The 56,407-nt window shown below is 67.8% G+C and carries 57 protein-coding genes, 1 tRNA gene and 1 riboswitch (2 of these 59 only partly in view); of the genes, 24 read left to right on the forward strand and 34 right to left on the reverse strand.

Translation table 11 applies throughout. The features are described 5' to 3' along the window. On the reverse strand, positions 1-138 hold the 5' end (the start) of the coding sequence (locus GPX89_RS29465; RefSeq protein WP_198347646.1) for a replication-relaxation family protein. It extends 1,065 nt beyond the left edge of the window; the window shows 138 of its 1,203 coding nt (coding positions 1-138); its start codon is at positions 136-138; its stop codon lies beyond the left edge, outside the window. 504 nt (positions 139-642) lie between these two features. On the opposite strand from GPX89_RS29465, the gene GPX89_RS29470 reads away from it, so the two are divergent. The 5 genes from GPX89_RS29470 (at position 643) to GPX89_RS29490 (ending at position 2,933) form a co-directional block, all read left to right on the forward strand. Next, positions 643-873, forward strand: a complete 231-nt coding sequence (locus GPX89_RS29470) for a ribbon-helix-helix domain-containing protein (RefSeq protein WP_157390945.1) — start codon at positions 643-645, stop codon at positions 871-873. After that, positions 870-1,313, forward strand: a complete 444-nt coding sequence (locus tag GPX89_RS29475) for a type II toxin-antitoxin system VapC family toxin (protein WP_157390946.1) — start codon at positions 870-872, stop codon at positions 1,311-1,313. Before GPX89_RS29470 ends, GPX89_RS29475 begins: the two co-directional genes overlap by 4 nt. Before the next feature lie 192 nt (positions 1,314-1,505). Further along, positions 1,506-1,736 (forward strand): ribbon-helix-helix domain-containing protein, encoded by a 231-nt coding sequence (locus tag GPX89_RS29480; RefSeq protein ID WP_157390947.1) that lies wholly within the window; start codon positions 1,506-1,508, stop codon positions 1,734-1,736. Further along, a complete protein-coding gene (locus GPX89_RS29485; RefSeq protein ID WP_198347647.1) occupies positions 1,733-2,176 on the forward strand; it encodes a PIN domain-containing protein in 444 nt (147 codons plus the stop codon). Before GPX89_RS29480 ends, GPX89_RS29485 begins: the two co-directional genes overlap by 4 nt. A gap of 328 nt (positions 2,177-2,504) precedes the next feature. Further along, positions 2,505-2,933 carry a MerR family transcriptional regulator gene (locus GPX89_RS29490; RefSeq protein WP_157390948.1) on the forward strand — a complete coding sequence of 143 codons (429 nt, stop codon included), beginning with the start codon at positions 2,505-2,507 and terminating at the stop codon, positions 2,931-2,933. A 31-nt stretch (positions 2,934-2,964) separates the two neighbouring features. On the opposite strand, the gene GPX89_RS29495 is transcribed toward GPX89_RS29490, so the two are convergent. The 6 genes from GPX89_RS29495 to GPX89_RS29520 all read right to left on the reverse strand — a co-directional run bounded on the left by GPX89_RS29495 (position 2,965) and on the right by GPX89_RS29520 (position 8,113). Beyond that, on the reverse strand, positions 2,965-3,720 hold the full coding sequence (locus tag GPX89_RS29495; RefSeq protein ID WP_157390949.1) for a phytanoyl-CoA dioxygenase family protein: 756 nt from the start codon (positions 3,718-3,720) through the stop codon (positions 2,965-2,967). Positions 3,721-4,111: 391 nt separating this feature from the next. Beyond that, positions 4,112-4,447 (reverse strand): hypothetical protein, encoded by a 336-nt coding sequence (locus tag GPX89_RS29500; RefSeq protein ID WP_157390950.1) that lies wholly within the window; start codon positions 4,445-4,447, stop codon positions 4,112-4,114. Then, entirely contained in the window at positions 4,444-5,460 is a 1,017-nt protein-coding gene (locus tag GPX89_RS29505; protein ID WP_157390951.1) for an SDR family oxidoreductase, read from the reverse strand. The genes GPX89_RS29500 and GPX89_RS29505 overlap by 4 nt, the downstream gene beginning before the upstream one ends. A 249-nt stretch (positions 5,461-5,709) precedes the next feature. After that, on the reverse strand, positions 5,710-6,402 hold the full coding sequence (locus tag GPX89_RS29510; RefSeq protein ID WP_328602437.1) for a DUF4396 domain-containing protein: 693 nt from the start codon (positions 6,400-6,402) through the stop codon (positions 5,710-5,712). Between the two features lie 306 nt (positions 6,403-6,708). Next, positions 6,709-6,909: a hypothetical protein gene (locus tag GPX89_RS29515; protein ID WP_157390952.1), complete on the reverse strand. Its 201-nt coding sequence runs from the start codon at positions 6,907-6,909 to the stop codon at positions 6,709-6,711. A 286-nt stretch (positions 6,910-7,195) separates the two neighbouring features. After that, complete coding sequence (locus GPX89_RS29520) at positions 7,196-8,113, reverse strand: phytanoyl-CoA dioxygenase family protein (protein ID WP_157390953.1); 918 nt, start codon at positions 8,111-8,113, stop codon at positions 7,196-7,198. A gap of 156 nt (positions 8,114-8,269) precedes the next feature. Between GPX89_RS29520 and GPX89_RS29525 the strand changes: the two genes are divergently transcribed. The 3 genes from GPX89_RS29525 to GPX89_RS29535 all read left to right on the forward strand — a co-directional run bounded on the left by GPX89_RS29525 (position 8,270) and on the right by GPX89_RS29535 (position 10,263). Then, positions 8,270-9,235, forward strand: coding sequence for a DNA polymerase domain-containing protein (locus GPX89_RS29525; protein ID WP_157390954.1), 966 nt, complete (start codon positions 8,270-8,272; stop codon positions 9,233-9,235). A gap of 206 nt (positions 9,236-9,441) precedes the next feature. Continuing rightward, the gene (locus tag GPX89_RS29530) at positions 9,442-9,960 is read left to right on the forward strand and encodes a hypothetical protein (protein WP_157390955.1); all 519 of its coding nucleotides are present in this window, start codon (positions 9,442-9,444) and stop codon (positions 9,958-9,960) included. A 3-nt stretch (positions 9,961-9,963) separates the two neighbouring features. Beyond that, complete coding sequence (locus tag GPX89_RS29535) at positions 9,964-10,263, forward strand: DUF3467 domain-containing protein (RefSeq protein ID WP_157390956.1); 300 nt, start codon at positions 9,964-9,966, stop codon at positions 10,261-10,263. Positions 10,264-10,276: 13 nt separating this feature from the next. On the opposite strand, the gene GPX89_RS29540 is transcribed toward GPX89_RS29535, so the two are convergent. From GPX89_RS29540 to GPX89_RS29550, 3 genes are read right to left on the reverse strand one after another with little or no spacing between them, the layout of a single operon-like run. Then, positions 10,277-11,563: an ABC transporter ATP-binding protein gene (locus tag GPX89_RS29540; RefSeq protein WP_157390957.1), complete on the reverse strand. Its 1,287-nt coding sequence runs from the start codon at positions 11,561-11,563 to the stop codon at positions 10,277-10,279. A gap of 12 nt (positions 11,564-11,575) precedes the next feature. Beyond that, positions 11,576-13,333 carry an ABC transporter permease gene (locus GPX89_RS29545; RefSeq protein ID WP_157390958.1) on the reverse strand — a complete coding sequence of 586 codons (1,758 nt, stop codon included), beginning with the start codon at positions 13,331-13,333 and terminating at the stop codon, positions 11,576-11,578. Continuing rightward, positions 13,330-14,016, reverse strand: coding sequence for a hypothetical protein (locus tag GPX89_RS29550; RefSeq protein WP_198347648.1), 687 nt, complete (start codon positions 14,014-14,016; stop codon positions 13,330-13,332). The genes GPX89_RS29545 and GPX89_RS29550 overlap by 4 nt, the downstream gene beginning before the upstream one ends. A gap of 294 nt (positions 14,017-14,310) precedes the next feature. Continuing rightward, a riboswitch (M-box (ykoK) riboswitch) is annotated at positions 14,311-14,482 on the reverse strand. Positions 14,483-14,579: 97 nt separating this feature from the next. Here GPX89_RS29550 and GPX89_RS29555 point away from each other — a divergent pair. Continuing rightward, positions 14,580-15,098, forward strand: coding sequence for a DUF3558 family protein (locus GPX89_RS29555; RefSeq protein WP_235948437.1), 519 nt, complete (start codon positions 14,580-14,582; stop codon positions 15,096-15,098). Beyond that, a complete protein-coding gene (locus GPX89_RS29560) occupies positions 15,098-15,610 on the forward strand; it encodes a DUF3558 domain-containing protein (RefSeq protein ID WP_157390961.1) in 513 nt (170 codons plus the stop codon). Before GPX89_RS29555 ends, GPX89_RS29560 begins: the two co-directional genes overlap by 1 nt. Before the next feature lie 23 nt (positions 15,611-15,633). On the opposite strand, the gene GPX89_RS29565 is transcribed toward GPX89_RS29560, so the two are convergent. The 7 genes from GPX89_RS29565 to GPX89_RS29595 all read right to left on the reverse strand — a co-directional run bounded on the left by GPX89_RS29565 (position 15,634) and on the right by GPX89_RS29595 (position 22,595). Continuing rightward, entirely contained in the window at positions 15,634-15,825 is a 192-nt protein-coding gene (locus GPX89_RS29565) for a hypothetical protein (protein WP_235948317.1), read from the reverse strand. 230 nt (positions 15,826-16,055) lie between these two features. Further along, positions 16,056-17,048, reverse strand: a complete 993-nt coding sequence (locus GPX89_RS29570) for an AraC family transcriptional regulator ligand-binding domain-containing protein (RefSeq protein WP_157390963.1) — start codon at positions 17,046-17,048, stop codon at positions 16,056-16,058. 9 nt (positions 17,049-17,057) lie between these two features. Next, the gene (locus tag GPX89_RS29575; RefSeq protein WP_198347649.1) at positions 17,058-17,942 is read right to left on the reverse strand and encodes an AraC family transcriptional regulator ligand-binding domain-containing protein; all 885 of its coding nucleotides are present in this window, start codon (positions 17,940-17,942) and stop codon (positions 17,058-17,060) included. A 46-nt stretch (positions 17,943-17,988) separates the two neighbouring features. Then, positions 17,989-18,900, reverse strand: a complete 912-nt coding sequence (locus GPX89_RS29580; RefSeq protein WP_157390965.1) for an AraC family transcriptional regulator ligand-binding domain-containing protein — start codon at positions 18,898-18,900, stop codon at positions 17,989-17,991. A gap of 78 nt (positions 18,901-18,978) precedes the next feature. Further along, positions 18,979-19,170, reverse strand: coding sequence for a hypothetical protein (locus GPX89_RS29585; protein WP_235948531.1), 192 nt, complete (start codon positions 19,168-19,170; stop codon positions 18,979-18,981). A gap of 42 nt (positions 19,171-19,212) precedes the next feature. Next, positions 19,213-20,967: an AMP-binding protein gene (locus GPX89_RS29590; protein WP_157390967.1), complete on the reverse strand. Its 1,755-nt coding sequence runs from the start codon at positions 20,965-20,967 to the stop codon at positions 19,213-19,215. Further along, entirely contained in the window at positions 20,964-22,595 is a 1,632-nt protein-coding gene (locus GPX89_RS29595; protein ID WP_328602438.1) for an AMP-binding protein, read from the reverse strand. The genes GPX89_RS29590 and GPX89_RS29595 overlap by 4 nt, the downstream gene beginning before the upstream one ends. A gap of 55 nt (positions 22,596-22,650) precedes the next feature. Here GPX89_RS29595 and GPX89_RS29600 point away from each other — a divergent pair, with 55 nt between their 5' ends. Further along, complete coding sequence (locus tag GPX89_RS29600) at positions 22,651-23,511, forward strand: helix-turn-helix transcriptional regulator (RefSeq protein WP_157390968.1); 861 nt, start codon at positions 22,651-22,653, stop codon at positions 23,509-23,511. A 77-nt stretch (positions 23,512-23,588) separates the two neighbouring features. On the opposite strand, the gene GPX89_RS29605 is transcribed toward GPX89_RS29600, so the two are convergent. Together GPX89_RS29605 and GPX89_RS29610 are read right to left on the reverse strand one after the other, a co-directional pair. Further along, positions 23,589-23,936 (reverse strand): ribosomal subunit interface protein, encoded by a 348-nt coding sequence (locus GPX89_RS29605; RefSeq protein ID WP_157390969.1) that lies wholly within the window; start codon positions 23,934-23,936, stop codon positions 23,589-23,591. A gap of 123 nt (positions 23,937-24,059) precedes the next feature. Then, a complete protein-coding gene (locus tag GPX89_RS29610; RefSeq protein ID WP_157390970.1) occupies positions 24,060-25,268 on the reverse strand; it encodes a UDP-N-acetylglucosamine--N-acetylmuramyl-(pentapeptide) pyrophosphoryl-undecaprenol N-acetylglucosamine transferase in 1,209 nt (402 codons plus the stop codon). Between the two features lie 219 nt (positions 25,269-25,487). On the opposite strand from GPX89_RS29610, the gene GPX89_RS29615 reads away from it, so the two are divergent. From GPX89_RS29615 to GPX89_RS29630, 4 genes are all read left to right on the forward strand, one after another. Beyond that, positions 25,488-27,578 (forward strand): terpene synthase family protein, encoded by a 2,091-nt coding sequence (locus tag GPX89_RS29615; protein WP_157390971.1) that lies wholly within the window; start codon positions 25,488-25,490, stop codon positions 27,576-27,578. A gap of 42 nt (positions 27,579-27,620) precedes the next feature. Then, positions 27,621-28,526, forward strand: a complete 906-nt coding sequence (locus GPX89_RS29620; RefSeq protein ID WP_157390972.1) for a polyprenyl synthetase family protein — start codon at positions 27,621-27,623, stop codon at positions 28,524-28,526. Between the two features lie 336 nt (positions 28,527-28,862). After that, positions 28,863-29,693, forward strand: a complete 831-nt coding sequence (locus GPX89_RS29625; protein WP_157390973.1) for a hypothetical protein — start codon at positions 28,863-28,865, stop codon at positions 29,691-29,693. Then, positions 29,690-30,130, forward strand: a complete 441-nt coding sequence (locus tag GPX89_RS29630) for a hypothetical protein (RefSeq protein ID WP_157390974.1) — start codon at positions 29,690-29,692, stop codon at positions 30,128-30,130. Before GPX89_RS29625 ends, GPX89_RS29630 begins: the two co-directional genes overlap by 4 nt. 8 nt (positions 30,131-30,138) lie before the next feature. Here GPX89_RS29630 and GPX89_RS29635 read toward each other — a convergent pair whose 3' ends face one another. Continuing rightward, positions 30,139-30,972, reverse strand: coding sequence for an SAM-dependent methyltransferase (locus GPX89_RS29635; RefSeq protein WP_328602439.1), 834 nt, complete (start codon positions 30,970-30,972; stop codon positions 30,139-30,141). 171 nt (positions 30,973-31,143) lie between these two features. Between GPX89_RS29635 and GPX89_RS29640 the strand changes: the two genes are divergently transcribed. After that, the gene (locus GPX89_RS29640) at positions 31,144-32,256 is read left to right on the forward strand and encodes a cytochrome P450 (protein ID WP_235948319.1); all 1,113 of its coding nucleotides are present in this window, start codon (positions 31,144-31,146) and stop codon (positions 32,254-32,256) included. Positions 32,257-32,427: 171 nt separating this feature from the next. Then, positions 32,428-33,921, forward strand: coding sequence for a condensation domain-containing protein (locus GPX89_RS29645; RefSeq protein WP_157390976.1), 1,494 nt, complete (start codon positions 32,428-32,430; stop codon positions 33,919-33,921). Between the two features lie 6 nt (positions 33,922-33,927). Here GPX89_RS29645 and GPX89_RS29650 read toward each other — a convergent pair whose 3' ends face one another. Continuing rightward, the gene (locus tag GPX89_RS29650) at positions 33,928-34,743 is read right to left on the reverse strand and encodes a class I SAM-dependent methyltransferase (RefSeq protein WP_157390977.1); all 816 of its coding nucleotides are present in this window, start codon (positions 34,741-34,743) and stop codon (positions 33,928-33,930) included. A gap of 115 nt (positions 34,744-34,858) precedes the next feature. On the opposite strand from GPX89_RS29650, the gene GPX89_RS29655 reads away from it, so the two are divergent. Beyond that, positions 34,859-36,256, forward strand: a complete 1,398-nt coding sequence (locus tag GPX89_RS29655) for a sensor histidine kinase (protein ID WP_328602440.1) — start codon at positions 34,859-34,861, stop codon at positions 36,254-36,256. Here the strand turns inward: GPX89_RS29655 and GPX89_RS29660 are convergent. Next, a complete protein-coding gene (locus GPX89_RS29660) occupies positions 36,182-36,892 on the reverse strand; it encodes a response regulator transcription factor (RefSeq protein ID WP_328602441.1) in 711 nt (236 codons plus the stop codon). The genes GPX89_RS29655 and GPX89_RS29660 overlap by 75 nt on opposite strands. A gap of 97 nt (positions 36,893-36,989) precedes the next feature. Between GPX89_RS29660 and GPX89_RS29665 the strand changes: the two genes are divergently transcribed. Beyond that, a complete protein-coding gene (locus GPX89_RS29665; protein WP_157390979.1) occupies positions 36,990-37,700 on the forward strand; it encodes a phosphatase PAP2 family protein in 711 nt (236 codons plus the stop codon). 199 nt (positions 37,701-37,899) lie between these two features. Here the strand turns inward: GPX89_RS29665 and GPX89_RS29670 are convergent, their stop codons facing one another. The 3 genes from GPX89_RS29670 to GPX89_RS29680 are packed head-to-tail and all read right to left on the reverse strand — an operon-like array spanning position 37,900 to position 41,487. Continuing rightward, complete coding sequence (locus GPX89_RS29670; RefSeq protein WP_328602442.1) at positions 37,900-38,973, reverse strand: amidohydrolase family protein; 1,074 nt, start codon at positions 38,971-38,973, stop codon at positions 37,900-37,902. A 46-nt stretch (positions 38,974-39,019) separates the two neighbouring features. Then, complete coding sequence (locus GPX89_RS29675) at positions 39,020-40,471, reverse strand: FtsW/RodA/SpoVE family cell cycle protein (RefSeq protein ID WP_328602443.1); 1,452 nt, start codon at positions 40,469-40,471, stop codon at positions 39,020-39,022. Next, a complete protein-coding gene (locus GPX89_RS29680; protein WP_157390981.1) occupies positions 40,468-41,487 on the reverse strand; it encodes a hypothetical protein in 1,020 nt (339 codons plus the stop codon). Before GPX89_RS29680 ends, GPX89_RS29675 begins: the two co-directional genes overlap by 4 nt. A gap of 169 nt (positions 41,488-41,656) precedes the next feature. Between GPX89_RS29680 and GPX89_RS44915 the strand changes: the two genes are divergently transcribed. Further along, positions 41,657-42,592: a Rieske (2Fe-2S) protein gene (locus tag GPX89_RS44915; RefSeq protein WP_235948322.1), complete on the forward strand. Its 936-nt coding sequence runs from the start codon at positions 41,657-41,659 to the stop codon at positions 42,590-42,592. A gap of 179 nt (positions 42,593-42,771) precedes the next feature. On the opposite strand, the gene GPX89_RS29690 is transcribed toward GPX89_RS44915, so the two are convergent. After that, complete coding sequence (locus GPX89_RS29690) at positions 42,772-43,773, reverse strand: polysaccharide deacetylase family protein (RefSeq protein WP_235948325.1); 1,002 nt, start codon at positions 43,771-43,773, stop codon at positions 42,772-42,774. Positions 43,774-43,855: 82 nt separating this feature from the next. Between GPX89_RS29690 and GPX89_RS29695 the strand changes: the two genes are divergently transcribed. Further along, complete coding sequence (locus tag GPX89_RS29695) at positions 43,856-45,229, forward strand: putative glycoside hydrolase (RefSeq protein WP_235948328.1); 1,374 nt, start codon at positions 43,856-43,858, stop codon at positions 45,227-45,229. A 12-nt stretch (positions 45,230-45,241) separates the two neighbouring features. On the opposite strand, the gene GPX89_RS29700 is transcribed toward GPX89_RS29695, so the two are convergent. After that, the gene (locus GPX89_RS29700; protein ID WP_157390982.1) at positions 45,242-45,601 is read right to left on the reverse strand and encodes an ArsR/SmtB family transcription factor; all 360 of its coding nucleotides are present in this window, start codon (positions 45,599-45,601) and stop codon (positions 45,242-45,244) included. A 105-nt stretch (positions 45,602-45,706) separates the two neighbouring features. Here GPX89_RS29700 and GPX89_RS29705 point away from each other — a divergent pair, with 105 nt between their 5' ends. Both GPX89_RS29705 and GPX89_RS29710 read left to right on the forward strand, forming a co-directional pair. Then, positions 45,707-47,671 (forward strand): heavy metal translocating P-type ATPase, encoded by a 1,965-nt coding sequence (locus GPX89_RS29705; RefSeq protein ID WP_328602480.1) that lies wholly within the window; start codon positions 45,707-45,709, stop codon positions 47,669-47,671. Between the two features lie 145 nt (positions 47,672-47,816). Continuing rightward, positions 47,817-49,136, forward strand: a complete 1,320-nt coding sequence (locus GPX89_RS29710) for a DUF2254 domain-containing protein (RefSeq protein WP_328602444.1) — start codon at positions 47,817-47,819, stop codon at positions 49,134-49,136. On the opposite strand, the gene GPX89_RS29715 is transcribed toward GPX89_RS29710, so the two are convergent. The 4 genes from GPX89_RS29715 to GPX89_RS29730 are packed head-to-tail and all read right to left on the reverse strand — an operon-like array spanning position 49,137 to position 53,855. Further along, entirely contained in the window at positions 49,137-51,359 is a 2,223-nt protein-coding gene (locus tag GPX89_RS29715; RefSeq protein WP_157390984.1) for a hypothetical protein, read from the reverse strand. Further along, on the reverse strand, positions 51,356-52,588 hold the full coding sequence (locus GPX89_RS29720; protein WP_157390985.1) for a hypothetical protein: 1,233 nt from the start codon (positions 52,586-52,588) through the stop codon (positions 51,356-51,358). The genes GPX89_RS29715 and GPX89_RS29720 overlap by 4 nt, the downstream gene beginning before the upstream one ends. 10 nt (positions 52,589-52,598) lie before the next feature. Further along, a complete protein-coding gene (locus GPX89_RS29725; RefSeq protein ID WP_157390986.1) occupies positions 52,599-52,745 on the reverse strand; it encodes a hypothetical protein in 147 nt (48 codons plus the stop codon). 9 nt (positions 52,746-52,754) lie between these two features. Beyond that, positions 52,755-53,855: a serine/threonine-protein kinase gene (locus GPX89_RS29730; RefSeq protein WP_157390987.1), complete on the reverse strand. Its 1,101-nt coding sequence runs from the start codon at positions 53,853-53,855 to the stop codon at positions 52,755-52,757. A 189-nt stretch (positions 53,856-54,044) separates the two neighbouring features. Between GPX89_RS29730 and GPX89_RS29735 the strand changes: the two genes are divergently transcribed. Then, positions 54,045-54,117 (forward strand) — tRNA-Ala (locus GPX89_RS29735). A 360-nt stretch (positions 54,118-54,477) separates the two neighbouring features. Here the strand turns inward: GPX89_RS29735 and GPX89_RS29740 are convergent. The 3 genes from GPX89_RS29740 to GPX89_RS29750 form a co-directional block, all read right to left on the reverse strand. Next, entirely contained in the window at positions 54,478-55,116 is a 639-nt protein-coding gene (locus tag GPX89_RS29740) for a hypothetical protein (RefSeq protein ID WP_157390988.1), read from the reverse strand. Positions 55,117-55,388: 272 nt separating this feature from the next. Next, positions 55,389-55,895 (reverse strand): hypothetical protein, encoded by a 507-nt coding sequence (locus GPX89_RS29745; RefSeq protein WP_157390989.1) that lies wholly within the window; start codon positions 55,893-55,895, stop codon positions 55,389-55,391. Further along, a protein-coding gene (locus GPX89_RS29750; protein WP_157390990.1) for a hypothetical protein crosses the window boundary here: on the reverse strand, positions 55,892-56,407 show its 3' portion. It continues 1,590 nt past the right edge of the window; the window shows 516 of its 2,106 coding nt (coding positions 1,591-2,106); its start codon lies off the right edge, out of view; its stop codon occupies positions 55,892-55,894. Before GPX89_RS29750 ends, GPX89_RS29745 begins: the two co-directional genes overlap by 4 nt.

Here is a 56,407-nt window from a genome sequence, read left to right on the forward strand (position 1 = left end):
CGTTTGGCTGGTGCCGCCGCCGTAGAGCGACTCGCGGAAGGCGAACAGCATTCCCATCTCGCGCAGCTTGGCCAGGCGGTCCTGCGCGCGGCGGACCGAGCTGAATTCCAGGCTGGCGATCTGGTCGGTGGTCAGCACCTTGTGTTCTGCAAGTAGTCCAAGCAGACGGCGGTCACGATCGAGCAGACGGAACCACGGACCCGCGTCCGGATGCCCGCCACGGTGCACGGTCCGGCCGCCGCGCCGCCCCCTGCGCGATGAACCTCCAGTATTGATACTGAGTCGGGATTTCGAGCCCACCCCCGGATCATGGGGTTGAGCGGCGCGGATGCTGACATCGTGTTCGGCGTTTGGGGCGGCGGCTATAGGACGCCGAGCAGACGCCGACCCACCCGCGCCACCATCCGCCGACCCAAGCGCAGGGCTGCGGTCGTCGTGGCCGGTCATCGGGCACCACCGCCCGCGACCGGTCGGGCACCCACGGCCCGGATGATCACGTCCGGCCCGTCAACCAGCACCACCAGGTTCGTATGCTGGTCCGTCAGGTCCACTCCATGAAAGAGCCGCAGGTCGTTGACCTGTGGCTCTTTTGTTTTCCGGCATTGCACGAACCGCGGATGCCCTACGTAGTACCCTACGTTCATGAAGGCCAAAACGAGCGTGTACCTGGATCCCGAGCAGGCTGCCCGTCTCAAGGAGGCTGCCGAAGCGGCGGGGCGATCGGAAGCCGATTTGATCCGGGAGGGGATCGAGTTGGTGTTGTTGCGGTCGCACCGGGTCCGTCGGACCCGTCCGTGGCCGTCGTTCGATTCCGGTGATCCTGGGTTCGCCGCAAACAGTGAGGACTTGCTCGGCGAGGCATACCGCGAGTGAGCTTCTTCATCGCCGACACCTCGGCCGTCATCGCCGCCTACGACCGTGCCGCGGAACTGCACGAGCGGGCGCGCGAGTTCCTCTCCACCTCTGTTGCGGTCGTGTCGCCGCTGGTGCTGGATGAGGTCGATCATCTGCTCGTGGCGCGGTTCGGAAAGAACCGCCGCACAGCCGATCTCGTCCTCGATGACCTGCTCACCTCGGCCGAAGAAGGCGCGGTGCTCGTGCCGCAGGTGGACCGTGACGACCTCCGAGTCGCCCAGAAGATCATCGAGCAGTATCGCGGCCTGCGCCTCGACCTGGCCGACGCGGTCACGGTCGTGCTCGCCGAGCGGTACCTCACCAACGACATACTGACGTTGGATGAGAAGGACTTTCGTGCCGTTCGACCCCTGACGCCCGCTCATCCGTCGTTCCGGCTGTTGCTCCAGGGCGACTGAACCGCCGATAACCGCGGTCGGGTGCCCACCGCCCTGATCATGATGTCCGGCCCGTCGACCAGCACCGCCCGGTTCGTATGCTGGTCCGTCAGGTCCACTCCATGAAAGAGCCGCAGGTCATTGACCTGTGGCTCTTTTGTTTGTCCGGCAATGCGCGAACCCGAGGGATGCCCTACGTAGCACCCTACGTTTATGAAGGCCAAAACGAGCGTGTACCTGGATCCCGAGCAGGCTGCCCGTCTCAAGAAGGCTGCCGAAGCGGCAGGGCGATCGGAAGCTGATTTGATCCGGGAGGGGATCGAGCTGGTGTTGTTGCGGTCGCACCGGGTCCGGCGGACCCGGCCGTGGCCGTCGTTGGATTCCGGCGATCCTGGGTTTGCCGCCAACAGTGAGGAATTGCTCGGCGAGGCATACGGCGAGTGAGCTTCTTCGTCGCCGACACATCGGCCGTCATCGCCGCTTACGACCGTGCCGCGGAACTGCACGAGCGGGCGCGCGAGTTCCTCTCCACCTCTGTTGCGGTCGTGTCGCCGCTGGTGCTGGATGAGGTCGATCATCTGCTCGTGGCGCGGTTCGGAAAGGACCGCCGCACAGCCGATCTCGTCCTGGATGACTTGCTCACCTCGGCAGAGGAGGGTGCGGTGCTCGTGCCGGAGGTGGACCGTGATGACCTCCGAGTCGCCCAGAAGATCATCGAGCAGTGTCGCGGCCTCCGCCTCGACCTGGCCGACGCGGTCACTGTCGTGCTCGCCGAGCGCTACCTCACCAATGACATATTGACGTTGGATGAGAAGGATTTTCGCGCTGTGCGGCCCCTGACGCCTGTTCATCCGTCGTTCCGGCTCTTGCTCCAGGGCGACTGAACCGGCAGACAACCGCGGTCGGGTACCCCGTCGGCCAGCCCCGCCCGGTTCGTATGCTGGTCCGTATCGAGGTTGTCGATCACACCTTGTCCCGAGCTGATGGTGACCCGATGCGGCGCCATGGTGGCTGTGTGCCGGCTCGTTCCTGATCCCGCGCGCCCGGGGGCGGGACTGATGAGCCTGCGCGCCTGGCTGATCGGCATCCCTGAGGCTGCGGAATCCTGAGCGGTGTTCGCGATGGCGAATATCGTGAAACGCAACCGTTCAGGCGAAATATCCGGGTCGACCGGGCCTGTCGTGGAGTCGGAGTAGCGGCTGAGGAGGCGGGATGCGGGAGCGCATGACGATCGGAGAGCTGTCCCGGCGGACCGGGGTGACGGTGAAAGCATTGCGTGAGTACACCGATCTGGGATTGATCTACTCTCTGGGCCGCAGTCCCGGCGGGTACCGGCTCTACGACACCGGCGCCCTGTTGTGCGTGCGGTTCATCAGCGAAATGCGAGCGATGGGACTGACCATCGCCGAAATCCACGAACTTGCCGCCACATTCGATGAGCCGGGCACCGACACGGCGGTCGAGTCGCACCTGGAAAGGCTACTCGTGCGTTCACGCGCACGGCTGCGTGCACGAATAGCGGCCGCGCGACAGATCCTGGACCGCATCGACGACTTCGAATACGATCTGCGGCGCCGAGCGAGCACGGATCCTCCGCACTGGATGGCTCGCCCCCAGAACACCGGCAGCGACCTGCCGTAGATTGCTGCCGGATGTCCTCGCGGTGGCGCGGTCAGCCGCCTACCCGTGGGTAACGCACCGGGTCGATCGGCTGGCCCGCGCGCATGGGGAGTGGATCGCTGCCGGGGACCGGACGATAGGTGGCGCCGGCGTCGGTGAAAGTGACCACGAATGCCAGCCGGATCTCGTCGGTGGAATTGGGTCCGGCCTCGTGTGCGGTGCGATTGTGATGGAAGGTGACGCCGCCCGCGCGCACGGGCACGGTGATTCGCGGATTCCATTGCAGGCCGGGCCAAGTGTCGATCAGATACGTGGCGAAGGCATCACCTCGAACCGTCTCGAAATCGGCGCGTTCGGGCCCCGGCCGACGGTGCGAACCGGGCAAGAAGGTCATCGCGCCCCGTTGCACCGGTACGTCGACCAAGGCGATCCACGCGTTGAAGGTGAGAGCCGAATCCAGCAGGCTGAAGGTCATGTCCTCGTGGAGTCCGCTCGGGGTCGGTTCATGGGGCGGCTTGGCGAGGATCTCACCGCCCCACACCCGCAGCGGGCGGCCCGCGAGTCGCTCGGCGGCCGCGCCCAGGCGCGGATGTAGCGCGAGTTCACGCAGCGTCTCGTTCTTCTCCCACGCGTCGGTGGTGGCGATCAGCCCGACCTGCGCGGTGCGGTGGCGTGGATCGACGAACTGCTGCGCCGCCCGGCGATAGATGCCGATCTCGTCCTCGGTGAACAGTTCCGGAACAACGGTGAAGCCGTCCCGGTGGAACTGGTCGGCGTGCGTACCGTCGATGGGTATGGTCGTGGTCATCGAAACCTCCTCGTGTCGAGATGATTTCGACCGTATGACTTACCCCCGGGGTGAGAGTCAACCCGCCATCCGCCGCCCGTTCGCCGTGGACGGTCATCGGGAATCACCGCCGAGGGTTGCCCGAACCCACCGCCCGAATCGTGATGTCGGGCCCGTCGACCAATACCGCCCGGTTCGTATGGTCCAGTCGCCGAGTTGGACCAGGTCGTCGATCACGCGCTGCACGAGATCGCCCACGGCCGCTTCGACCGCATTGCCTCTACCGCGGGTACTCGCGCAGCGCTTCATCGATGGCGCGATCACGAGACCGCCCGATGAGCCCGCCGCGCAACGTATCCGGCATGACGGACGATCAGGACGTGGCGGCGCGGGCGTGGGCGAGAGACGCTCGTCAGGTGTCGGCGGATATCTCGCGGGGGCGAGTCAGGACGAAGCCGGACCCGGTGAGCACGGTCGCTATCAGGGCGTCGGCCAAGGCGGGACGACGATAGCTGCGGTCCGCGACCGCCAGCGTGAACATCGACAGCGCGTGCAGGGCATCCACGGTGACGCCGAGGCGGGTGAGAGCGGGGCGACGGGACGTGAGCGCGGCTTGCACGATGTGGCGGGCGGCGAGAACACGTAGCGCGGCGACGAGTTCCGGTGGTGTCGTTCGCTCCGAGATACGCTGGGAGACAAGCGCATACACGGCGCCGAGTCCCAAGCGCGCAAGGGTGAACGTCCTCATCGACGACTCCCGCGCAGGGCCCGGCTCGCGCTCGCCAGCAGGGCCGCGCCCGCCATTCTGCCGAGCAGCCCATGGTGCTGCGAGGCCCACAGTTGCAGGCTGTGGCCGGTGGATCGGTCGTCGAAGAGACCGTGCGCCCCATAGTCGTGGCCGCCGGGGCCGTCGGCGGGTTCCCACAGGTTGGCAGGCTGATCGGCCGGACGGGGGCGGTCGGTCTGCTGAGAGTCGAATCCGGTGCGCGCCAGGTAGCGGTCGAGTACGCCGGGGGCGATCGCATTGGCGATCAGCGTTCCCACGGTGCTGCCGCCGACCCAGTATTCCCGGCGTCGAGGATGGTCGGCCGCGTGAACCACTGCGTGCGCGGCGACTTCGGGTTGGTAGATCGGCGGGACCGGTTGCGCCTGACGCGGCAGCCGCGAGAGCACCCAGGAGAACTGGGGCGTATTGACCGCGGGCATCTGGACCATGGTGACGTGCACTTTGCTCTTGTCGTGCAACAGTTCACAACGAAGCGCTTCGTGGAAGCCCTGGATGGCATGCTTCGACCCGCAGTAGGCGGTCTGCAGCGGGATTCCCCGGTAGGCGAGCGCCGAGCCGACCTGCACGATCGTGCCGTGTTCGCGCTCGCGCATGCGCCGCAGTGCCGTCATGGTCCCGTACACGAAACCGAGGTAGTTCACCTCGGTCACCCGCTTGAACTCCGCCGCCGTGATCTGCGCGAAGGTCGAGAACACCGAGGTGAAGGCGACATTCACCCAGACGTCGATCGGCCCGAACGCATCCTCGGTGGCCCTCGCCGCCGCCTCCACCTGCTCGGGATCCGACACATCCGTGGGCAAGACCAGCGATTGGCCGCCCGCCTTCTCGACATCGCGCGCCGCGCCGGTCAATCCTTGCTCGCCGCGAGCCAGCAACGCCACCTGGGCGCCGCGCGCACCGAAAGCCTCAGCGGTGGCCCGACCGATACCGCCCGAGGCTCCGGTGACCACCACAACCTGCCGTGTCTTCGTCATCTTCGCAGCTCCGATCGTGCAGCGTTGGTCCGACATGTCACCGACGTACTTCCCCGGGAAGCCGCGGCCAAACGTGGGCCGACCGATGGATCTATTGCGTTGTCGCACTTCGGTTTCGGTGCTCGGCGGGGGTCGGATGCACCGTCTGGGCGAGACCACCCAGCCGGATCGAGGTCTGGAACGACATCGCGTGCACGAAGGTCTGACGACGGTCGGCGCGGATTCCGGGACACCCGGGGTCTGCGCCGATCACATGGCCTCTTTGATTCCGTGTCGAATCAGCCAGACATTGGCGGGCCACGCGGTCGCGAATCCGATCACCATGCCGATCTGCATGAGAAACCAGTAGGTCACCGAATCCGGACGCAGATGCGGGTTCGGGAAGAACACGAAGCTCATCAACGCCATCCAGCCGAACAATCCGACCTCGAATGCGGTCAGCGACAACACATCTGCCTTCGCGGCCCGGACCAACCCTTCCCTTACCCGCAGGCCGCGCATCGGCGCGATGGCCAAATATTGGAAGAGGATGCCCAGGGCCAGGGCGGCGAGATAGTCCCCGACGAACTCCGGCCAGAGCGCCCGCCCCAGCCACTCGACGCCGAGGGCGAAGACCGCGAACTCCGCGAGGATGTCGCCGAGAGTGCAACCCGCGCCGCAATGACCAACCCCGACCGCGATGACCGCCCAGCGCGGCTTGTCCCGCGGATCCTGTGTCCTGTTGTGCGCCAGCCACTTCGGTGAATTCGTCCGACCGTATCGCCGGTAAGCCCACACGGCGATCGGCCCGAGGTACAGCGCGGTCACGGGCCACACCGCCTCCATGACCCGCATCCGCTGGCGATATCCGCGCCCGAAGATGTCGTAGAGCACCACGACGGTGCCGGCCCCCGCGAGTAGCAGCGCAGACCACGCCAGCCAGTACAACCACACCGGGACCACTCCGCCTCCACGATCGTCCGACGACCTCGTATCCGGGCGGATGACCATATTCGAGAGGCCGAAACCCATGGGATTCTGAAGCATTCCGCGCGATGCACGTCCGGCCGTCCCCGCTTCCTCACGGCCGATCCAGCGCACAAACGCGGATCACGCATCGCTTCGACGACGACGGCGCGGCGCTCGTGCTGGCTCGTCTCGAACGAGAACAGCACGGTCACTCCGGCCCGTGCGCTGTCGAGTCCGGCGGTAGCCGCTGGCGATTCGACTCGGTCAAGGTTCGGTGCAAGGCGCTGACGATGCCGGAGATCACGGCGCCATCGAGGCCGAGCGGGCTGCCGATCGCCACGACGATCTGGTGTCCATGACGATCTCGTCGCTCGCGAGTTCACCGCAGCAGCCCCAAATCGGTTGTGGCTCCTCGATATCACTGAACATCGAATCGATGCGCGTCTTGCCGCTTGATGTGTGCGCGATCTGCCGCAAAGAATATGCGCTTCCCGCCGCCATGATCGTGCGCTTCTTGCCGCCACCGGAGTGGTTGCGAGCTGGAGCGCCGCCAACGAGTCGGCCGCTTGACCCTCAGTTGATTCGTTGCGGGCAGGTGGAGCGGTCGCGACCATCGGACACCGCTCACCTGGTCCGGCCGGGTACCCACGGCCCGGATGATCACGTCCGGCCCATCCACCAGCACCGCCCGGTTCGTATGCTGGTCCGTCAGGTCCACTTCGAAGGACCGGCTCACACTCATCGAGTGTGAGCCGGTCCTTTTTGTATTGATCGAGGCGGGCCGGGGTCAGCTTGCCGCTTGATTGGTCGCCGGGCGTAAGGAGCCGACGGCGCGTTGGTAGTTGTAGGCCAGCTCGTCCGAGATGGGGGTGTGGGTGGTCGGGTGGAGGAAGTCGCGGAGGTTGGTGCCGGTGCAGGCCGAATCCACATTGTGTGCGCCGCGGATGGCGGCGACGTCGCCGATGTGGACGGTGCGGAAGTCGATGGAGAAGCGGGTGACGCCGGAGGTGTTGGGGAGCGATGAGTGTAATTGGTTGCCGGAGAACATCATCAGGCCGCCGGGTTCGGGGAGGACAGTGACGGTCGGCTCGAGGTCGGCGGAGGGGTCGAGGATGCGGGGCTGGACACGGGTGTCCGCGCCGACGTGCTGGGCGGCGTTGAAGCGGGAGGTGCGGTTCCACTCGTCGTAGTCGTAGCAGTCGGAGGAGTTGAGCACCGGGGTGTCGAAGTAGCGGGGGTGGAAGCACATCGCGTTGAGCTCGGTCACCGGGAAGATGGGCAGCCACCAGTTGATCTGGTTGAACGGGGCCGAGTACCAGGTGTCGCGGTGGGCGTGGAAGACGTAGGAGATGCCGGTGGTCAGGTAGCCGTCGGAGGTCGAGGTGCGCAGGCGGGGCACGTCGAAGTACGTATTCTCGTCGCAGCCATGGGATTTCATGAGATCGGCGACCAGCTGTTTGGACCGCTCATGGTGGATGAAGCGCGGCTTGAGCGCCGCGAGGATCTCCACCATCCGCTCCACGGGTAGTTCGTGCTGGGCGGTCTGCGGATCCAGTGGGTCGAACGCCTCGGCGATGAGCTCCCGCGCGAAGTCCGTCAGCGCCCGGGAGGCCGCGTTGGCGGGGTAGGTGAGGACCGCTCCGTTGTACAGAAGTTCGCGCCGTTGATCATCGGTAACCTGCGGCGCGGAATACACAATAGTCATGACATTTTTCCTGCAGCTCAATCCAATCGGGGATCGGTGGCAGCGATGACTCGACCCCCCTGATGCTGCAGACGACGGTACCGGCACGGCCGCGCGTTGACGAGGGTCTTTCGGCGTGTGCTTGACGGCGGGTTGCTCGCGGCGCAGGGTGGGCGAATGGGCGATGACGTGCGGGCCGGGTTGAAATTCTCCAGTCTCGACAGTCCGCTGTTCGATGGGGCCGAGGTCACCAAGGGCGATCTGATCGACTACCTGGAGGCGGTGGGGGAGCGGATGGTGCCCCCGCTGCGGGGGCGGCCGCTGTCGGTGGTGCGGGTGCGGCCGGGCCAGGAGCCGTTCATGCAGAAGAATCTGCCCAAGTACACGCCGGAGTGGGTGCATCGCGCGACCATGTGGGCGGGTAGCTCGAAACGGGAGATCTCCTACGCGCTGTGCGATGACGTGCGGACGCTGCTGTGGTTCGGGAACCAGCGCGCGGTGGAGTACCACGTGACACTACTTTTCGCCGAGGGCCTGGCCGACTATTCCGGCAGCCCAACGCATCTCGTGCTCGACATCGATCCCGCGCCGGACGCGCCGTTCGCTCAGGCGGTGAGCGCCGCGGAGCTGATCCGGCAGGCCCTGGCGAACGACGGGCTGGCCGGCGCGGTGAAGACGAGCGGATCCAAGGGCGTGCACATCTTCGTCCCGGTTCGCCCGGGGGTCGATCTGGAGGACGCGGCCGCGGCCACGCGCGCCATCGCCGCCCGGGCCGAGCGCCTCGATCCGGAGCTGGCTACCACCGCCTTCATTCGAGAAGACCGGGGCGGCAAGGTTTTCCTGGATTCGACGCGCGCGGGCGGCGCGACGGTCGTGTCTGTATACAGCCCACGTATCCGGCCGGGCGCGACCGTGTCGTTCCCGGTGAGCTGGTCGGATCTGCCGAGCGTCGACCCGCACGACTTCACCATCCGCACGGCCGCGAAACTGCTGGGCGATCGTGATCCGTGGTCGGAGCTCATGCCCGAACCACAAACTCTGCCAGGCGATTTGATCGCCGAAGGGCACACGATCCCGGTGGCCCGGGTGCAGGCCATGCACGAGGGCAAGCGCCGCGCCCGGGACCGGCGGAACACCCATTGACAGATGAACTGATCATGTGCTGACTGGTGAGTAGCCTATCAACGCTGCGTCACAGCGGTTTTCGATTCCTTGCTGTGCGGTCTTACCTGTTTCGAACATGTTCCGTGCGCATTGCGACCGATTCGCCACGGACAGAGGATTGTCTGGTCGCCACTGCATCGGCGCAGTGGACAACCATTCGAAGGGAAGAATTGGAGTAGTAGAAGATGCCACAGGAAACCGCGGAAGCGACACGTGAGGGCACCGTGACCCAGCGGGATATCGACGTGTTCCAGATGCGTGTGGACGAGGCCCGGCAGGAAGCGCAGAACGCACGGCAGTACGCGCAGCAGGCGCAGAGCCTGGCCCGGCAGGCGCAGAACCAGGCGCGCCAGGTTCAGCACCAGGCGAATATGGCGCAGAGCGAGGCCAATCAGGCCAGCCAGCAGGCGCAGCAGGCGCGTCAGCAGGCCGGGCAGGCGCAGAACCAGGCGCAGCAGGCCCAGAACGAGGCCGACCGGGCGCAGAGCCAGGCCCAGCAAGCGCAGAACCAGGCCCAACAGGCCCAGAACGAGGCCACCCAGTCGCAGCAGAAGGCGCAGAACGCGCAGGATCAGGCCGATCAGGCCAATCAGCTGGCTCAGCAGGCCGACGATCAGGCCACCCGGGCGCAGGATCGCGCCAGTCAGCAGGAATTGCAGCTGCACCAGTTCCGCAGCCAGAGCAGGCAATTCCAGTCGCGATAGCTCATGGCCGACGCGACGCCACCGGTGAATGTCGAAGTGGTCGTTCCGGAATCGTGGAGCGCCGGGGTGTACGCCAACGGCTTCACCTGCTGGTACAACCGCACCGATTTCACCCTGGACTTCGTCGTCCACCTGCCCACCGAACCGGAGGTCGACGACGACGGCAGACCCGTTGTGCGACAGCCGGTTCGGGTGGTCTCGCGGGTGAAGCTGCCGCCATCCATGATTTTTCGCCTGATGCAGACGCTGAACGACAGCATGAGCAATTACGAGCAGCAGTTCGGGCCGCTCGAACACCTGTGAGAAGGAACGAGATTCACGCCGCGACCGGATGTCGCATGAACATCCGCTCGTCGGCGTCGTACTCGTACAGTTCGCCGTAGCGGCCCCAGTCGACGGCGATGCGGATCTGCCGTCGCGCCGCCTCCTCGGTGAAGTTGCGCCGCAACAGGTCCAGGAAGAAGCCGTCCCGCATCCGCTGGTTGTGGGCGTTGGCCAGCGCATGGTCGACGGCCCCGACCAGGGGTGCGTTGACGCGCGCCAGACGCGCGAAAATGCCTTTGGCCGTGTCGATGTCGCCTTCGACGAACATGCGGCCGTCCACGGTCAGCTCCAGATCGCCGTCGGCGGCGGTGGCCAGCCCGAGCATGCGCGCGGCGTCGACCACCGGCATGATGTCGTCGAGCTCGAAGCGCAGCCCGGCGGCCAGGTCCGGCAGGTCCGCGCGGCCGCCGTTCTCGGCGACCAGGTCCAGCATGCCGGCGATGCCGTCTACGCTGGTCTCGGGCAGCGGCCGATTGGTCGGGGTGGGCGTGACGCCGCACCGGTCGCCGTCGAACGGGGAATCGGTGAGCATCCGGTAGGCGTGGTCCACCAGATTCTGGAACCGGGTGCTGCGGGTATCGCGCGGATGCGGTATCGCGATCTCGAGCTCACCCTTGATCCGCCCGGGATTGTTGTCCAGCACCAGGATTCGGTCCGCGAGCTGCACCGCCTCCTCGATATTGTGGGTGACCATCAGCATGGTCTTGGTGGGGAAGGCGGACTCGCCCCACAACCGCATGAGCTCGCCGCGCAGGTTCTCCGCGGTGAGCACGTCGAGCGCGGAGAACGGCTCGTCCATGAGCAGCACCTCGGGCCGCACCACCAGGGCGCGCGCGAACCCGACGCGCTGGCGCATACCGCCGGAAAGCTCCTTGGGATAGGCGTTCTCGAAGCCGTCGAGCCCGATCATGTCGATGGCGTCGGTGACCCGCTCGGCACGCTCGTAGGCCGGAATCCCCTGTGCGCGCAGCCCGAGTTCCACATTCTGGCGCACGGTCAGCCACGGCAGCAGCGCGAAGGTCTGGAACACCATGGCGGTACTGGCATTCGGCGCGGTGATCTCGGCTTCCCGCAGCCGGGCCGTCCCGGCCGAGGGTTGCACCAGTCCGGCGATGATGCGCATGAGCGTGGACTTGCCCGACCCGGATTTGCCCAGCAGCGCGACGATTTCGCCCTCGCGCAGCTCCATGCGGACATCGGACAGGACCGCCAGCTGCTCGCCGGAGGGGTTGGTGAAGTTCTTGGTGACGCGGTCGACGGTGATGACGGGGGTGGACATGTGATTCTCCTTCTAGACCAGTGCGAAACGCGTCTCGGCCGTGCGCTGCAGGCGTCGCCAGACGAGCCGGTTGATGGCGACCGTGACCACGCTCATGACGAGGGTGCCGAGCAGCACCTTGGCGAATTGGTCGTTGCCGGTCGCGTTGGTGATGTACGCGCCGAGGCCGAACGCCTCGAGATGGGTGTTGCCGGAGTCGACGACCTCGCCGACCAGGGTGGCGTTCCACGCCCCGCCGAACGCGGTGATCGCGCCGACCACGTAGCCGGGTGCGATGGCGGGCAGGATCAACGACTTCCAGCGTTCCCGCCCGTGCACGCCGAGATCGTCCATGGCCTCGCGCAGATCGGTCGGGATCTGTCCGGCCGCGGCGATCACGTTGAACAGCACGTACCATTGCGCGCCCAGGGCCATGAGCACCGTGCCGCCGATATTGAGCGAGATGCCGGTGTAGGTCAGTCCCGCGACCACGAAGATGTAGAGGAACTGGGCCGGGAAGCTGGCCATCACCTGCACCACCGGCTGCGCGAACCGGCAGATGCGCGGATTCATGCCGATCCACACGCCGACCGGCACCCACACCACGGTGGACACCACCAGCAGCACCATGACGCGGGTCAGGCTCGCCAAGCCCATGAGCGACGCGGGCCCGAATTCGGCGAATCCGACGGTCCTTTCGAAGTAGCGGGCCAGCGTCCACGCGCCCCAGCCCAGCGCCGCGAACAGCGCGGCGAAGAACACCGCGTCCCCGGCGAGGCTGCCGCGCCTCGCCTCGTAGGGCGAGCGGGTGGCGCGCCCGAAGATCCGCATGCCGCGGTCGACGCGCTCGCCGACCGGCCGCAGCGCCGCCGCGACGCGACCGGGAATGGTGCTGCGCCGCAACAGATCCAGCACCAGGCTGCGCGGGGCCAGCGCGGCCTCGGTGTTCTCCACCCGGAACCGTTCCGACCACGCCGTGAACGGTCGCCAGAACAGCACGTTCACCGCCACGATGGTGAGGACCATGACGACCGCGCCGAGCATGAGCTTGCCGACCGCGGCCTGCGAGGTGGCGGCGGCGATGAAACTGCCCATGCCCGGCAGGGCCTGGTCGCTGCCGGAGACGCTGATGACCTCCGAGGAGGCGAGCATGAACCACGCGCCGCCGAAGCTCATCATGCCGTTCCAGATCATCGGGATCATGGCGGCCGGTATCTCGAGCTGGGTCAGCCGCTGCCAGCGGGTCAGCCGCATCATGCGCGCCGATTCGTCGAGCTCACGCGGCATATTGCGCAGTGCCTGGTAGTAGGCGAAGGTCATGTTCCAGGCCTGCGCGGTGAAGATGGCGAACACGCACGCCGCCTCCGCGCCCAGGTACGAGCCGGGGAACAGGGCGATGAACGCCGTCACCGTGATCGACACCAGCGCCAGCACCGGCACCGACTGCAGGATGTCGAGCATGGGGATGAGCACCTTCTCCGCCCGCCGCGAGTGCGCGGCCCACTGGCCGACCACGAGCGTGAACAGGAACGACGCACCCAGCCCGACGAACATGCGCAGCGTGGTGCGGGCCGCGTAGTACGGCAGGTTCGACGGATCGGTGGACACGGTGTCGGGGCTGTCGCCCGGCACCCACGGCACCGAGATGTCGCGAAAGAGCTTGACCACCAACAGGGTCAGGATCACCCCCGCGGTCAGCAGCAGGTAGTCCGCGGGCCGCAGCCCGGTGCGGGCCCGCCGGATTTCGGGAGAAGTCTTGGGGGCGTTGGGAATCGCGATGTCGAGGCTCATGCGGGCTGCCCCGGAGCGTTCACGACGTTGAAGAAGTGGATGGCCGACCCGATCAGCGCGGGCACGCCGATGGCCGCGTTGAAGACCACGACCCCGATGCCGGCTCCGATGACCGCCCCGGTCAGGCAGCCGACGACCGCGCCCACCGGACCCGCCGCGACCGTGGTGAGCAAGCCCGCGAACACACAGCCGAGCGGGCCGCCGATGACCGCGCCCAGCAGGGTGCCCACCGCGACGGCCGCGCCGAGCTCGGTGTTGACATGGCTCATCGCATCGTTGAACCGGTCCTCCGGGCTGTCGCCGGCGCTGACGGGACGCAGGTCGAAATTCCGGACGGGAGCGGTGGCGGCCTGCGCGGTCTGGGCCCGCTCGTCCTCGCTGAGTGGCCGGGCCCGGTCGGTGCGCGGCGTGAGAACGGCTGTGTTGCCGTCGATTCGGGCGTCGATCGGGTACATGGCGCCCTGCTTGGCCAGCAGCAGCGGCAGTGCACCGACGATCGTGCCCGCGGGGTCGAGGATCTGCAATCGGTCGTGGTCGACCCGCAACGACCCGGCGTCGGTGTGCAGTTGGACCGTGCGGTCGACGATCGCCGCCCGGGCTCGGATGGTGGCCGGTTCCGCGTGCGCGGTGGCGTGCGTGGTCAGCAAAGCCGTGCTGGTCAGTGCGGCGAGAGCGGTGTACATGCGAATTCTCATCAAGATCGTGTCCCCTCGTGTGCCGCGGCCCGCGCGGGTATTGCGGGCAGCGTCGAATTCCGTCGCGCACAATGCTGCGGACGGTACGGATTTGAATAGAGAATTTCCCGAAGAAATTCGGAAACGGGCGCGCGAATACGACGGAACCGCGTCGGCGGCACCGGAATATCGGCGAATTGCGTGCGTCGAGGCGACGCGGCGTCGGTGTGCAGCTCCTCGATCTCGTAGAACGTGATAGGACAGCGCACACGGGGCTGGTCGACCCGGCGAAACCGGCCGGGACGGACACCCCTCTCGTCAGAGCTTCGGCACTGTGCGACGTATTCCGCTGAGCGGGAAGCCACTTTGGATAACCCCTTAATCCGGGGAAATCTGTCCTAACCTTGGGCGTCTCTCGACGTCGTCAGATCAGTGGCCTGTGTTCGTACAGGAGCCTCGCCTATCGAGGTGCGATATCGAACGTAGTAAATGCCTTGTAAATTGTCAAAGTTCGTATTCGAATGTGCCGTGTATCGCACCGGCCACGGGGTTCGCCTACGCTGGTCGGCGTGATGAGAGCAGTCGGCGCGGCGGTGGGGATCGCCCTGATCGGGGTGGCGGTCGCCGGGTGCGGCGGCTCCTCGGGGCAGCAGGCCGCTCCGGTCACGAGTACCGCGCCCAAGGCGGTCGCAGCCTCGCCCAACACGATCGGACTGTGCGGCGGGGTGTCCGATGCCGATGTCGCGCAGCAGACCGGGCTCGCCGACCCGCAGCGGGTCGCGGTGAATCCGCTGAGCTGTGCGTGGCAGCCGGCGGCGGGCGGCGATTACGCCGTGATGTTCCACTGGTTCCGGGGCAGCTCGCTCGAGCAGCGCCGCGGACAGGTGACCCTCGGCAAGCCCGCGACCGTCGAGGTGGCGGGACAGCCGGGTATCGAATGGCAGGACGGGCGCACCTGTGAGGTGGCGGTCGCGTTCGGCGATACCGACTTCATCGATTGGACCGGGCACGCCACCGGGTCCGACGGCAAGCCCTGCAAGGGCCTCGAACAGCTCGCGGCGAGCACGCTGAAACAGGCGGGACAGGGTTGATGGCACGGCTTTCCGCACGAATCGCACTGGCGGCGTTGATGATCGCATCGCTGGCGGGCTGCTCGCACGCGAACAAGCACCCGGACGAGCAAACCTCCGCCGATCCGAACTTTCTGGCCGGCTGCGGTCCGCTCGACGATCAGAAGCTGGCGGCCGCCATCAATGTCACCGGGTTGAAGCAGCAGAGCTCGCCCACCATCTGCGATTGGACCGCCGTCAATCCCGGCGGTGGGCCGGTCGGCCTCACCTATGCCTGGCTGCGTGACGACACCCTCTCACGCGAGGTCCGGATCGCCGATCAGTTCGGTTATCGGATCGAGCGTTTGGTGGTGAAGCACTTCGGTGGCATGTACTGGCGTGACCCGAAGGATCCCGGCAGCTGCGCGGTGACGGTGGCCGATACCGGCACCGTCACCTGGTGGGTGCAGAACCGCGATCATGCCGCGCAACCCGATCCCTGCGCGGCGGCCATGAGCCTGATGAACGCGGTGCTGTCCGTCGACGGTGTGTGAGCTCGGCGGAATGCTCCGCGAGCTCAGTGCTCGAGGAACGTTGCGACGATGTTCCAGAACATGTTCCGGTCCACGCTGTGGAAATCCCAGCTCTCGGTGATGCTGTGGGTGGCGCTCACGATGGCGGGGATGTCGAAGTCGTGACGGGTGGCGGTGCCCTTGGCCTCCACGGCGGTGACGACGAACGCGGTGGCGGTTTCTGCGGTGTGGCCCACGAGGAAGCTCCAATCGTTTAAACCGGTCCGGGGGGTGATGCGGTACATCTCGACGCCGGGACGAGCCTCGCGGCAGGCGCGTCCTGGCGTATCGACCAGTCTTGTTTCCGGCCACGCCGCAGGGGAGTTCCGAAGACGCCAAACCGGTCAGTGACACGCCAACCTAGCTGTGTGGTTGCCGGAATACCGTACGGTAGGTGCGATTTCGGCGTTGCAGCGGGGTCGATTCGTTATGAATCCGCATTGTCCCGCCACCGGTTGACCGCCCGTCGCAGGCTCGCCGGATCCGCGTACCCGAGGAATTCCGCCTGTTGAGCGCGTGGAAGGTGTTCGGCGCGTTGCAATCTGCGGCGGCGGGCGCGGTCCACCTCGCGCCGCCAGCTGGTGCCGGCGTCCGCCAGCCGACGCTGTAATGATCTTGGTGAGGTCAGCAGCCGTCGCGCTACCACTTCGAGGGTCGCCACGCCGTCCGCGAGGGCCGCGTCGAGGGCGTCGCCGAGCTGATCCAGCCAGGTCACCCCGAGCTCGGGCGTGGCGGGCAGGGTGGCCGCATACGAGAGCAGGACGGCGGTCAGCTCGGGATCGGCCGACTTCATGGGCAGCGCCAGATCCGTCGTCCGCAGCGTCAGGGTGTCGACAGGACCGCCGAAATCGATTGCCCGGGTGCCGAACAGCTCGATGAACGCACCGAGCTCGGCGGGGGCCTGTTGCCGGAGGCTGACTTGCGCGGGCACCACCGGGCAGCGAGTGGCGGCCCGCCCCCGAGCTACGAGCAGGGCGAAGGCGGCCTGTACCAACAACTCCCGCCCCCGGCAGTCCTCCACGCCCGACCGCACTTCGTAGCGCACCTCGTGCTCGGTGCGCTCGGCGACGCGGAAGCTGTAACTCGTTGTGAGACTGCCGGTGTGGCGGACGCACGCGTCCAGCGCCGCGCCCAGGGTCTCGGCGGACAGGAACAGGTACTCGAGCAAGCCGAACTCGCCGGTGTCGCTCTCCTCCGACACGCGCAGCGCGACATCGGGATCGCCGGTCTCCCGCTCGAGCAGTTCCCACACCCGCAGGCAGTACCGGGACGACACCCGGGTGCTCTCACCGCCCTCCCGCCAGGCGGGGACGCCCGCCAGCCGGGCGATCCGGTCCGGGTCCAGTCCGGCTCGCGCGGCCCGCTGCAGGGCGAACCGGGCCATGAGAATGCTGTCGTGACAATCGGATCGGCTGGTCACGAGCGCCCATCACCACGCGGCCCGGCGCCGGGCGCTCGCCAGCTCCCGGCTCCAGCTGGTCCCCGCGGCCGCCAGCCGGCGCTGCAGGGTCCGCGGGCTGATCCGCAGTCGCCACGCCATGTCCTCGAGGGAGATCGATTCCAGCGCCTCGTGATCGAGTGGCAGTGAATCGAACTCCGTGACAACCAGATCCACCCAGGCGCGCGCCGGCGGGGCGGGCAGCACGGTCGTCGCCGCACCCCGGCGCAGCACCTCGGCCAGGCCCGGATTCGCGGTGTGCTGCGGCAGGTCGACGTCGGCGCGACGCAGGATCAGCAGATCGGCGTCGGCCCCGAATTCCACTGTCGCGGTGCCGAAGAACTCGGTGATCGGCGCATGGTGGCGCGGTGCGCGCTGCCGGAGGGTGACCACCCGCGGCGTGACCGGCGTTCCCGAGCCGAGCCGGGCCCGTGCGGTCAGATAGGCGAAGGTCGCCTGCGCCGCCAGTTCGGAGCCGCGGCCCTCGGCGCCGGTGTCCGCGGCCAGTGTGAGATCCCGATCCGTCTCGGCGACCACCCGCATGCTGCGACTGTTGGTCAGCCGCGCCCCGAAATCCCCCGCGGCCCGCAAACCTTCGCCGAAGGTCGGCGCGGTGGCGAGCAGATAGTCCATCATCCCCAGTTCCCCCATTCCGTACCGTTCGGCCGCCAGCAGACCCACGTGCGGCGATTCCATCCGCCGTTCGAACAGTTCCCACAGTCGCGGATAACACTGCCCCGGAATGCTTCCCGGGTCCCCGTCCAGCGCGTCGGACCCGATTCCCGCCGCCCGCGCCAGCTCCACGGGATCGAGCCCCGCGGCCCGCGCGCGGGTGAGCACGAAACGGGCCAATAAGACGCTGTCCGATCCGTTCATTGCCGCCCCTCCTGCCGATCGGTTCCGAACTCGCCGGTGGGCGCGTTCAGTGGTCCACGCCGCCCGGCGGGGACGAGTCGAGTTGCTCCACATGGCGTTTACGCGCCCGGTCCACCTCGAGCCGCCAGGTGGTGCCGGACTCGGCCAGCCGCCGCTGCAGGGTGCGGGGGCTGGTGTAGAGGCGGCGGGCCACCTGGTCGAGCAGCGCCTCGGAGGAGTCAAGGACCTCGGCCAGCACGCTCGCCACCCGGTCGGGCCATTCGGTGGTGCGCGGGGGCGGCGGTGGCATGGTGGCGGCGTGGCGGCGCAGCACGGCCGCCAGCAGCGGATCGGCGGTGATCTGGGGACGGTCGAAGTCGACCGTGCGATAGGTGATGCGGTCGATCGGGACGCCGAAATCCAGCCGGGCCGTGCCGAACTGGTCGGTAAAGGCGTCCAGGCGGCGCGGCGCGCGCTCCCGCAGTCCGATGCGAACCGGGTCCATGGATTGACCGGTCAGTTGACGCATCCGCGAGACCAGGGTGACCAGCGCCATCTGCACCGCCAGATCGCGGGCGCGCCCCTCGGCGTTGACCAGATAGATGTCGAAGGTCGACTCGGTCTCGGTCTGCTCGCCGAGTTCGATCCGGTAGTTGGTGGACACCGAGCCCACATACGGGCTCAGCACGCCGAAGCCCCCGCCGACGGTATCGGCGGTGGAGATCAGATAGTCGATCAACCCGAATTCGCCGAGCCGGTAGCTTCCGGTGGCTCGCAGGGTCGTATCCGGGTCGTCGAGTTCGTGTTCCAGCAACTCCCACAACCTGGGGAAGTAGTCACTGGATACCCGGGCGTCGCCGTCGGCCAGCAGCCAGCCCGGTATGCCGGCCGCCCGCGCCAGCCGGGTGGGGTCCAGACCTGCGGCAGCGGCACGCGCCAGGACGAATCGTGGCAGCAGCACGGAGTCGGAGGTGTGCATATCCCCATGGTGCGGGGAATTCCCGGCCGGAAACCGGGAATTCGCCGAAGTGTGAGCCAGCCCGCTTAAGGCTTGTTATCAGGCTCGCAGGAATGTTGCCGCTATGCCCCAGAACCGTTGGCGGTCGATCGCGTGGAAATCCCAGGTCTGCGTGAGGCCGTGGGTGGTCGTGACGATCCCGGGGATATCGAAGTCCTCGCGGCTCGCCGTGCCCTTGGCCTCCAGGGCGGCGATGACGTAGGCGGTCGCGGTTTCCACGGTGTGGGGCACGGGAGCTCCGATCTGTCGTAGCGGCATTGGGGCGGTGCGGATTCAGCGGGTGGTGTCGTTCAGAACGTCCTCGTAGCGGTACTCGGTAGAGAGGGTTTCGCCGGCCGCGTGCGCCTGCTCCTCACGGCGGCGCAGGTCGACGCGGCGGATCTTGCCGGAGATCGTCTTCGGTAGATCCGTGAATTCCAGACGGCGGACACGGAGATAGGGAGCCAGGTGATCGCGGGCGTATTCGAGGATGGCACGGGCGGTTTCGCGGTTCGGTTCCCATCCTGCCGCCAGCGAGACATACGCCTTGGGCACCGCGAGGCGCGTGTCGTCCGGCTGCGGAACCACGGCGGCCTCGACCACGGCCGGATGCTCGATGAGCACGCTCTCCAGCTCGAAGGGGGAGACCTTGTAGTCCGAGGATTTGAAAACGTCGTCGGTGCGGCCGATATAGGTGATGTAACCGTCGGAATCCCGCGCGGCCACATCGCCGGTGTGGTAGTAGCCACCCTCCATCACCGCGGCGTTGCGTGCGGGGTCGCCGAGGTAACCCGTCATCAGATTCACCGGCGCCGCAGTCAGATCCAAGCAGATCTCGCCTTCGTCGGCGGGCTTTCCGCTGATCGGATCCACCAGCACGACGGGCACGCCCGGCGCGGGTCGGCCCATGGAACCGGGCTTGAGCGGCTGACCGGGCGTATTGCCCACCTGCAGCGTGGTTTCCGTCTGGCCGAAGCCGTCGCGGATGGTCAACCCCCACGCCTTCTCCACCTGGGCGATGACGTCCGGGTTCAAAGGCTCACCCGCGCCCAGGATTTCGCGCAGGCCGTTTGGTCGCTCGCCCAGATCTGCCTGAATCAGCATGCGCCACACCGTGGGTGGCGCACAGAACGTGTTCACCTCGGCGCGGCGCAGCTGATCGAGCAGCGCGGCGGCGTCGAAACGCGCGTAGTTGTAGACGAATACGGTCGCCTCGGCCAGCCACGGGGCGAAGAAGCAACTCCAGGCGTGCTTGGCCCAGCCGGGCGCGCTGATGGCCAGGTGTACGTCGCCGGGGCGCACACCGATCCAGTACATGGTGCTCAAATGACCGACCGGATAACTGATCTGGGAGTGTTCCACCATCTTCGGCTTGCTGGTGGTGCCGGAGGTGAAATAGACCAGCAAGGGATCGGTCACCTCGGTGATCGCGCGGAAAGGCCCGGCCGAGGGGGTGGTCGCCGCGGCCGTGTAGCTGTGCCAGCCCGGCGCCGCGTCACCCACCACGATGCGGGTGTAGTCACCCGCCACCTCGTCGAACTTGCCGGTGTCGAGGCTGTTGGCGATGACGAAACGCGCTCCGCCGCGCTCGATCCGGTCGGTCAGGTCGGCGGGACCCAGGGCGCCGGTGGTGGGCATGATGACCGCGCCCAGCTTGGCCACCGCCAGCATGGACTCCCAGAGTTCGACCTGATTGCCCAGCATCAGCATGACCCGATCGCCCTTGCCGACCCCGAGGGTGTGCAGCCAGCTGGCGACCCGATCCGAGCGGGCGGCCATCTCGGCGAAACTGACCCGCTGCTCCGAGCCGTCCTCCTCGACGATCCAGAGCGCCGGACGGTCGTTGCCCTCGGCGATGACGTCGAACCAGTCTGTGGCCCAGTTGAATCGGCCGGTCAGCCGAGGCCATTCGAAATCGCGCGCGGCCGCCGCGTAGTCGGTGGCATACGCCAGCAGTTCGTCGCGGGCGGCGCGGTAAACCTCGGTATTCGCCCGACCCGTCGCCCCGCCACCACCCCTGCGGGAATCGCTCTGCGATGCTGTGCTCATTTGCTCTCCTCGATCAGCCGAGCGGCGATCTCGCGCATCTCGACCTTGCGGATCTTGCCGGTCACCGTCATCGGGAACTCCTCGACCAGGTGCACGTAGCGGGGGATCTTGAAATGGGCGAGCTTGCCGGTGCAGTACTCGCGCAGCAGCTCGGCGGTCAAAGGTGTTGCGCCCGCCCGCATCCGGATCCAGGCCATCAGCTCCTCGCCGTACTTGGCGTCGGGCACGCCGATCACCTGGGCATCGAGGATGTCGGGGTGGGTGTAGAGGAACTCCTCGATCTCGCGGGGGTAGATGTTCTCCCCGCCCCGGATGACCATGTCCTTGATGCGGCCGGTGATGGCGACATAGCCGTCGGCGTCCATGGTCGCCAGATCGCCGGTGTGCATCCAGCGCGCGGCGTCTATGGCCTCGGCGGTCTTCTCCGGCTCGCCCCAGTAGCCGAGCATGACCGAATAGCCGCGGGTGCACAGTTCACCGGGTTCGCCACGGGGGACGGTTACCCCGGAAACCGGGTCGACAATCTTCACCTCGATATGCGGCCCGGCGCGGCCGACGGTGGCGGTGCGCTGCACCAGCGAATCGTCGCGGCGGGTCTGGGTGGAGACCGGGGAGGTCTCGGTCATTCCGTAGCAGATGCTCACCTCGCGCATGCCCATGCGCTCGATGACCTGTTTCATGATCTCGGTCGGGCACGGCGAGCCCGCCATGATGCCGGTGCGCAGCGAGGACAGGTCGTAGGTCTCGAAGTCCGGATCGGCCAGCTCGGCGATGAACATGGTCGGCACCCCGTACAGCGAGGTGCAGCGCTCGGCCGCGACCGCCTCCAGGGTGGCGCGCGGCTCGAAGGCCGGGCCCGGAATGACCATGGCGGCACCGTGACTGGTGGCGGCCAGATTGCCCATCACCATGCCGAAGCAGTGGTAGAAGGGGACCGGGATGCAGATGCGGTCCTGCTCGGTGTAGCCGCACAGCTCACCCACGAAGTATCCGTTGTTGAGGATATTGTGGTGGCTCAGCGTCGCACCCTTGGGGAAACCCGTTGTGCCCGATGTGTATTGGATATTGATCGGATCGTCGGTGGACAGCGCCGACTGCGCGGTCGCCAGCAGGTCCGGGTCGGCGGCCCGGCCGGTCGAGAACAGGTCCCGCCAGTTCGGGCCGTCGAGCAGCACCACCTGCTCGAGTTCCGGGCACTCCGGCCGCACCTCGTCGATCATGGCCGCGTAATCGGAGGTCTTGAACGCCGGGGCCGCCACCAGCAGCCGAATTCCGGCCTGGCGCAGCACATATCGCAGTTCGTGCGAGCGGTAGGCCGGATTGATGTTGACCAGGATCGCGCCGATCTTGGCCGTCGCGTACTGGGTGAGCGTCCACTGCGGGCAGTTCGGCGCCCAGATGCCCACCCGGTCGCCCTTGCCGATGCCGGAGGCCAGCAGGCCCAGCGCCAGCGCGTCCACCTCGGCGGTGAACTCCCGGTAGGTCCAGCGGATGCCGGTGGTGTAGTCGATCAGGGCGTCGCGCTCGGGATGCGCGGCCGCGGTCCGGTCCAGATTCGCCCCGATGGTGTCGCCCAGCAGGGGTGCGTCCCACACCCCCGAGGCATAGCTCGCTGTGCTCTCGCTCACATCAGTAGGATCTACGTCACATCAACCCCGTGCCACCCCCGAAAGGGGCTGCCCGATGAACTCCGCCTCCGACGGGCTGCTGCGCCCGAGCGACGGTGACGCTCTGCGCGCTGAGCTGCGCGGTCTCGCCGCCCTGTCCAAGCTGCCGGTCGTCTTCGGGGGTGAGGTGCACGCGGGCACGCTGGTGCTGAGCGAGTTCGTGGGCACCCGCACCAACGGCATGCGCGGGCTGGCGGTCGCGCCGAGTTCGGGGCTGGGCGGGTCCGCGGTGGCGACCGGCAAGCCGCGCTCGGTGGCCGACTATCGCTCGGCCTCGACCATCACCCACCACTACGACGCCCCGGTGCTCGGCGAGGGGCTGCGTGCGGTGGTGGCGGTGCCGGTGGTGGTGAAGGGCGAGGCGCGCGCGGTGATCTATGTGGCCAACCGGGATTCCGGGGTGATCGGCGACCGGGTCGCCGACGAGATGGTGCAGGCCGGGCGGCGGCTGGCCACCGAGCTGGCGATCCGCGACGAGGTGGACCGGCGGCTGCGGCTGTCCTTCGCGCGGGACGCGATGGCGAGCGCCAATACGGTTGTGACCGAACAGCTTCGGGATCTGCACGCGGAGCTGCGGGGGATCACCCAGTCGGTGTCGGACGCCTCGGCGCGCTCGCGATTACGGGACGTGACCGAGAAGCTCGCGCGTCTGGTCTCGGGGGTCGCGGCGGCCGATGATGCGGTCTCGCTCGCGCCGCGAGAGCTGGACGTGCTCGCCCACGTCGCGCTCGGATGTACGAATCTCGAAACGGCGCAACGACTCTCGGTGGGGCCGGAGACGGTGAAGAGTTACTTGCGAAGCGCCATGACCAAGCTCGGCGCACATAATCGCCACGAGGCGGTCGTGCGAGCACGCCGCCTCGGGCTACTTCCTTAGTGACCCTCTCGTCGGGATTTCAGGGGCTTGCCCACGGCCTTGGGAGGTGCGGCCGCGAGCTACGAGAGTTGTTCAACTCAGTCCGCCACCAAATGGCGGATGGTCTCGCCGCCCTTGGCGTGATGCAGTCTGCCGAATTTGCTGTCGAGTAGGTGAGCCATGCTTTCCGCGGCTCCGAGATACGCCTCTTCGGCTGTCTCGGCCTTGTGGGTGACCGCGACCGGCGGCTGGCCCTTGGGCCGCGCCTCCAGCGAACACTTCTTGTCCTCGGATCCACCCTTGTGGCCGTTCACATCGGTGATGTGGGCCTCGACCCGGGTGAGATGATCAGCGAATCGATCCAGAATCGAAGCGATGGAGTCGGTTGCTTCCTGGGCGATCGCGCCACCACCGACGTGCTTGTCGGCGAAGACCTGGATTTGCATGGCATCTCCAATCTCTGTGTATCGCAGGCCCCGGACAAATTGCCGGGGACTTGCTGACACCTCTGACCTTACTCAGTCAGCCTGAGATTGGCATGTGTGATTTATCCCGAATCGCGCCGGGAATTATCGGGTCGCCAGATCCAGCACCGTCAGGGCGAGTTCCTCGGCGGCCGCCGGGTGGCCCAGCGCCCGCGCGGCGGCGGAAACGGCTGTGCGGGTCTCGGATTCGGTGAGCAGCTCGGTCAGCGCGGTGCGCAGATTCTCGACCGTGGCGTCCGCGCCGATGAGGGCGCGGGCGGCATTGTGATCGGCCAGGATGCGGGCATTGCGGATCTGCTCGCCGCCCACCGAGTGCGGGTAGGGGATCAGCACCGAGGGCTTGCCGAGGGTGGTGAGTTCGGCGAGAGTGCCCGCGCCGGAACGGGATACCACCACATCGGTCAGCGCCAGCACGTCGGGCAGTTCCGATCCGATGAACTCGCGCACCAGGTATCGGCCGCGCACGTCCTCGGGCAGGGTGGCGGCGAGGGCGCGGACCTTGTCGTAGGACAGACGGCCGCACTGGTGAATCACGTTGGCGGAGTGGAGGAGTTCGGGCATCAGCGCGCCGATCAGATCGTTGATCTGCACCGCGCCCTGCGCGCCGCCGGTGATGTAGACGGTCGGCAGCCCGGGGGTGTAGCCGTCCCAGTCGAGGGCCTTGACCGCGGCCGCCGCGTCGCCGGTGGTGAGGGCGGGCCGAATCGGGTTGCCGGTGACCAGGGCCCGGCCCCGGACCCGGGCGGGCAGTATGGCCAGCGACGCCTCGGAGCTGAGCGCGATGCGATCGGCCATCCGGGCCAGCAGCAGGTTGGCCTTGCCGATGCCGGTGGTCTGCTCGTGGATGACCAGCGGCCGCCGGCGCAGTGCGGCGGCCATGCCGATCGGGGCGCACACGTAGCCGCCGGTGCACAGCACCGCGTCCGGGCGGTACTTGCCGACCAGGCCCTGGGCGGTGAGGACGCTGATCGGCACCCGCAGGGCGTCGCGGGCATTGTCCTTGTTGAGCATCTTGAGCGGATTGCGATCGCGCCGTAGCTTTCCGGCCTTGATACCGGTGAAGTCGATGTCGTTCTCGGCCGCCACCCGCTGTTCCAGGCTGTCGGGGACGCCCACCCACAGCACCTCGGCCGCCGCGCCGACCTCGGCGGCCAGGTCCCGCAGCGCGCGCACCGCCGCCACCGCCGGGTAGGTGTGGCCGCCTGTGCCGCCGCCGGCGACGATCACCCGGACCCGGCCGCGATCGCCCAGGCGCCGCAGGATCGGGGCGCGGTCGGGGGCGGGATTCGACATGGACGATCCTCCTGGTGTGGCGGCGGGTGGTCGGGTGGGGCAGCGCCCAGGCTATCTCGGTCGGCGCCACGCGGACTGGTCCGGCATGTACTGGTCGGTCCGGTCGGATTGCGAGGTGTTGGCGAGACGGCAACGGGCCTCTACCATGATTGTGACGCTGATCACGTTGTCGCAGTGAGAGTTCTGCCCCGGTTCGTTCGACCGAAAGGGCCCCCGGAGTTGAAGCCCTTCACCTTGCCCGACTTCTATTCTCCGCACCCCGCCCGGCGCAATCCCCACTACGCCTACGCCCGTGCGCACGCCGCGGCCTGGGCCGACCGCCTCGGCATGCTCGGCGAACCCGGCGTCGACGGCAAACCCATATGGGACGCCGAGAAATTGGACCGGATGGATTACGCGCTGCTGTGCGCCTACACCCATCCCGACTGCGACGCCGAGACTTTGGCGCTGCTGACCGAGTGGTACATCTGGGTCTTCTATTTCGACGACTGGTTCCTCTCGCAGTACAAGGCCACCCGCAATCGCGCCGAGGCAACGCGCTATCTGCGGCGGCTGGAACAGTTCATGGGTGAACCCGGCTGCGCCGCACCGCAACCCGAGACCCCCTCGGAGGCGGGGCTGGCCGACTGCTGGGCCCGCACCATTCCGGTCATGTCGTCCGGCTGGCGGCGGCGCATGCGGACCTCCACCCACAATCTCATGGTCGAATCGCTCTGGGAGCTGGACAATATCGCGCGCGACCGGGTGGCCAACCCCATCGAGTACATCGAGATGCGCCGGCGCGTGGGCGGTGCACCCTGGTCGGCCAACCTGGTGGAGTTCGCCTGCGGCGCTGAGGTGCCCGAACGCTTCGCCGCCGAGCGTCCGCTGCGGGTGCTGTGCGAAACCTTCTCCGACGCAGTGCATCTGCGCAACGACCTGTTCTCCTACGAGCGTGAGGTCCGCGTCGAGGGCGAGAACGCGAACATGGTGCTGGTGCTGGAACGGTTTCTGCGCCTGCCCACCCAGTCGGCCGCCGAGCTCACCAATGACATGCTCACCTCGCGGCTGAAGCAGTTCGAGGACACGGCGCTGGTCGATGTGCCGCAACTGTTCGTCGAGCGCGCGGCCACCCCGGCCGAGCAGTCGGCCGTGGCGCGCTACGCGGTGGGCCTGCAGGATTGGCAGGCGGGTGGACACGAGTGGCATCAGCGCTCGAGCCGGTACATGAACAGCGGCGTCGACCGCGGCCCGACCGGATTGGGCACCGCCTCGATTCGGCTCGCCCCGGGGCTGCGCGTCCAGTTGAAGCAGCACGTGCCACCGCCGCGCACCTCCGGGCCGCTGCCGGTGCGGGGGCTGCTGACCCCGCCCGTGATCGCCGTGAATCCGCACCTGGAGACCACCCGCGCCGACCTGCCGGGCTGGGCCGCATCGGTGGGCCTGTTCGATCCGGTGGTGGGCTGGACGGCCGAATCGCTGGACGCCGCCGACTTCGCCGCGCTGATGGCGATGGTCGATCCCGACGCGGAAGCGGACGAGTTGGTGCTGCGCTCACGCTGGTGCGCCTGGGGTACCTACGCCAATGATCTGGCCGCGCGGGTGTTCCGGGCCGATCCGATCTCCGGGCGAGATCAGTTGCGGCGCCTGCCGTTACAGCTGACCGAGGCGGCACCCCCGCCGCGCACTCCGCTCGAACTGGGTCTGGCCCGCCTGTGGCACGACTCCGGGCCCGGCCTCGACGACGCCGGGCGAGATCGGCTGCGGGCAGCGCTGATCGATCTCTTCGAGGAGTGGGAGTATGTGCTGGAGAACGAGATTCGTCAGCGCATGCCCGATCCTGTCGACTATCTGGAGCTGCGGCGGCTGACCTCCGGCGGGCCGCTCTTCCGTGCGATGGACGTGCCGCAGTCGCTCGAGATGGTGTCCGAGCCACGAATTCTCGAGCTCGCCGACTCCAGTGTCATTCGGCAACTGGAGAATTCGGCACACGATTACGCGGCACTCGTCAACGACCTCTACTCGTATCAGCGGGAAATCGAATACGAGGGCGAGTTGCACAATCTGGTCTATCTCACCCAGTCTTTTCTGGGCTGTTCGCGTGAGACCGCCGCCGATATCGTCGTCGATCTCGCCAACGAGCGGGCGCGGCAATTCGAATTCATTGTGCGCGAGCAGATTCCCGGATTCCTCGCCGATCATGAACTGCCCGGCCGGGCGCGGGCCGAGGTCACGGCGCATATCGACCGATTGCGCAACCATATGGCGGGAAACGCCTACTGGCACAGCCATACCGGCCGCTATGCCGAGCGGACACCGGCCCGGCGCTGACACCTCGCGATCACGAGTCCGCAGCAGTCACTGGAGGTTGCCATGAGTTCGTCGACAGCGGCCGATCCCGCCTTCTACGGTCGGGACACCGTGCGGGGCGGGGGAATCGGATCCGGTGACCATGCCGCGCACCTGCTGCGCCGAGCCCGCCGGCGGACCGGACCGCTCATGCGGGCCGCGATCGACACCCTGCCCGGCGAATTGCGGGTCATGGCGGGTTATCACCTGGGCTGGTGTGATGCCGAGGGCACTGCCGTGGCCGAGGAGACGGGCGGGGGATGGTGGCCCGCGCTGGTCCTGGCCGCCGCCGCGGCCGCGGGCGGCCCGACCGACGCCGCCCTGCGCGCGGCCGCCGCGGTCGAACTGGTCCACCACTTCACGCTGATCCACGACGAGGCGACGGACGGTGACGAGTTGCGCCGCGGCCGTCCGACGGTGTGGCGGCTGTGGGGTGTCGAGGATGCCGTCCTGGTCGGGGATGCGCTGCACGGCTTGGCCGTCTGGACACTGGCGGCCGCGCCGGCCGCTGGGCTCGGTGCCATCGCCCACCTGGAGGACGCGGTCATCGAGATCTGCCTGAACCGGCATCGTGACCGCGCCGAGGCGGCCGGTCCGGTGGCGAGCCTCGACGAGTTCCGGGAAACCCTGCGGCACCGGTCCGCCCCGCTGCTGGGCTGTGCGTGCGCCATGGGTGCGCTGTGCGCGGGAGCATCCGCGGCGGGGGTGGCGGAGATGGACCGTTTCGGCCGCGAGATCGGCGTCGCGTTCGAGTTGTGGCACCGGCCGCCCGCGCGCGCGGCCGCGTTCATCGCCCGCGCCGGCGGAGAGCCCTGGGCGCGAGCCGAGTGCCGTCGGCAGCTGCGGTCGGCCTCGACGATGCTGGCGCGCCGGCATGCGGAAGATCTGCTGACGCTGGCGAATTGCGCTATTTGTCGCGATTATTCATAAAGAAATTCGACCGGACGGTTCATATTGCGCCGCAATATCTTTCCGTGATGCGAACGTCAAGCACGCTTAACCGCCGTTGGCGCGCATTGCGGATCGCTTGCGCTGGTGATGCTCGTTTCAGTGATCGTCGGGCCGAGCGACCCGTGGGACTTAGGTAATCAATTCGCCGGATTTCGTTGCTCCAAAACAACTGGGCTGCCACGATATCTCCGACGCGGTGAGCCGGTTCGGAGTGATTCACCGTCGAAATCTCAACCAGGCGTGCACCTTTCGCATCCGGTTCGGTTCCGGCTGCGATGCGCCTTTTCGCCATGCCTATTTCCCAGGAGTTCGAGCATGACTACGGGAGCCGTCGCCGGACCAGGGCGACTGCTGGCGCTGGGCCGTGAATCAGCGAAGGAATTGGTCCAGGAATTGGCACAGGCCGCGGTCACCACGCGCACCGGGGTGCTGCGGGTGACCGGGGAGCCGGGCGGGGACCTCCATGTCGTCCACGGGCTGGTGGTCACGGTGGATTCGCCCGGAGCGCCCGGGGTACGCGAATTGCTCGCGCGCCCCGGGCGCACCTCCGCCGGAGCGGCCGATCTCAATCTCGTGGCCATGATGGCCGCGATCGACGGCTGCTTCGCGATCGCATCGGGCTGGATCGGAGGTTGCTTATGGCAGGACGTTCCCGAGGGCTCGCTCCCGCCCGAAGATCCGGCGTCGCCGGTCCGGGGCGTCGAACCGGGGTGGCTGTTGCTGGAGACCGAGCGGCGGTTGTGCGCCCTCGCCCGCGGCCGGGTGTCGCCGCATCGCAACCACCTGCAGCTCACCGAGCGTGGGCGGGTGCTGCTCAGCGGGCCCGACGGTGGTCATCGGCGGGAGATCCTGCTGTGGGCCAACGGCCGGCGCAGCTGCCGGGACATCTCGATCTTGCTGAGCCGCAGTCTGTACGCGGTCACCGTCGATGTGGCCCGGATGCTCGAGGAGGATCTGCTGGCCATCGTCCCGGTGAAACCCGAAGCGCCGGCACTCGAGCCGAGCCGCAACGACCTGATTCGCACGCTGCTGCCGCGCCGACGCCGCGGCGCCAGCGGCATCAACGACATGCTCCCGCCGCGGTCGCCCCAACCGTTGCACGGCCGGCGCATCTTGACCCCGAGAAGAATAGAGAGGACCCAATGAACACATCGAACGGAGCCGGCGGACCGGGCAGCATGACCGACCGCATCGCGAACATGGTCAAGGTATTGCGGTCGGAGGTGCCCGAATGCATTGCCGCGGGCGCCATCGACATGTCCACCGGCATGCTGCTGTCGGTCGAGACCGTCGACAACCATCCGTCCGAGGTGCTCGACCTGCTGGCCGCGGCCACGCTGGAACTGTTCCAGGGCCGGAACGTGGTCATGATCGAGAACATCTGGAAGGAGCGCCGCGGAATCCGCCTGGAGCGGCACTACTTCCAGGAGATCCTGGTCAACAGCGACAACCTCACCCACCTGTTCGTCCGCACCGAGAGCCGGGAGGACGTGGTCGTGGTGGTGGTGTGCCGCAAGTCGGTCAATGTCGGCATGCTCTTCGCGCAGACGCGGCGCGTGCTCAAGGACGTCGGGCGGCTCTGAGGAAGGGATCAGGGAATCCGGCCCACCGCGCCCAGCATGCTGACCGCCTCCGGGCGTGGGTGCGGCCGGTATTCCTCGGGACGCCACAGCGTCACCGCGGTGATGCCGGGCGGGACGAGGGTGGATCCGTCGAAGAACTTCGCGAACTCGGCGCCCGTGCGGAGCCGGAAGGGAACGCCGCTGCGCTGATTGGCCTCGGTCGACCGCGCCAGGTCCTCTTCCTCGAGATAGTCGCTGGTGGCGTGGGACATGACCAGGTAGCTGCCGGGAGCCAGCGGCTCGGTCAACTGCCGGATCAGTTCGTAGGGGTGGTTGTCGTCGGTCATGAAGTGCATGACCGCCACCACCATGAGCGCGACCGGCTTGCTCAGGTCGAGGGTGGCCAGTAGATCGGGGTGCTCCAGGATGCGTTGCGGCTCACGCAGATCGGCGTCGATGAAGGCGGTCCGGCCCTCCGGGGCGCTGTTGAGCAGGTCGCGGGCGTGTAGCAGCACGATCGGATCGTTGTCGACGTAGACGATGCGCGACTCCGGGGCGATGCCCTGCGCGATCTCGTGCACATTGCCCGCGGTCGGCAGGCCGCTGCCGATATCGAGGAACTGGCGGATGCCCGCCTCGGCGGTCAGGTACGCGGTAGCGCGGCGCAGGAAGTTGCGGTTCTCCACCGCCGCCAGCTGCACGGTCGGGAAGGCCTCGGCCACGGCGTCGGCGGACTCGCGATCGGCGGCGAAATTGTCCTTGCCGCCCAGCCAGTAATCGTACCGGCGGGCCGGGTGCGGCTTGCCGGTGTCGATGCGCGCCTCGGTGGCCTCGGGGTGGTCTGCCGCGGAATCCGAGTTCACTACGCTCCCAATTCTTTTCGGCTAGGGTCTGAAACTGTCAGCTTCAGTTGCGGACCGGTAGCGGCATGCCCGCGCCCGCTCCGTGGCATTGCCGGAAGGTTCGTCATGCAGTTGCGCTATAGCCCATTCGATTTCGATGTCCATGCTGATCCGTACCCTTACTATGCCAGGTTGCGTAGCGAGGCCCCGGTCTACCGGAACGAGGACGACGACTTCTGGGCCCTCTCGCGCCACGCCGACGTCCTTGCCGCCCTCCGCGATTCCGAGCGTTTCTCCAGCAAGAACGGCCTGCGCATGGAACCCGCCTTCTGGGGACCGCAGGCCGAGCGCTTCTTCTCCTTCGTGGCCATGGACCCGCCCAAGCACACCCGCCTGCGCGGGCTGGTGACACGGGCGTTCACCGCGCACCGGGTGCAGTCGCTGGCCCCGCGCCTGCGCGAGATCGCGGTCGGACTGCTGGAACCGCTGCTCGAGCGCGGCAGCTTCGACCTGATGGCCGAGTTTGCCGGGCCGTTCCCGACCGAGGTGATCTCCGAACTCGTCGGCGTGCCCGAGGGCGACCGCGAGATGCTGCGCAAGCTCGGCATGGAGATCATGTACACCGAGGAGGAGTCCACCGATCTGCGGCCCGAGGCCATGCAGGCCATCGGCGCGCTGGTCGGCTACTACACCGAGCTCACCATCGAGCGCAGCAAGTCCCGGCAGGAGGATCTGCTCTCCGGGCTGCTCGACGCCGCCGACGGCGACGACCGGCTGACCCCCGAGGAGATCGTCGGCGTGCTGATCCTGCTCGTCGGCGCGGGCATCGAAACCAGCATGCTCACCTTCGGCAATGCCTGGCACGCGGCGTATCTGCACCCCGACCAGCGCCGGGCGGCCCTCGACGGCCGCATCGACGACTGGATCGACGAGGCCATGCGCTGGGATCCGGCGACCCAGACCCAGCTGCGCACCACCACCGAGGCGGTCGAGCTGCACGGCGTCGCCATTCCGGCCGACGCGCGCATTCTGCTGCTCACCGGTGCGGCCAACCGCGACCCCGAGGTCTTCGCCGACCCCGACACCTTCGACCTGGACCGCGACACCTCCGACTCGCTGGTGTTCGGCAGCGGCCGCCACCACTGCCTCGGCTCGAATCTGGCGCTGCTGGAACTGCGCACCGCACTGGGGGAGATCGCGTCCCGGGTGGCCGATTTCGAGGTGGACACGGCGGCGTCGAAGCGCATCCACGCCTCCAACAACCGCGGCTTCGCCTCCCTCCCGACGATGGTGACGCTGCGCTGAGCGCCGCTGCCCCTCCTCAATTGGGCCATGCGCTCGAGTGAGCCGGATCTCCTTCCTCGCACTGCGGTCTAGCTAACGCATTGCTACCCTGTGCCGCATCGCCGTCCCTCAGAGCTGCCGGGCTTTCGGACGGCGATGTGAGAGAGATCGAAGGCTGAGAGGGTAGCGTCGATGGTCGGGCCGATTGCTGTCTGGACACGGCCACTGGAGCGGCGAAAGCCTGCTGAAGTGGCGGAATTTCTACGAGTCGTGGATGAGCCCGCACCCTTGCGGCGCATGCCGCGGTCGCCGCGAATACCGCTGGCGCCGGCCCAGGAACGCATGTGGCAGGCGGCGGCGGCCGGGCAATCCGCTGACTGGAATGTTGCTCGGGCATTTCGAATTCGTGGCGAAGCGGTGAGCATCGCCGCGCTGACGGCGGCCATCGAGGATGTGGTCCGGCGGCACGCGCCCCTGCGGACCTGCTATCCGGCGACCGCCGACGGGCCCGTTCAGGTCGTGATGGACGCCGAGTTCGCGCGGGTCGAGATGGATGTCGTCGACACCTTCCCGGGCCAGCTCACCGAGCAGTTCGCCGAATTCGCGGCGCGGGCCTTCGATCTCGGATCGGAACTGCCGATCCGGGCCCGCATCTACCGGCTCGGCAGCCGGGATGTGGTGCTGGCCTTGGTGATCCACCACATCTCGCTGGACGGCCAATCCATTCCACCGCTGCTGCGTGACCTGGTCACCGCGTATCTGGCCCGGGGTGCGGGCCGGGCTCCCGAATTCCCGCCGCTGCCTGTCGATTACATCGACTACACGCTGTGGAAGCACGAGTATCTGGGTGCGGACGACGATCCGTACGGCCGCGCGAACACCCAGTTGCGGTACTGGGCCAACCATCTGGTCGGCCGGCCGACGCCGCTCGAATTCCCCTATGACAGACCGCGTTCCGCGCAACCCGATGCCACGGGCGACATCATTCAGCTCCGCCTGGACGCGGCCATCCACCAGGCCCTGCTCGCGCGCGGACGCCAGAGCGGGGTCAGCCTGTTCATGTTGCTGCAGACCGCGTTCGCGCTCAGTGTCGCCAATTTCGCCAAGTCCCAGGACGTGACCGTCGCGACCGCCGTCTCCGGCCGCGACGACCCGCTGCTGGCGGATCTGGTCGGCAACCTGGCCGACGATGTGCTGCTACGCATCCGCCTGGACCGCGCCACCGACATGAACGACCTGATCGACCAGGTCAAACGGGTCGCCTTGGCCGCCTTCGCGCATCCCGACACCTCGAATCCACGCCTACGCCGCTGCCTTCCGGAGGATCCGGCCCACCCCCTGTTCCAGGCCACCCTCATCCTCCAGCGTGCCGACGCCGCGCCCGCGGCCCCCGCGCCGTCGGGCATATCGATCACCGAATTCCCCAGCGGCGTCATTCGCGCCAAGCACGACCTCGAATTCGGCCTCACCGAGAACTACGACCACACGGGCGCCCCCACCGGGATCACCGGTCCTTTCCTCTACCCCACGGCCCGCTTCGACCGCGCCACAGCGACTCGTTTCGTCGGCACCTTCACCGCCATGACCGAACTCCTGGCCTCCGGCTACTCCGGCTCCATCGCCCCGCTGCTGCGCCCCGAACCCCGCCGCACCCGCCGCACCCGCCGCCCCCGACGCCTGCGCTGAGGCGCGTCAGGATTTGCGGGCCCGGGCGATACACCGGATCGCCCGCAGACGGCCATCGGTCAGGCCCGCGGTCAGGTTCTCGATCTTCTCGGCGAAGTTGGGGACGAAGACCTGCAGGCCAACGGGATTCGGCGGTGCGGACAGCACCATTCGCATGATCGTGGCCGCCTGATCGGTGAGATCGTCCCAGTGCTCGATCGCGAAGCCCGGCTTCTCGATCGCCGCGCGCAGCTGGTCCGGGGTGACGAGGTGGCTCTGGTCGGGACGATCGGCCCAGGGCAGTGGAAAGGCGGGCACGCTGTTCGCCGTGGCGGTGATGTCCCAGAGGGCGAGTCGGCCATCCGCGTCCAGCACGCGGTACGCCTGCGCGTACAGCGCGTCCTTGTCGGCGATGTTCATCTGCACGTGCTGACTGAACACGACGTCGAAACTGTTGTCCCCGAACGGTAGTGCGGTGACGTCGCCCTGCCGGACCGTGATCGCGCCGTCCAGCCCGACCAGGCCGTTGAGCCAGCGCGCGGTCGCGCAGTAGTCCTCGGTCAGATCGACGGTCGTCACGCGGCATCGGTAGGTGTCGGCGACGAAGCGCGCGGTGCCGCCGATTCCACTGCCGGCATCGAGCACGCGGGACTCGGGGGTGAGGGCGGCCAGCTCGGCCAGCTGGCCGGTGGCGATGCGGCCCATGGTGTGGAAGTCCTCCACCAGGGCCAGGTCCGCGAGTTGGAGTCGCTGTGGGTCCCGCCCGGCCGCGCGCAGCGCCTGTTCGATGTCGAGGCGGGAGACGCCCGATGAGTAGGGCGTGTCGAGGGAGATCTCGGTCATGTCAGCACTTTTCATTCGAGGACTCGGCCCGGACCGGAAAGTAACCATCGGTCACATGGTCGAGTATGCGCGCCCATGTGACCGTCGTCAACATCCTCTGTGATCTGATGGGGGCGTGAATCGGATCCGGGAATGGCTGCGGCCCTCGCATTGGGGGTTGCGGATTCGGTCCGCCGTCGCCGCGGCGCTGACCGTGGGCGCGGTCCTGCTGCTGGCGGCCGCGGCCATGCTCGGGCTGCTGAACCGGTCCCTGCTGCGGGAGCTCGACGCGGCGGCGGGGACGCGGGCGGACTCGATCGTGAACGAGCTGACGCGCGGTTCGGTCGCCGAGCTGCCGGGGTCGCTGTTCGATGCCACCGGTCAGGTCGCGGTGGTGCAGATCGTCGATGCGCGGGGGCGGATCGTGCGGGCGTCGGACGCGAAAACATCGGCGCCGCTGCTGGATCCGAACACCGTGACCGAGCCCGCGCACGGATTGCGGCCCACCTCCGCCCACGACAAGGACCTGCGGGTCGCGGCGCGCCCGGTGGTCGCGCCCGACGGCCGCTATGTCGTGCTGGTCGCGGGTGACAGCGAGCCCGCCGAGCGCGCGGTGAAACGGGTCGGCGCGCTGGTCGCGGTGGGCGGGCCGCTCGTGGTGGCCGCCGCCGCGCTGGCCACCTACCTGCTGGTGGGGCGATCGCTGCGGTCGGTGGAGGAGATCCGCAGCCGGGTGGCGGGCATCGGCGCGACCGGGCTCTCGGAGCGGGTGCCGGTGCCCGTGGCGCGCGACGAGATCGCGCGGCTGGCCGAGACCATGAACGACATGCTGGCCCGCGTCGAGGCCGGGCACGAGGCGCAACGCCGCTTCGTCGGCGACGCCTCGCACGAACTGCGCAGCCCGCTGGCGGTGGTCACGGCCGCCCTGGAGCTCGCGCGCGACCGGCCCGAGACGCTGGACGCCGAATTGATCGGCGGCACAATGCTTCCGGAGACCGAGCGCATGCGGCAGTTGATCGAAGACCTGCTGACGCTGGCGGCGGCGGACGAGAACGGGCTCGAATTGCGCACCGGGGACGTGGATCTCGACGATCTGGCGGGGGAGCAGGCGGCCGCCCTGCGCGCGCGGGGCGGGTTGACGGTGCGCACCGACATCGAACCGGTCCGGGTGCAGGGTGATCAGCCCAAACTCGCTCGGGCACTGCGCAATATCGTCGAGAATGCCGCCGCGCACGCCCGCTCCACGGTGGTGGTCACCGTGCGACGGGACGGCGCGCACGCCCTGGTGCTGGTGGACGACGACGGTCCCGGCATTCCGGTGGCCGACCGTGCGCGGGTATTCGGCCGCTTCGTGCGGCTGGAGGCCGATCGCGCCCGCGCCACCGGCGGTTCCGGGCTGGGTCTGGCGATCGTCGCGGAAATCGTGGCCGCGCACGGCGGATCGGTGACGATCGATGAATCACCCTGGGGTGGAGCTCGATTCGTGATCAGGCTGCCCGTCGGGATCGACCATGCGATACCCGACGCCCCGTAGCGTCTCGATGCTGGTGCGGCCGAAGGGGGCGTCGATCTTCTTGCGCAGATATCCGACGTAGACCTCGACCACGTTCTCCGGTCCGTCGTAGTGGGCGTCCCACACATTGCGCAGGATCTCGATCTTGGTCAGCGCCAATCCCTTGTGCCGCAACAGGAATTCCAGCAAGCCGAACTCACGCGGGGTGAGGGTGAGGGCGACATCGCCGCGCCGCACCGTGCGCCGGGCCGGATCCAGCACCAGATCGCCCGCCGACAGCAGCGCCGGCTGCTGCGGGGCGCGGCGGCGCAGCAGGGCGCGCAGCCGGGCGATGAGCACCACGAACGAGAAAGGCTTGGTCAGGTAGTCGTCCGCGCCCAGATCCAGGGCGTCGGCCTGCTCGTAGTCGCCGTCCTTGGCGGTCAGCATCAGCACCGGCGTGGCCACGTCCTTCGCGCGCAGCCGTCGCAGCACCTCGTAGCCGCTCAGCTCGGGCAGCATGATGTCGAGCACGATCACATCGAAGCGCTCCTCCGACGCCGCCCACAGCCCCTCGGTCCCCGTGTGGGCGAGCTGCACCACGAACCCCTCGAGCTCGAGCCCGCGCCGAATCGTCTGCGCCAACCGCACCTCGTCCTCGACCACCAGCACTCGCACGGCCACCAGCATGCCGGACGACGCGGTTCGCGGCGGGACGGACCCGCCCAGCCGGCTCTCAACATCCTCTCAGCGATGCCATGGCAACCTCGATGGCATGCTGTCCCCACCACCCGCAAAGGAAGAAGCACTCACGACGACACGGCCCTTCCGACTCTCGGACCTTCCCCGCACCGGCGTCCTCCTCACGCTGGCGTCGGCCGTGGCTCTCGTCGTCCTCACCTGCGTGGTGGCCCCGCACAACGGTCCCGTCGGCCCGGATTCGTCCTGGCTGCAATGGTTCATCGACCAGCGCACCGCCGCCTGGACCAAGCTCGCCAAGGCGATCAGCACCGCCGGTGACACCACCTCGGTCGCGATCTACTCGATCCTGGCGTGCGTCGTGTTGGCGTGGCGCAAGTACTGGGAGCAGGCGGTCCTCATCGCGATCGCCGCCGCCGGTGCCGGAGCGCTCACTTTCTTCGGCAAACTCCTCATCGCCCGCGACCGCCCCCCGGTCATCGACCATCTCGTCACCGAGACCAACCACTCCTACCCCTCCGGCCACGCCCTGGGCTCCACTGTGGTCGCGGGCATCCTGGTCGCCGTCGCACTGCCCTACTGGCGCAAATCGATCGGCATCCTCGCGATCACGATCGCCACCCTGTTCGTCCTGGCCGTCGGCCTATCCCGCCTCTACCTCGGCGTGCACTGGCCCACCGACGTCCTCGCAGGCTGGCTCCTCGGCTCCTGCTGGCTCACCTTCTGCCTGACCCTCCGCCCCCACATCCCCCTCCTGACCGACCGCCTCCCCACCAAGCTCCGCTGACCCGGACCAGACCGTGTGACGCGAAAGCGTTTTCACACTCGTCGATTCCTCCACAGGCCGACCGAACCCCCAGCTCACCAGGTGATCGCCGACTTGCGGCCGTGCAGTTCTCCCGCCCCAAGGGCGGCTTCCCGCTAAATCAACCCCGTACCTGCACGATTAGGCCCATTCTTCACATTGAGCTCGCTGATCTCGAAAGCTACCGAGGGATAGGCACTCCGGCGGACCAGACCTGGCGGATGGACCGCGTCGCGGTGATGTCGGCGAGGGGGTCGCCGTCGAGGAGAACCAGGTCGGCGCGCAGACCCGGTTCGATGGAGCCTCGGTCGGTGAGGCCGAAGTACTTGGCGGGCAAGATTGTTGCCGCATTCAGCGCTTCCGCGGGGGTGAGACCGGATTGGACGAGGAGTTCCAGTTCGTGGTGGAGGGAGTCGCCGAACGCGGGGTTGCAGGGGACACCGGTGGAGGCGTTGGCATCGGTGCCCGCCAGGATGGGGATACCGGCGGCATGCAGGGCGGCGACGTTGGTGAGGGCGTCGGCGAACGCACCCGGGATGCCGCGGAAGGCGGTCATGGCCTCCATCATGGTGAGAGTCGGGGTGACGACCGTGCCTTCCGAGGCCATCCGGGTGATGGTGGCCGTCGGGAGGGCGGCACCGACGGGGATGTGGGTGATGATGTCGACGCCGGCGTCGAGAGCCAGGGCGTAGGCGGCCGGGTTGGTCGCGTGGGCGATGACCAGCAGGTCGCGGGCATGGGCTTCGGCGACAGCGGCTTTGGCGGAGGTTTCGTCGGGTCCGCCGTCGCCGGGGGCTTCGAGAACCAGCTTGATGTAGTTCGATCCGGTGGAATGCCGTTGGGCCACCATGGGTTCGGCTTGGTCGGCGGAGCGGATGACGGCGGTTTCGGGGAGGAACTTGCTGTGCATGCCCTCGGGGCCGACGATGGCCATGCCCGCGCTGCGAATATCGGTGGTGCCCACGGTGTTCCGCAGATCGGCCACGATATCGGGGTCGCACGCCATGTCCAGTGCGGTGGTCACGCCGAAAGGCGTGAAGGCGGACGGAGTTGCCGTGTCGTGGATGTGCACGTGAGCGTCGATGAATCCGGGGAGCAGGACCGCGCCGCCGGCGTCGATGCGCGTGGCGCCGGTGTCCTCGGTGCCGATGATCGCGCCGTCGATGACGACGGTGGTGGGTGTGCTGAGCGTACGGCCGTCGAAGACGCGAACATTGTCGAGCGCGGTCCGGCCCGCGGTGCTGGAAGAGGTCACTCGACCAGCTTCCTCCGATTCCCGTGCCGAGGCACGGCCATTCGGCTCAGCGGCGGCGCGGGAGCAGGCGGCGCGAGACGTGCTCGGTCATGGCGTCGGCGATGGGCGGGACCGTCGGCACCGGCCGGGTGGGCGGCGGCGGGGCCGAGCGGGCGTCGGCGGAGATGCGGATGAGCAGCGCCAGAATGATGTAGTTGGCCAGCAGCGAGGAACCGCCGTAGGACATGAACGGGGTGGTCAGACCGGTCAGCGGAATCAGTTTGGTGACACCGCCGACGACCACGAACAGCTGCCAGCCGATCGAGAACGCCAGCCCGCCGCCGAGCAGCTTGCCGAAGGCGTCGCGGGTGGTGAGGGCGGCGCTGAAGCCGCGGATGCACAGGATCAGGAACAGCGCCAGCACCGCGCCCAGCCCGATCAGCCCGAGCTCCTCGCCGATGGTGGAGATGATGAAGTCGGTATTGGCGAACGGGACGTCCTGCGGCCGCCCACTGCCCAGCCCGGTCCCGGCCAGCCCGCCGGTGCCCATGCCGAACAGGCCCTGCGCGATCTGATAGCCCGTCGTGTAATACGTGGCGAACGGGTCCTCCCACACCTGCACGCGCACGCGGACGTGCCCGAACAGCTGGTAGGCGATGATCGCGCCGACCGAGAACATGGCCAATCCGATGAGCAGCCACGACGCCCGCCCGGTCGCGATGTACATCATGGCCAGCACGGTCCCGAAGACCAGCAGCGAGAACCCGAGGTTCTTCTCGTAGACGAGCACGATCACCGCGACGAAGGTGACCAACAGCAGCGGGGCCAGATCGCGCAGACGGGGGAAGGTCATGCCCAGGAAGCGTTTTCCGGCGCTGGTGAACAGCTCCCGGTTGGCGACCAGGAACGCGGCCACGAAGATGATGATCAGCACCTTGGCGAACTCACCCGGCTGAATCGAGAATCCACTGATCCGGATCCAGCTCTTGCCGCCATTGACCTCGCTGAATCGGCTCGGCAGCAGCGCGGGGATCAGCAGCGCGACCACCCCGGTCAGACCGCACGTGTAGCCGTAGCGGGCGGGTTTGGTGTGGTCGGGCACGAAGACCAGCACCAGCACGAACAACAGCATGCCCAGGCCGGTCCAGATCAGCTGATGCGCGGCGTCCGAGGACGGTATGGCCTCCCCGGCGTTCTTCGCCTTCACCGCCTCGGCGCGGTCGAGCCGATCGATGAGGACCAGGCCGATGCCGTTCAACAGCACCACGCACGGCAGCAGTACCGGGTCGGCGGCCGGCGCCCACCGGCGTACGGCCAGATGGGAGACCAGCACGAACACCGTGAAGACCGCGATGGCGCGGAAGCTCTCGCCGTCGAATCCATTGCCGGTGGCCGAGGTCATGGCCAGATACGCGAAGGTGGTCAGGGCCAGCGCGGCCACGCAGAGTAACAACTCGGCATTGCGCGGAACACGCCCTCTCGACTTCGCCGGGGGTGGGCTGTGCCGAAATGCGCTCACACCGAACAGTATCGCGTCCGGTAGCGGATGAGGAGCCAAAGCAGTAGGGCTTCGGCTATGGCGGTGAACACGGTCAGGAATTGGCTGAAATAACTGGCCAGGACATTCACCAAGGTCAGCGAGATGATGCTGGACCAGATGCCCAGCCGGACACCGATATCGGCGCGGCCGCGAATCCACGCCACCGCCGCGACCGCGCAGCCGACGCCGACCAGCACCTCGGCCACCGCGGCGATGCCCAAGCCCACCAACGCCTTCCAGCCGTGGTTCTGGGTGACGTCGAGGAAGTGGTTGAGCGCGGTCGAGGGCGAACGCCAGCCCGAGATCACGATGAGGGCCAGCACCAGCCGCAGCAGGGTCCAGACGGCGTGGCCGATGAGGACGGCGATGAGCACGGCGGCCAGTGCCCGCTGCGGCAGGAGTGCGTCCTCGACGCGGCGGTAGGTGTGCCGCAGCCGGGCGAAGCGGGAGGATTCGGCGCGTTCGTGGGTGGTGCGCAGGTAGGTGCCGAGGGCGTCGCACAGGGCCACGGTGTCCGGGCTGAAGCCGCCGCGGTCGACGGTGTCGATGCTGTGCAGCAGGGTATTGCGCTGTTCCACGCTGATCGGCGCGCCCAGGTCCATGCCGACCTGGGTGGTGACGTCGGCGAGGACCAGCGCGGGCGGGCGGACGCGGCTGCGCGCAGCGTAGCGGGCGACCAGCACGATCAGCAGGAAGGCCAGGTAGATGATGGGCGCGGCCAACGGGAAGAAGTAGTCGTTGTCGGAGGTGATGAACTTGCCGACCTCGTCGATGAACAGGCCCAGCCCGATGCCCGACAGCAGCGCCGCGGTCGTCAGCGCCGCCCGGCTCGCGAACAAGAACATCACCAGACAGGCGATGACGAGCAGCAATCCGCCGAAGAGCGCGTGCGCGATGTGATAGGTCTTGCCGCCGATCTTCGGATAACCCGAGGCCATCAGATACAGCCGGGTGATCACGACGGTCAGCCCGAAGGCCACGGCCATGAGCGTCACCAATCGACCGGATCCGGGCCGCCACCTCATCTTCGCCACACGCTCGCCGAACACGATCTCCACCGTGACACAGATGCGGCGGCCGCGGGGATCGAACCGAATCAGGCGCTGGGCCGTTTCACCATTGAGTCGTTGTAAAGCGCCGACGTGCCGGGCAATCGAGGTCACGATGGGTGTCGATCAGGTAGGGCGCAGAGAGATCGTCGTCGCGGCGGGAGTGGCGATGGCGGCGGCCGCGTGTGCGAGCCCGCGCGGGGCGTCGCCCGGAGCCGCCACCTCCACCGCGACGGCCACCCCGACCACGGACGCGACGACGACCACAGCACCACCACCCTCGACGACGGACGCGCCCGCGGCGGAACCGGGTCCCGCGCCGATCAACGGCACGGTGCTCGCCGCCACCGCGCAGGTGCCGGTCGGCGGCGGCGTGATTCTCGGCGATACCGTGGTCACTCAGCCGAATGCCGGGAATTTCCTGGCTTTTTCGACGGTGTGCCCACATCTGGGGTGCGCGGTGAACTCGATTTCGGGCGGTGTGATCAATTGCCCTTGCCACGGCAGCCAATTCGCGCTGGACGGGTCATTGGTGCACGGTCCCGCTACCCGTGGGCTGGCGGCCCGCGAGGTGAGTGTGCAAGACGGACAGTTGATCGCCGGTCCCGCGCCCGCCGCACCGGTCGCTCCGGCCGCCGAACAACCGCAGGCGACCGAGCCCGCGCCGGTGACCGTCACCGAGCCCGGCGCCCCCGACAACGCGATCGCCCGGACCTCGGATATCCCGGTAGGCGGCGGCGTGATCGTCGGCAATACCGTTGTGACGCAGCCGAATGCAGGCAACTATGTCGGGCTCTCGGTGATCTGCACGCATCTGGGTTGCGCGGTCAACGACATCTCCGGCGGCACCATCAACTGCCCCTGCCACGGCAGCAGGTTCAATCTGGACGGCTCGGTCGCGGCCGGTCCCGCCTCGCGCCCGTTGGACGGCCGTGACGTGAGTGTCCAAGGCGACTGGGTGGTTTCGGGCGCCGGTGACCCCAACGCCCCGATCCCACCGCCGAAACCCTGGTGGTGCGAGATCATTCCGCCGGGATGCCTGGGTTGCTGAGCCCTGTGTCTCCGGGTATGGCCTCCCCTTCGATGGAAGTCCCGTGAAGCATCGGCCTGATCGTGCAGGTCCGGGATCGAGCTGAAATACGGTGCGTACCTGCTGATTCTCGGTTTGGTGCTGGCTGTGGCGGGCTCGATCCATTGGTGCGTCCACTCGAAGGGGGCACGAGGACCAGGTCAGTAGGACTGGGCGGTAGGCGACCAGCGGGGAGCCAATTGCTCGGTCTGGGTGTGGGGGTAGGAGATGTGGGCGGGGTCGCCGTCGGAGGTGTAGCGGCTGGTGGGGTCGGCGTTGAGCCGGTCGAGCCAGTAGGTGGAGTCGAAGGGGATCGGGCTGCGGCCGGAGCGGATTCGGGGGAGGGCGGTGGGGTCCATCGTCGTGGCGAAGGGGGAGGGGGCCGGGTTCGCGCCGACCAGCAGGACCGCGCCGAAGGTATAGGAGGTGCCGTCCCAGGTGCCGGAGGTGGCCAGGGCGTGGTCGACGGGGTAGACGCCGAGAGGGAGTGCCATGGAGCGGATGGCGGTGCCCGGGACGGCGGTGGTGATGGCGCGGACGTTCTGGACCAGTTCGCGTTGGACGTCGGTGGCGTCGAGTCGGCTCAGGTTGGGGTGGGTGGCGGTGTGGGCGCCGATGTCGTAGCCGTGGTGGACGAGCCAGGGGAGGGCGCGGGGGTCGTCGCCGAAGGGGGCGTTGTTGACGTAGAAGGTGGCGGTGGCGGCGAAATCGGGGTGGCGGGAATGGAATTGCTCGAGTAGGCCGACCGCACAGTCCGGTGCGGGTTCGCCGGAGTCGGTGAGGGTGAGCTGGGGGCGGGTGGAGTCGTCGAAGGTGAGGACCACCGGGTGGGTGCCCGCGGGGAGGTCGATGGCGCCCGCCAGGTATTGGGCGATGGTGATCGGGCGGTAGCCGTCGGTGTACAGACGGTCCAGTTCGGCGGTGAATTTCGTTGGCGTCTGGTCGTATTCGCTCGCGGGGTCGGCCTCGATCCGGTGGTACATGAGGATCGGGATCCGGCCCAGCTCATTGGCCGCGACCGCGGCGGGGTCCGGCGGGCGGGAGGTCGGCGCCGGGGTCGTGGCGGCCGGGGGCGGCGCGGTCGCGGTCGTTCCCCCGCACGCGGTGGCGGTCGCGCACAACAGCACCGCCGTGGCCATTCGCAGCATGGCCGACGCCCTCATCGCAGCAACGCTACGCGGCGACAACGGTTTTGAGATGATCTCCGCGAAAAACGGCCGACGGCTGCGCGCTGAGGTAATAGTGATGCGCAACAGGCGTCAGTGGAAGTTGGTGTGTACGTTGCTCATGCGACTTCGGTCGATCCGCCGCCGGCGGTCCGTCCTGCTCGCTGTCGGTGCGGTACTCGTTCTCGTGGTCGCCGCGGCGGTGTTCGTCTTCGGGCGCGGCCGCCCCGTGGTCGCCGCCGCGGAGACCCGGCCGCCCCGGCTGGAGCTGGCTCCGCAAGCCGCTGCGGTGTCCTATCGCGATCCGGTGACGGTGCGCGGCAAGGCGATCGGAGCGAAACAGGTCGCCGTGGGTGACCGGTCGGTTCAGCCCGCGCCGGACGGGAGCTTCGAACTCACCCTGTCGCACGCCCCCGTCGACACCACCGTGGTGGCGACCAATGGCGCGGGCGACAAGACCGTGCTCCCGGTGAAGGTGGATGTGGCGCTGCCCCGCATTCGCGCCGTCCACGTCACCGCCTACGCCTGGGCCTACGACCCCATGCGCGAGGCCGTCCTGGACCTCGCCCGCGAGGGCCGCATCGACACCGTCGAACTCGATATCAAGGACGAGGACGGCATGATCGGCTACGACTCGCAGGTGCCGCTGGCCCGCGAATCGGGCGCGGCCACCACGATTTACGACGCCGGCGCGGCGCTGAAGCAGCTGCACGACATGGGTCTGAAGGTGGTGGGCCGGATCGTCGCCTTCCGCGACCCCACCATGGCGAGCTGGGCCTGGCACAACGGCCATCCGGACTGGGTGATCCAGAATCCGGGCGGCCAGCCCTACTCCAGCGGGTACGGCGCGATCGCCTTCACCAATTTCGCGAGCCCCGAAATCCGCTCGTACAACCGCGATCTCGCGGTGGAGGCCGGGCACCTCGGTTTCGACGGCGTCATGTACGACTACATCCGCCGCCCCGACGGCGGCCTGTCGGGCATGCAGTTCCCGGGTCTGGCCGAGTCCCCGTCGGATTCGATCGCGAACTTCCTTCGGGATATCAAGGATTCGGTCCACGAGTCGGGCGCCTCGCTCGGGGCCGCCGTGTTCGGCATCGCCGCCACCCGGCCCGACGAGATCGCCCAGGACATTCCGTCCATGGCCCGCTATGTCGACTACCTCGCCCCGATGCTCTACCCCTCGCACTGGCACGCGGGCGAATACGACGTGGCCAACCCGAATTCGCAGCCCTACGACATCGTCTTCCGCTCACTGCAGGACTTCCGGGCTCGCACCCAGGGCACGGCCGCCCAGATCATCCCGTGGCTGCAGGATTTCAGCCTCGGCGTGGCCTACGGCGACACCCAGGTGCAGGCCCAGATCGATGCCACCCATGACGCCGGATACACCGGCTTCTTCCTCTGGAACCCGAGCGTCAGCTACCACCCCGGCGGCATTCCGGTCGGCTGAGGGCGCGCTCGCTCAGGCGGTGGTGGGGCGGTCCGACAGCCCCAGCCGCAGGTGTTCGCTGTGATAGATGGCCTCGTCCAACAGCTGAGCGACATGGTTGTCGTAGAGGCTGTAGACGATGCTGCGCCCGGTCCGGGTGCCGACGACGAGGCCCAGATTGCGGAGCAGGCGCAGCTGATGGGAGACAGCCGACTGTTCCATGCCGATGGACTCGGCCAGTTCGGTGACGGCGAGCGGGTTCTGGCGTAATGCGCTGAGGATCAACAGCCGACTCGGGGTGGCCAGCGCTTGCAAGGTGGTGGCCACGTGGGCGGCGGCGTCCGCGTCCAGCCGCGCGGTCGGCCGATCGCGGCCCTCGACGCCATGTCCCATAACTCAGGAGAGTACCTCGAGAAAAATCGTATACATGAAGACGTCTTCATGTGTTCTGGTATTGTCGCGACGGTCAATGGTCGGTGATGGAGGTGGATCGTGGTCGTGGCGACGTCGGCGCCGGTATCGGCGCGTCCGGAGCCTGCGGTACGCCGCACCCGGCTGTTCGAGCTGGCCGAAATGCGCTGGGCCGCACTCGCCCTCGCACTGTTCCTGGTCGGACTGGCAGCCCAGCTGGCGGGGACCCCGGTCTGGCTGTGGTGGGGGCTCTACCTGGCCTGCTACGCCGCGGGCGGCTGGGAGCCGGGACTCGCCGGATTACAGGCGTTGCGGGAGAAGACCCTCGACGTGGACCTGCTCATGGTGGTGGCGGCCCTCGGCGCGGCGGCCATCGGACAGATCACCGACGGCGCACTGCTGATCGTCATCTTCGCGACCTCCGGCGCGCTGGAGGCGCTGGCCACCGCGCGGACCGAGGATTCGGTGCGCGGCTTGCTCGACCTCGCGCCCGAGACCGCCACCCGGCTCACCGAGACCGGCGAGGAGACCGTGCCGGCCGCCGACCTGAACGTCGGTGACCTGGTCCTGGTCCGCCCCGGCGAGCGAATCGCCGCGGACGCCACCGTGATCGACGGCGGCAGCGAGGTGGATCAGGCCACCATCACCGGTGAACCGCTGTCGGTGGACAAGACCGTCGGCGACGAGGTGTTCGCCGGAACGCTGAACGGCACCGGCGCGCTGCGGATCCGGGTGGATCGGCGCGCCGAGGACTCGGTGGTGGCCCGCATCGCCGCACTGGTCGAACAGGCCGGGCGCACCAAGGCGAACACGCAGCTGTTCATCGAGAAGGTGGAGCAGCGCTATTCGATCGGCATGGTCGCGGTGACCCTGGCGGTGTTCGCGCTGCCCCTCGCCCTCGGCGACTCGCTGCAGCGAGCGCTGTTGCGCGCCATGACCTTCATGATCGTGGCCTCCCCGTGCGCGGTGGTGCTGGCCACCATGCCGCCGCTGCTGGCCGCCATCGCCAATGCCGGACGGCACGGCGTGCTGGTGAAGTCGGCGGTGGTGATGGAACGGCTGGGCGCGACCACCCGGGTCGCGTTCGACAAGACCGGAACCCTGACCCGCGGCGCCCCGCACCTCGCGGAAATCCACAGTGTGGACGGGACTTTCACCGAGGCCGAGGTGCTCGCACTGGCGGCGGCCGTCGAGGTCGACAGCGAGCATCCGGTCGCGGCGGCCATCGTCGGAGCGGCCCGGGCCGATCGGACGACGCTGCCCGCCGCCGAGGGCTTCGCCGCGGAACCCGGTCGCGGTGTCAGCGCCCGGATCGGTGCGCATCGGATCGCGGTCGGCTCGCCGGTCGCGCTGATGTCCCGGATCGACGGTGTCCCCACAACGGCGGAACAGGACGCCTGCGTGGTCGTGGACGCGTTGCAGGAGAGGGGATTCACCGCCGTCGTCGTCACCCGCGACGGCGGTCCGATCGGAGTGCTGGGGATCACCGACCAGCTGCGCCCCGAGGCGTCGGTCGCGGTCGAGCTCACCTCCCGCGTGACCGGGACCGCCCCGATCCTGCTGACCGGGGACAACCGCCGCGCCGCGAATCTGCTTGCCGCGCAGGTGGGAATCTCCGATACGCAGGCCGAGCTGCTTCCGCACGAGAAGGTCGACGCGGTCACGGCCCGCCAGGCGGCCGGTGAGCGGGTCGCGGTGGTCGGTGACGGGATCAACGACGCGCCCGCCCTCGCCGCGGCGGACGTCGGAATCGCCATGGGCGGAGCCGGATCCGACCTGACCCTGCAGACCGCCGACGCGGTGGTCGTGCGCGATGACCTGACGGCCGTTCCCGCCGTCATCGCGCTCTCGCGCCGGGCCCGGCGGGTGGTGATCGCCAACCTGGTGATCGCCGCGAGTTTCATTGCGGTCCTGGTGGTCTGGGATCTGATCGGCACGCTCTCGCTGCCGCTGGGTGTGGCCGGGCACGAGGGTTCGACGGTGATCGTCGGCCTCAACGGCCTACGCTTGCTGCGCCGGGCCGTGTGGCGGCGGTCCGTTCGCGCGATGTGAGGCGCCCGGACCGCGCCGAACCCCTGCGTAACGCCCACCGGTGGCCACAGATAACCTGATCACACGTCCGGGACATGTCCCGCGCTGGTGAGCCGGGTTTTCGATCGGTGCGACCATGTCCGCAGACAGCGCAGGAGGCTCGATCGTGTCCGGCTTTCCCCTGGAATCCGACCGCCGTCGGGAGGCTTTGCGGACCAATCTGTGGTTCGTGCCGACGGTCGAAGTGCTGGCCGCGGTGGCGCTGTTCGTGCTCACCTATCAGCTGGACCGGGCGGCCTATCGCGGTGATATCGGGGTTCCGTCCTGGGTGATCGGCGGGACGCCGGACTCGGCGCGGCAGGTGCTGACCGCCATCGCCGCGGCCATCATGACCGTGGTCGGCGTGGTCTTCTCGATCACCATCGTGGCGTTGACGCTGGCCTCCACCCAGTTCGGGCCGCGCATGCTGCGCACCTTCATCCGCGATCGCGGCACCCAGATCACGCTGGGCACCTTCGTGGCGACCTTCGTCTATGCCATCGGCGCCCTGGTCGTCATCGGGCCGGATTTCGTGCCGCACATCAGCACGACGGTCTCCATCGGGTCACTGGTGCTGGATCTGGCAGTTCTCATCTACTTCATCAACCACATCGCCATGGCCATCCAGCTGCCGAACGTCATCGCCGATATCGCGGGCGAGGTGGCGACCGCCATCGAGACGCAGCGGGGCCACACGCTCACCGGCCCGCACGCCGGACCCTCACCCGAGGAGCTGCTGGAACGGATGGCCGTCGAGGCCGGCGAGGTGCGGGTGGCGGGCAGCGGCTACCTGCGCTACATCCGCTACGAGCAGCTGGTCCGGATCGCGACCGAGGCCGACGCGGTGATCCACCTGCCGTATCGGCCCGGCCATTTCCTCACCGAGGGGCAGGTGGTCGCCACGGTCTGGCCCGCGTCGGCGGCCGAGCGGGTGAGCAAGAGCTTCTCACGCGGGCATGTGGCCGGGCCGACCCGCTCGCTGACCCAGGACATCTCCTTCGGCATCGATCAGCTCGTCGAAATCGCCCTGCGCGCACTGGCTTCCGCGACCAATGACACCTTCACGGTGCTGACCTGCATCGACTGGCTGGGGCACTGCCTGTCGCGGATCGCGGTGGCCTGGGAGCCGAGCCCGGTGTACCGCAGCAAGGACGGCCATGTGCGGGTCATCGCGGCGCAGGCGAACTACGAGCGGCTGGTGCAGCGGTCCTTCGAGAAGATCCGCCAGGACGCGCGCGGCCTGCCCGCGATCATGATCCGGCAGCTCGACGCGCTGGCCCAGATCGCCAATCGGATCGACGATCCCGCGCGGCTCACGGTGCTGCTGGAGCAGGCGGAGATGATCAAACGGTCGGCGCTCGAGTCGATCCCGGAGGAGGCCGATCTGCACGACGTGCTGCGGCGGTATCGGATCCTCGAGCAGCTCGGGAAAACGGACGAGTCGTAGTCAGCGCCAGAACCGGCGGGCGCGGCGGCCATCCGGATCGAGGGCGAGCGACGTCCAGGAGTCGGTCGGATCGTCCTGGGGGACCACCAGGGTCAGCAGCGGGGCGATGACCTGCGGCAGGTCCAGGCGGGTGCGGAGCCAGGGCCAGCCGCCGGCGAGGGCTTCGGCGAGTTCGGCCGGGGACAGGCGCAGCGCGACGATCGCGTGCAGGAGAGTGGCCGGGGGCAGATCCCATTGGCGGGCGCAGGCGGTCACCAGGGTGGGCAGTTGATCGGCCGGGGCGAGGGCGAGGACCCGTTCCAGAACCTGCGGGCCGTCGGCGGACCGGGTGCGGGTCACCAGGTTGGAGACCAGATACTCGAGGTCGGAATGCAGTGCGCCGTCGATGATTTCGCGCGCCTGGACGGTAGGCGGGAACTCGTCGGCGGTCTGCAGCAGGGTCGACAGCTCGGCGCGGGAGCGGTCCTTGTCGTAGCGGCGGCGGAATCCTCTGCGGGGTAACCGGATTCCGATGCGGTGCCCGTTGCCCGATGCCGGATCGGCGGTGTCGAGCTCGACCAGGTCCTCGATCGGCGCCGGGAGCCCGAGTGCGCGGCGCAGGTCGTGCCACGCCGGGCGCAGGGCTTCGACCAGTTCGGCGGGGTCGGAGCGGGTGAGGGTGAGGGCCTTCATCAGGTCGAGCGCGGGCAGGGCGGGGTAGCGGGCGCATTCGGCGAGGAGGGCGGGCAGGCGGTCGTGGGGCGCGCAGGCCAGGATCTGTTCCAGGGCATAGTGATCCCGGCCGTCGCAGGCCACGTCGACCGCGACCTGCGCGACGATGGCCAGGTTGGCGTGCATGGCAGTGTGCAGCAGCCGGCTGCCGCCGGTGGGGACGCCGGGGTCGTCGACCTCGACGCGTAATGCCTTGTGCACCAAGGCGCGATCGCGGGAGCCGAGCGCGTGCTCACGGAGGGCGCGATGCTGGGACAGGTATCCCGCGATCGTCTGGCGCCGTTTGGAATTGCCGGTGGCCCAGTCCGCGTGCAGGCGCGGCCACACCGCCGCCGCGTCGGCGGCCGAGAGCTGGCCGTGCCCGGTTTCGAGCCGTCGCCGGGCCGCCGCCGCGACTGCCTCGCCGAGGTCGAAGCCGAGTTGGCGGGCGAGCTCGAGGGTGCGGGTGCGGTCGCGGGTGTCGTTCGTGACGCGGTCGGTGAGGGCCTTCTCGAAGGTCCTGCGGACGCTGGGCAGATGATCGATATGCACCAATGCCCTTGCCACACTAGGTCTTCCGATAGCCAACTGGATGGCGCGGGTGGCCACCGTCTTGTCCCGGAACCACTCCGGGCTCAGTTCTGGGTCGGTGATCACCTCGGCCAGCCGGTCGTCGTCGAGTTCGGCGGGAACCAGGGTGCGCAGGTGGCGGCGAAAGCACCAAGCGCCGATTTCCTCTGCGGTGGACAGGGTTTCGGGAATGGTGATCCCCGCCCGCCGGTGGCCGACGATCTGCTGTCCGAGCTGTACGTAGGGATCGGATTCGTCGCCGCGGTCACCCGGGGTGACGATGCGGCGATTTCCGGGGGCCGGGCCGTGGCTGTCCCGCGTGACGGCGGTGATGGCGGCATCCGAGGCCGGTGCGCTCATGGTGCAGAAGGTCAAGTCCCGCAGGCTGTTCCGCGGCAGTATGCCGTAGAGGGCGCGCAGCATGGACAGTGCGTCGGTGGCGTCCTCGACCCGCAGTTCGATGGCGGGCCCGCGACCGGACAGGTACGCGAGGGTGTAGCCGAGCAGCGCGGGCAGCCAGTCCAGGTCGAGATACGCGTCGGCGGATGCCGCGAATCCATTGCTGTCCAGTGGTTTCGAGATCGGATCCCAGTGATCGACGGGGTAGCGGGGATCGTCGACGGTCGTGAGGAACCGGCCGGAATCGTAGAGGCTCAAGGTTGTCGCGCCGTCCAGCGTCGCGCGGTCCCCGGCGACCAGATGTGCCACGCAGGTGCCGGGGCGGGCGTTCGAGGGTGTCTTCAGTACCGCGACCGCGAACCCCCGGACCAGCGTGAACTCCAGCGCGAACGACTCCGGCATGCCCGGAGGCCCGTCCCAGGTGACCAGTGGACCCAGCTCCCGGGTGGTGGATCCCAGTGCGGCGGGCCAGTTTCCGGAGCGCGCGACCACGCCGACGCCGGTGCCGGAGGACTCCAGCGTCACCACGGCCCAGCCGCACAGCAGCTGCGCGAGAGCCGTCATCGTTCGGCCCGTCGGTGGTCGATGAGGTTGAGCATGTGGATGACCGGGTCGACGGCGGCGAAGGGTTTGAATACCGGATAGGTGTTGTCGGCTCGCTTGCCGCAGCCGACCGCGGAGACGGGGAAGTAGCGGTTGTGCGGAAAGTGGATGGACAGGGTCGAGTCGACCGCCGGGAACAGTTTGCGCACCAGCGATCTCGTGGCATCGGAGCGGTAGTCGATCTGGCCGGGCTGATACAGGTTGCCCGCGCCGTTGAGACTGTAGGGGCTGTCGGCCCAGTCCGCCGGCGGTGCGACGATGCCGACCTCGGGCAGGTTGATCAGCGACAGCAGATCGGATTTCGCGATGATGGTGGAGGCGTGCAGGCGGGGCGGCTCGATGGGCAGATCCAGGGGATAGCTGTTGGCCGTGCGCCACAGCTTGGCGATCTGGTCGATCATCATCTTGGTGCGGCCGACCGTCTGGGAATGCTCGACCGGGTTGCTGAGACTGTCCTCGTTGGCCGGGCCGGCGTGCTCGCGCATCATGGCCAGGTACTGCTTGTTCAACGTCGAGGGCACGACGAACCAGATGAAGTCGGCGATCGCCAGGTGCGGGCTCACCTTGGCGGCGATCTCGGCGTCCGCGACGTCCTCACCGGCCACGTCCACGAACGCGAGATTCACCGTCCGCCGGGTGGCCAGCGAGGTGAACTTGATGAGAATCGGGGTGCGCACCTGCCAGCCGCTCCAGGCGTGCGTCTGGGTCTGCGGCTGGGCCATCGGCGGCTGGGGCGGGCGCGGCGGCTGGGGCGTGCCCAGCGGTCCGATGCCGTTCTCCTGCCGCTGCATCTGCGCTCCGACGTACCCGCGTTTCTGGGTGTAGCCGATGGCCTGCCGGTTCATCAGCGTGTTCTCCAGCGCGGCAAGCAGTTTGGTCGACCGGCGCGACGGCACGATCGACCATTCCCGGGCCAGCACGGGATCGTTCATGACCGAATAGATCATCGACACGATGAGATGCGTCTTGGACGAGGCGGATTCGCCGACGAAGCCGATCACCGTGGTCGGATAGTCGAGGATCTCCTCGTCGATCTCACAGCCGTTGGGGCAGCGGCGATCCAGGCGCCGTGAATAGTCGCCGACGCGAGTGGCGAAGCCGCCGTTGGGCTGGCGCAGCACCCAGATCCAGGAGCGGCGGGTGGAGTCGAACTTGAACTCCGCCAGGCAGTTCAGGCAGACGATTCTCACAGTGCGCACCTCATGCCAGGACGGTGTAGGTCAGCCAGATCAGCGTGATCAGGAAGCAGCCCGCGCCGACCCGGGAGGCGACGCGCAGCCAGTGCCAGGCACGGGATCCCGGGTACACGTACTGCTGCCAGGCCAGGCCCGCCCGCTTGTGTGTCATGGCACGTCCTCACAGGTGGTGGGCGAGGGAGACGATCACCCAGGCGAGCAGTACGAAAACCAGCCAGCCCAGCGTGATTCCGGCGGCGGCCGCGCCCAGCAGCACGCCGCCGATGTAGCGGACGTCGTTGCGGGTGAGGCCCTCCAGAACGCGCTGGCGGTAGGCCAGGGCGGGGTGGATGAAGATGCCCCACAGTCCGGTCGACGGCAGGTCGACGCCGGACGGCGCGGCCGGCGGGCGCGGGGGCTGCCCGGTGAGGACGCTGGTCTGCGCGCGCACCGGCACGGTGGCCGGTTCGGGCCTGGGTGCCTGGATCTTCCGTGTCACCTCGCGGGATTCGGCGTGCACGGCATCGCGGAAGTAGTGCTGGAACTCGGCCGCGGATTGGAACCGGAGCGCGGGATCGGGGGAGAGCGCCTGATCCAGTATCGATTTCAGGCGTTGCGGCAGATTGTCGGGCGCGAACGCCGCCTCCAGCGCCTCGGTGCACACCACCGCGAACGAGTACACGTCGCTGAGGTGGGTGAACCGGCCCTGTTCGAGATATTCGGGCGCGGAATAGTTCTGGGTGCCGACCACCTGGTGTGCCCGGGTCAGCCGCTGCATGTTCGCGCGCATTTCGATGGCGATCCCGAAATCGGCCAGTTTCGCGGTGCCGTCGCGGCAGATCATGATGTTCTCGGGTTTGATGTCACGGTGCACCACCTGTTTGGAGTGCGCGTACACCAGCCCGCTGAGCGCGTCGGTGAGAATCCGCGCGATCCCCGGCAGCCCCTGGTTCTCCCGGGCCCGCAGATACTGCCGCAGATTCTCCCCGTGAATGAACTCCATCACCAGAAACGGTGACCGGCACCCGTTCTCGTCGAACACCCCCGAGTCGTGCAGCATCACGATATTCGAGCAGTTCATCTGCGCCGCGATCCGCGCCTCCCGCTCGAACCGCTGCCAGGCCACCTGCTCGTCCTGCGCCCGCACCGCGAGACTCCCCGCGTCGAGCACCTTGACCGCAACCTGCCTGCGCAACTGCCGATCCCAGGCATCCCAGACCTCGGCCATTCCGCCCTTACCGACGAGCCCCCGCAACTCGTACCGGCCATTGATCAGCCTCACCCGCGTGCGACCTTCCCCGCGGAGCAGGCGCCTTTCCCGGCGACCCACCCCGGACGACAACGAATCACCCGCGAGTGTACGCGCGCCCCCACCCCCTCGGCCGCTCCTTATCTACCAGCCGATTTGCCCTCCAGGGGGTCCCATGGTGTACCTTCTCCCAGTCGCTCGGATACCGAACGGCAACCATCCGGGGCTATGGCGCAGCTGGTAGCGCACCACACTGGCAGTGTGGGGGTCAGGGGTTCGAGTCCCCTTAGCTCCACAACATCCCATCAGATCGCCGTAGATCCCATATGGGATCTACGGCGATTCGGATTACGTCTGACCGCACTTCTCTCACAGCGCCCAGGGAGCTCCTCCAAATCGGTGTCAGCAGCGCTGCGGCATGCGGCCCTACGCCCTGGTTGAGCGGCTTTTGTAACTCGTGCCTTATCGGGGCGGTTCGCGCTCGATCTGCTTTTTGTTCTGTGCCTGAGTCACAGGCATACTTCGCTTGTGGGGCCGACCCGCTGCATTTGGCCGTGCTCTTCGGGATCGCCGACACCACCGCCATCCGCTGGGCAGCGAACGCACAGAGGCTGCAGAAACCAGAGATCGGCGATTGAACCGCCGCCAAAGGATCTCAGCGCTGCTCGATGAGCGTCGGTAGTGGCGTTGCCGTTCCAGTCGCGGTGTTCGGGAAACACGGTGACGTTCCGGCCAGGGCGAGACCGTCTTCGCCGTCGGCGTCGCTGGCTTTACCGAGAATGACTCCGAGCAGGTAGCCGTCATTGGTGACCGCGTTTGCCAGCTCACCCAGTTTGATCGGTGTTACGTTCCACAGCCGGTCCCGCCAGATCCGGACAATGTCGTTGAAATAGTCGCCCGTCTTGCCCGACGGGACGCCTTTGAGCCAGTACCAGACCTGGGCCTTCTTCGGTCCGGTGGTGTCGTTGAGGTCCCCGTCGCATGGAGCCGCCGGCAGGTTGCGAAGGTCGACTTCCGGTTTCTTCCCGTCGACCTCGGTCGGCGGCGCGGACAGCGTCGCCCCCGGGGGCAGCGCGTTGAGGGTTTCGGTGAGATATTGCCGGATCCTGTTCTGCGCCGCGGCCTCGTTGAGTTGACCAGCCACGGGCGTCGAGGTGGGCGTGTTCGTGGAGTCGGAGGAGTGCGCGCCACACGCTGTCAGCGCGACGCTGGATACGGTGGCTGCGACCAGCAGGCTGCGACGCAGCGCAGAGGTTGCGAAAGTACCGTTCGGGCTGAGCAGTTGAGCCGTCATTGCTTGGGCATCCTCCAGATTAGGGAAGCACGTCCCACATCAGGATCCATTTCTTTTGCGTATCGGGTAGTGTTGTGCTATCAGAATTCAGGGCACGGAGTACTGAAATATCAGACTTAACCTGACGTAGCTCCCTGATTTTTTCAATCGGGAGACTTCTCCAATCGACTGCATCTGCTGAGACATCGCTATGTCGATCCATTCCGTCCGACCGGTCGCGGCTATGGTGTGCCGCAACACCATAGCCGCCGGTCTGTCTGAGCGCGGTCAAGTCATGATTTGTCGAAGTACTCGGCCCGCCAGAAGCGTTTCGGGAAGTCTTGCGGGTCGATCGGCGGGTCCAATTTCCCGGTCTCGATCGAGATCCCATACTCGCGGATCGATACGTCATAGATCTCCGCGACTGGTATCCTGCCGATCGGCCGACCGCGAGGGCCTTCCCACGGGTCTTCGCTCATCTCGGGTCTTTTCATGAACTCGGTGCGCGGCTCGGGCCAGACGTCCATCAGCATCGTCCCCTCGACAATGTCACCGTCGAGCTGGTCGATGGTGAAATGTGCTCCGCGCCACCAGAATGTGGCGTCCCGGTCAAAAACTCGGTCGAGATCGGCCGTCGGTACGGCCAGCTGCCAGTGGCCTTGGCGAGGTAGAAATCCCGGCGGGGGTGTCGGCCCGTAGGCGTGTAAGACGATCGTGTCTTTGTGCCACCCGGAGATGCGGTATTCGCTGCCCTGGTAGACGGCGAAGCTGCCGTTCGGGCGAAGGAGTTGGGTCGTCATGGCGTGGGCACCTTCCAAATTCCGGTTTCGTCAAGAACCCGCAGGACTTCCTGAGCGCCATCGGCGGTGATCCTCACCAGTTCCGCGCCAGCCTTCATCGTCGTGCCTTCTTCGAGGAAGTACTCAGGGATGAGCTCATTCAGGCTTGCCGTCCAACCTGTTCCCGTCGCTGGCCATGGGTATCCGGTGTCGAATCCCGGTGGCGCGTGGGGAATGAGGTCAGCCAGCGGGCCATCCGGTACCAGCGTGCCACCACGCTCGATCCCGAAGCGTAACGCGAATATCGCCGGATCATCCGGAGCGAACGGAGTGTTGTCGTAGTCCAGTCGCAGGCCATCGAACAATTGTTCCGGAGTCATGAGGTGGGCAGTGTCGGCCTCGGCGGTCACAGACCCTCCGATGCCGTCCGAAGGAAACTTCGGGTTGGGGAAGTTATTGGTGAGGATGGATTCCAGCTGGGGCCCGTCGGACGGGATCACTTTCTGCAAAATTTCGCCCGGCGCAGGGTCTGG

This window comes from Nocardia terrae (genome assembly GCF_009760405.1).
GTDB lineage: Bacteria > Actinomycetota > Actinomycetes > Mycobacteriales > Mycobacteriaceae > Nocardia > Nocardia terrae.

Coding starts and splice junctions, on each gene's coding strand:
- GPX89_RS29580 (WP_157390965.1), bottom strand. CDS start 18,900: ATGCACACCTCCGACTCCGTGCTGCTGCCACGATTCGTCCTGGCGCGT.
- GPX89_RS29515 (WP_157390952.1), bottom strand. CDS start 6,909: ATGGCGGCGGGAAGCGCATATTCTTTGCGGCAGATCGCGCACACATCA.
- GPX89_RS29575 (WP_198347649.1), bottom strand. CDS start 17,942: ATGAACGGATCGGACAGCGTCTTATTGGCCCGTTTCGTGCTCACCCGC.
- GPX89_RS29690 (WP_235948325.1), bottom strand. CDS start 43,773: ATGAGGGCGTCGGCCATGCTGCGAATGGCCACGGCGGTGCTGTTGTGC.
- GPX89_RS29555 (WP_235948437.1), top strand. CDS start 14,580: ATGAGAGCAGTCGGCGCGGCGGTGGGGATCGCCCTGATCGGGGTGGCG.
- GPX89_RS29560 (WP_157390961.1), top strand. CDS start 15,098: ATGGCACGGCTTTCCGCACGAATCGCACTGGCGGCGTTGATGATCGCA.
- GPX89_RS29725 (WP_157390986.1), bottom strand. CDS start 52,745: ATGACACACAAGCGGGCGGGCCTGGCCTGGCAGCAGTACGTGTACCCG.
- GPX89_RS29715 (WP_157390984.1), bottom strand. CDS start 51,359: ATGACGGCTCTCGCGCAGCTGCTGTGCGGCTGGGCCGTGGTGACGCTG.
- GPX89_RS29535 (WP_157390956.1), top strand. CDS start 9,964: ATGGCCGACGCGACGCCACCGGTGAATGTCGAAGTGGTCGTTCCGGAA.
- GPX89_RS29550 (WP_198347648.1), bottom strand. CDS start 14,016: ATGTACACCGCTCTCGCCGCACTGACCAGCACGGCTTTGCTGACCACG.
- GPX89_RS29540 (WP_157390957.1), bottom strand. CDS start 11,563: ATGTCCACCCCCGTCATCACCGTCGACCGCGTCACCAAGAACTTCACC.
- GPX89_RS29500 (WP_157390950.1), bottom strand. CDS start 4,447: ATGAGGACGTTCACCCTTGCGCGCTTGGGACTCGGCGCCGTGTATGCG.
- GPX89_RS29620 (WP_157390972.1), top strand. CDS start 27,621: ATGAGTTCGTCGACAGCGGCCGATCCCGCCTTCTACGGTCGGGACACC.
- GPX89_RS29740 (WP_157390988.1), bottom strand. CDS start 55,116: ATGACGGCTCAACTGCTCAGCCCGAACGGTACTTTCGCAACCTCTGCG.
- GPX89_RS29525 (WP_157390954.1), top strand. CDS start 8,270: ATGGGCGATGACGTGCGGGCCGGGTTGAAATTCTCCAGTCTCGACAGT.
- GPX89_RS29645 (WP_157390976.1), top strand. CDS start 32,428: ATGGTCGGGCCGATTGCTGTCTGGACACGGCCACTGGAGCGGCGAAAG.
- GPX89_RS29695 (WP_235948328.1), top strand. CDS start 43,856: ATGCGCAACAGGCGTCAGTGGAAGTTGGTGTGTACGTTGCTCATGCGA.
- GPX89_RS29470 (WP_157390945.1), top strand. CDS start 643: ATGAAGGCCAAAACGAGCGTGTACCTGGATCCCGAGCAGGCTGCCCGT.
- GPX89_RS44915 (WP_235948322.1), top strand. CDS start 41,657: ATGGGTGTCGATCAGGTAGGGCGCAGAGAGATCGTCGTCGCGGCGGGA.
- GPX89_RS29480 (WP_157390947.1), top strand. CDS start 1,506: ATGAAGGCCAAAACGAGCGTGTACCTGGATCCCGAGCAGGCTGCCCGT.
- GPX89_RS29650 (WP_157390977.1), bottom strand. CDS start 34,743: ATGACCGAGATCTCCCTCGACACGCCCTACTCATCGGGCGTCTCCCGC.
- GPX89_RS29605 (WP_157390969.1), bottom strand. CDS start 23,936: ATGCAAATCCAGGTCTTCGCCGACAAGCACGTCGGTGGTGGCGCGATC.
- GPX89_RS29700 (WP_157390982.1), bottom strand. CDS start 45,601: ATGGGACATGGCGTCGAGGGCCGCGATCGGCCGACCGCGCGGCTGGAC.
- GPX89_RS29505 (WP_157390951.1), bottom strand. CDS start 5,460: ATGACGAAGACACGGCAGGTTGTGGTGGTCACCGGAGCCTCGGGCGGT.
- GPX89_RS29545 (WP_157390958.1), bottom strand. CDS start 13,333: ATGAGCCTCGACATCGCGATTCCCAACGCCCCCAAGACTTCTCCCGAA.
- GPX89_RS29490 (WP_157390948.1), top strand. CDS start 2,505: ATGCGGGAGCGCATGACGATCGGAGAGCTGTCCCGGCGGACCGGGGTG.
- GPX89_RS29630 (WP_157390974.1), top strand. CDS start 29,690: ATGAACACATCGAACGGAGCCGGCGGACCGGGCAGCATGACCGACCGC.
- GPX89_RS29610 (WP_157390970.1), bottom strand. CDS start 25,268: ATGTCGAATCCCGCCCCCGACCGCGCCCCGATCCTGCGGCGCCTGGGC.
- GPX89_RS29665 (WP_157390979.1), top strand. CDS start 36,990: ATGCTGTCCCCACCACCCGCAAAGGAAGAAGCACTCACGACGACACGG.
- GPX89_RS29530 (WP_157390955.1), top strand. CDS start 9,442: ATGCCACAGGAAACCGCGGAAGCGACACGTGAGGGCACCGTGACCCAG.
- GPX89_RS29590 (WP_157390967.1), bottom strand. CDS start 20,967: ATGAGCACAGCATCGCAGAGCGATTCCCGCAGGGGTGGTGGCGGGGCG.
- GPX89_RS29625 (WP_157390973.1), top strand. CDS start 28,863: ATGACTACGGGAGCCGTCGCCGGACCAGGGCGACTGCTGGCGCTGGGC.
- GPX89_RS29745 (WP_157390989.1), bottom strand. CDS start 55,895: ATGACGACCCAACTCCTTCGCCCGAACGGCAGCTTCGCCGTCTACCAG.
- GPX89_RS29600 (WP_157390968.1), top strand. CDS start 22,651: ATGAACTCCGCCTCCGACGGGCTGCTGCGCCCGAGCGACGGTGACGCT.
- GPX89_RS29520 (WP_157390953.1), bottom strand. CDS start 8,113: ATGACTATTGTGTATTCCGCGCCGCAGGTTACCGATGATCAACGGCGC.
- GPX89_RS29495 (WP_157390949.1), bottom strand. CDS start 3,720: ATGACCACGACCATACCCATCGACGGTACGCACGCCGACCAGTTCCAC.